31 protein-coding genes are annotated in these 45,987 nt (G+C 66.1%); 24 read left to right on the forward strand and 7 right to left on the reverse strand.

Going from position 1 to position 45,987, the window contains the following annotated elements; all coding sequences use genetic code 11:
• Positions 1–106: 106 nt before the first annotated feature.
• The 4 genes from BWR02_RS20190 to BWR02_RS20205 all read right to left on the reverse strand — a co-directional run bounded on the left by BWR02_RS20190 (position 107) and on the right by BWR02_RS20205 (position 4,408).
• Positions 107–781, reverse strand: a complete 675-nt coding sequence (locus BWR02_RS20190; RefSeq protein WP_139559714.1) for a hypothetical protein — start codon at positions 779–781, stop codon at positions 107–109.
• 164 nt (positions 782–945) lie between these two features.
• Positions 946–2,232, reverse strand: coding sequence for a restriction endonuclease subunit S (locus BWR02_RS20195; protein ID WP_139559715.1), 1,287 nt, complete (start codon positions 2,230–2,232; stop codon positions 946–948).
• Between the two features lie 2 nt (positions 2,233–2,234).
• Positions 2,235–3,854, reverse strand: a complete 1,620-nt coding sequence (locus BWR02_RS20200; protein ID WP_139559716.1) for a class I SAM-dependent DNA methyltransferase — start codon at positions 3,852–3,854, stop codon at positions 2,235–2,237.
• 305 nt (positions 3,855–4,159) lie between these two features.
• Positions 4,160–4,408, reverse strand: coding sequence for a hypothetical protein (locus tag BWR02_RS20205; RefSeq protein ID WP_139559717.1), 249 nt, complete (start codon positions 4,406–4,408; stop codon positions 4,160–4,162).
• A gap of 488 nt (positions 4,409–4,896) precedes the next feature.
• Between BWR02_RS20205 and BWR02_RS20210 the strand changes: the two genes are divergently transcribed.
• The 24 genes from BWR02_RS20210 to BWR02_RS20320 all read left to right on the forward strand — a co-directional run bounded on the left by BWR02_RS20210 (position 4,897) and on the right by BWR02_RS20320 (position 40,576).
• Positions 4,897–5,529, forward strand: a complete 633-nt coding sequence (locus BWR02_RS20210) for a Pvc16 family protein (RefSeq protein WP_201276348.1) — start codon at positions 4,897–4,899, stop codon at positions 5,527–5,529.
• Positions 5,529–6,326 carry a hypothetical protein gene (locus BWR02_RS21010; RefSeq protein WP_162560261.1) on the forward strand — a complete coding sequence of 266 codons (798 nt, stop codon included), beginning with the start codon at positions 5,529–5,531 and terminating at the stop codon, positions 6,324–6,326. Before BWR02_RS20210 ends, BWR02_RS21010 begins: the two co-directional genes overlap by 1 nt.
• 48 nt (positions 6,327–6,374) lie before the next feature.
• The gene (locus tag BWR02_RS20220; protein ID WP_139559719.1) at positions 6,375–8,132 is read left to right on the forward strand and encodes a phage tail sheath family protein; all 1,758 of its coding nucleotides are present in this window, start codon (positions 6,375–6,377) and stop codon (positions 8,130–8,132) included.
• Between the two features lie 28 nt (positions 8,133–8,160).
• Positions 8,161–8,607, forward strand: a complete 447-nt coding sequence (locus BWR02_RS20225; RefSeq protein WP_139559720.1) for a phage tail protein — start codon at positions 8,161–8,163, stop codon at positions 8,605–8,607.
• A 23-nt stretch (positions 8,608–8,630) separates the two neighbouring features.
• Positions 8,631–10,214, forward strand: coding sequence for a phage tail protein (locus BWR02_RS20230; RefSeq protein ID WP_139559721.1), 1,584 nt, complete (start codon positions 8,631–8,633; stop codon positions 10,212–10,214).
• Positions 10,214–10,717, forward strand: a complete 504-nt coding sequence (locus BWR02_RS20235; protein WP_139559722.1) for a phage tail protein — start codon at positions 10,214–10,216, stop codon at positions 10,715–10,717. The genes BWR02_RS20230 and BWR02_RS20235 overlap by 1 nt, the downstream gene beginning before the upstream one ends.
• 10 nt (positions 10,718–10,727) lie before the next feature.
• Positions 10,728–11,768 (forward strand): CIS tube protein, encoded by a 1,041-nt coding sequence (locus BWR02_RS20240; RefSeq protein ID WP_268921432.1) that lies wholly within the window; start codon positions 10,728–10,730, stop codon positions 11,766–11,768.
• A gap of 18 nt (positions 11,769–11,786) precedes the next feature.
• Entirely contained in the window at positions 11,787–11,960 is a 174-nt protein-coding gene (locus BWR02_RS21015) for a hypothetical protein (RefSeq protein WP_162560262.1), read from the forward strand.
• A gap of 12 nt (positions 11,961–11,972) precedes the next feature.
• Positions 11,973–13,061 (forward strand): phage late control D family protein, encoded by a 1,089-nt coding sequence (locus BWR02_RS20245; RefSeq protein ID WP_139559724.1) that lies wholly within the window; start codon positions 11,973–11,975, stop codon positions 13,059–13,061.
• Position 13,062: 1 nt separating this feature from the next.
• Complete coding sequence (locus BWR02_RS20250; protein ID WP_139559725.1) at positions 13,063–13,749, forward strand: phage baseplate assembly protein V; 687 nt, start codon at positions 13,063–13,065, stop codon at positions 13,747–13,749.
• Complete coding sequence (locus BWR02_RS20255; RefSeq protein WP_139559726.1) at positions 13,743–15,431, forward strand: hypothetical protein; 1,689 nt, start codon at positions 13,743–13,745, stop codon at positions 15,429–15,431. The genes BWR02_RS20250 and BWR02_RS20255 overlap by 7 nt, the downstream gene beginning before the upstream one ends.
• A gap of 4 nt (positions 15,432–15,435) precedes the next feature.
• Positions 15,436–15,828: a GPW/gp25 family protein gene (locus BWR02_RS20260; RefSeq protein WP_139559727.1), complete on the forward strand. Its 393-nt coding sequence runs from the start codon at positions 15,436–15,438 to the stop codon at positions 15,826–15,828.
• A gap of 16 nt (positions 15,829–15,844) precedes the next feature.
• A complete protein-coding gene (locus BWR02_RS20265) occupies positions 15,845–18,157 on the forward strand; it encodes a putative baseplate assembly protein (RefSeq protein WP_139559728.1) in 2,313 nt (770 codons plus the stop codon).
• Positions 18,157–20,895, forward strand: a complete 2,739-nt coding sequence (locus BWR02_RS20270) for a phage tail protein (protein WP_139559729.1) — start codon at positions 18,157–18,159, stop codon at positions 20,893–20,895. Before BWR02_RS20265 ends, BWR02_RS20270 begins: the two co-directional genes overlap by 1 nt.
• A gap of 37 nt (positions 20,896–20,932) precedes the next feature.
• A complete protein-coding gene (locus BWR02_RS20275) occupies positions 20,933–21,325 on the forward strand; it encodes a hypothetical protein (RefSeq protein ID WP_201276349.1) in 393 nt (130 codons plus the stop codon).
• Positions 21,325–21,600 carry a hypothetical protein gene (locus tag BWR02_RS20280; RefSeq protein ID WP_139559730.1) on the forward strand — a complete coding sequence of 92 codons (276 nt, stop codon included), beginning with the start codon at positions 21,325–21,327 and terminating at the stop codon, positions 21,598–21,600. Before BWR02_RS20275 ends, BWR02_RS20280 begins: the two co-directional genes overlap by 1 nt.
• Positions 21,597–22,523 (forward strand): hypothetical protein, encoded by a 927-nt coding sequence (locus BWR02_RS20285; protein ID WP_139559731.1) that lies wholly within the window; start codon positions 21,597–21,599, stop codon positions 22,521–22,523. The genes BWR02_RS20280 and BWR02_RS20285 overlap by 4 nt, the downstream gene beginning before the upstream one ends.
• 82 nt (positions 22,524–22,605) lie before the next feature.
• Positions 22,606–24,135: a hypothetical protein gene (locus BWR02_RS20290; protein WP_139559732.1), complete on the forward strand. Its 1,530-nt coding sequence runs from the start codon at positions 22,606–22,608 to the stop codon at positions 24,133–24,135.
• A 119-nt stretch (positions 24,136–24,254) separates the two neighbouring features.
• The gene (locus tag BWR02_RS20295; protein ID WP_139559733.1) at positions 24,255–28,604 is read left to right on the forward strand and encodes a hypothetical protein; all 4,350 of its coding nucleotides are present in this window, start codon (positions 24,255–24,257) and stop codon (positions 28,602–28,604) included.
• 5 nt (positions 28,605–28,609) lie between these two features.
• Positions 28,610–30,334, forward strand: coding sequence for a hypothetical protein (locus BWR02_RS20300; protein WP_139559734.1), 1,725 nt, complete (start codon positions 28,610–28,612; stop codon positions 30,332–30,334).
• An 87-nt stretch (positions 30,335–30,421) separates the two neighbouring features.
• On the forward strand, positions 30,422–32,392 hold the full coding sequence (locus BWR02_RS20305; protein ID WP_139559735.1) for an AAA family ATPase: 1,971 nt from the start codon (positions 30,422–30,424) through the stop codon (positions 32,390–32,392).
• Positions 32,393–32,505: 113 nt separating this feature from the next.
• The gene (locus BWR02_RS20310; protein ID WP_139559736.1) at positions 32,506–38,271 is read left to right on the forward strand and encodes a phage tail family protein; all 5,766 of its coding nucleotides are present in this window, start codon (positions 32,506–32,508) and stop codon (positions 38,269–38,271) included.
• Positions 38,268–39,242 carry a hypothetical protein gene (locus tag BWR02_RS20315; RefSeq protein ID WP_139559737.1) on the forward strand — a complete coding sequence of 325 codons (975 nt, stop codon included), beginning with the start codon at positions 38,268–38,270 and terminating at the stop codon, positions 39,240–39,242. The genes BWR02_RS20310 and BWR02_RS20315 overlap by 4 nt, the downstream gene beginning before the upstream one ends.
• Positions 39,243–39,244: 2 nt before the next feature.
• Positions 39,245–40,576 carry an eCIS core domain-containing protein gene (locus tag BWR02_RS20320; protein WP_139559738.1) on the forward strand — a complete coding sequence of 444 codons (1,332 nt, stop codon included), beginning with the start codon at positions 39,245–39,247 and terminating at the stop codon, positions 40,574–40,576.
• Positions 40,577–40,619: 43 nt separating this feature from the next.
• Here BWR02_RS20320 and BWR02_RS20325 read toward each other — a convergent pair whose 3' ends face one another.
• The 3 genes from BWR02_RS20325 to BWR02_RS20335 all read right to left on the reverse strand — a co-directional run bounded on the left by BWR02_RS20325 (position 40,620) and on the right by BWR02_RS20335 (position 45,228).
• Positions 40,620–41,609, reverse strand: coding sequence for a sigma-54 interaction domain-containing protein (locus tag BWR02_RS20325; protein WP_139559739.1), 990 nt, complete (start codon positions 41,607–41,609; stop codon positions 40,620–40,622).
• Between the two features lie 335 nt (positions 41,610–41,944).
• Positions 41,945–43,153 carry a cytochrome P450 gene (locus BWR02_RS20330; RefSeq protein ID WP_139559740.1) on the reverse strand — a complete coding sequence of 403 codons (1,209 nt, stop codon included), beginning with the start codon at positions 43,151–43,153 and terminating at the stop codon, positions 41,945–41,947.
• 524 nt (positions 43,154–43,677) lie between these two features.
• The gene (locus BWR02_RS20335) at positions 43,678–45,228 is read right to left on the reverse strand and encodes a choice-of-anchor tandem repeat GloVer-containing protein (RefSeq protein ID WP_139559741.1); all 1,551 of its coding nucleotides are present in this window, start codon (positions 45,226–45,228) and stop codon (positions 43,678–43,680) included.
• Positions 45,229–45,987: the final 759 nt, after the last annotated feature.

The following is a 45,987-nucleotide window of genomic DNA, read 5'->3' on the forward strand; positions in this document are numbered from 1 at the left end:
TCCGGGCGGAAATCGCCCTCTCAAACGCGGAATTTGCGTCACTAAAGTCCATTTTCGACGCCTGATTCTCCGCGGGATGCGTCCTTGCGCGTCAACTCGGAATTGTTCAGAGGTTCCCTAAGGCCGTAGTTGCACGTAGTGGGTTACCTCGTTCTCCCTTGTCATTACTGACTTGGCGACGACTCTGCCGAAGATCGCTTAGCACTTCGAATTCTTGCCGGCACCAATCTGCCATGTCCTCATCGCCAGTTAGTTCGAACCAGCTCGCAAATGATCGACGAAAAACGTAGTAACTCAGTTCAATCGGTACCTTGGCCGCCTTTTCAGGGTCGCGAACGTGCAACGTGCCGACTCCACCCGGATTTTTGGAGTCAAGAGTTAGGACACTTCCGAAAGATCGCGAGAAAGATGGATGGGCAACTGCGTCTTTGCATTGGCGAAGTGCAGCACCCATTGGTGACTTGTGACAGTTCGAACCAGTGCCCTTTGATTCCATTACTGCCAAGTCGTTGATTGCCGTATTCAGCATGACGAAATCCGGAGATCTCGTCCCGGCATACGGGGGATGCAATCCTTCAACCCACGGGCCGAAATCGGTTATCCAGTGATAACCACGCTCCCATTGCCAGTAGGCATAACTCACTCCTTGCGCTAGTTCGCCAATTCGCGTGGTCGCCGAAAAATCACGAAGCACGTTCAAGAAGTGGGCCGACACGCTGAGATCAGGGGCACGATTCCAGTCAAGCAAGAACTTTAGGGTCGGCTTGACGATGGCCGCCATGTATTTTCGCGATGCTCGCCCAGCATTCACCGTTAGAACTGACCTAATCATCGCGAGTACAAGCTGACGATCATTTACTACGAAGGGTTGCTTTGGCGTCTTAACGGCTCCGGGGGGGGCGCAGTTGTATTCTATGACTGGTATTGAGAATTGGGTCATGTTGCTTATTCCACTGGATTGAGCGGCAAAGCTTGACCCAAGAGCAGGCGCGGTAGGAGAAGGTCGCGGGTGCGGCGAAGATTTGTGCAACTCGCGCGCAGTTTGTCCGACATAGCGTGAATCGGGGCCACAACATTGTCGAATTGTTGGAGCAAAGCGTGCGGGGGTGTAGCTACATTCAGTGCCCGGAACTCGGTCTTGTTAAACTTTGGCTGCGCAACGCCAGAGGTTATTCCGCGAATGCGATGTTGTCCTTCATCGCTACGAAGATAGTGAAAGACAAAGTTCGTACCCATGTGGGGCCGAACAAGCACGCTATTCGGCCCAAGCGTCATCGGCTTTCCGAGGTCAGGAACAAAAAATGTAGTTCCGACATTGCCGACGTTTGTGACAACGATATCCCCTGGGTGCAGTTCGCTCTTACGGAGGAATTGATAGCTGCCTTCCGTTACATGAACATACTTACCATTCCAACCCGAGTTGAAATCCGTTCCTCGAATTAGTATTGCGTAGTCGGGCTCATCCCGATACTGGACGTTCTGTTTTAAGCTCGCGAAGCTGCCGTTGGCTACGTAGTCTGTAACTACGCATATTTCACCCAGCTTCTTCACCTCCCACCCCTGCGGAATTTCACCCAGGGGCGACGCCACGCGCGGGACGGAATCGTGACCGGGGAAGCGGAAGTGGACGAACCACTCGCGGTAGAGGGCGCGGGCCATCGACTCCAGAATTTTGATGCGCCGCTGACTGTTCTCGATCAGCTCATCGTAAGCCGAAAGGATGCCTGCAATTCGCCGCTGGACAGGAAGTGGGGGAAGTGTCAGCGGTTCGCGCTCGGAAAAGGTTGTCCACTGAAAACGAGCAACCCCTGTGTGTTGCGTGTGATATGCGTGCATCGCGCCGGAGTTGTATAGGTCCTGGAGATACCAGAACATAAAAGCCGGATCGCATAGCTCCGTGTTGAAACGGATGAATCGGCTGAAGCTTGCACAGGTAAAAGGAAACTCGGAACGCGAAAACAATTGCGGGCGAAGCAGAACTGTCCGACCAGTGATTTGATTCTTCGTCCCTCCTGCCGCTTCGATAATCAAATCCCAAGGCTGGAGCACCTTTCGCTCCGCGTGTCGCCTTGCGATATGTCGCCGGGGAGTGTTGGCAGTGGAACCAAAACGAATTTCCTCGAAATCCGTTCCTCGAATGGCAAGCATTTCCACGGAATCGTCGAACGGTTCGCCTTTGCCCCACTCGCCATCTTTTGAAACCGTGATAAGGTCCTTGAGTACACAATCCATCTTTACGCCCCCAGAATGCCCGCCACATTCGCGGCGATGGTCTGCTCAAGCTCCCGCGCCTGGGCGTTCAGCGCTTCCAGTTCCTCGTTCAGGGTTTCGAGTTGTTCCTTGAAGTCCTCGTCGCTGACATCCTCACCCGGCGCAACGCCGACATAGCGGCCGGGGTTGAGCGACCAGCCCTGCGCTTCGATCTCAGCCAGCGTCGCCGCCTTGCACAGGCCGGGCACATCGGCGTAGACAGGCTGCTTGCCGAAGACCTCCGCCAGCTTGGCCGCCGTCTCGTCGCCGCCAACGGTCAAATCCAATGATTCGCCGCGATAAAGGCGCACCAGGTTGGCGATGAAGCCGATCTGCGCGTGCGACCAGTCGCGGTGGGCGCGGTCCACCTGTCGGTATATGTGGCGGGCGTCGATGAACAGCACGGTGTCGGCGCGCGGTGTGCCGGCTTTGCCCTTGTCCAGAAACCACAGCGTGCAGGGCAGCGTGACGGTGTAGAACATGTTGGGGCCGACGGCGACCATGACATCCACCGCACGCGCCTCGATCAGCCTCTGCCGCAGTTCCTGCTCGCTGGAGCGGGCGTCGGAGGCCGAATTGGCCATGACGAAACCCGCGCGGCCATGGGCATTGAGCGATGAATAGAAAAGCTGAATCCACAGATAGTTGGCGTTGTCGGTGCGCGGCAGGCCGAAGGGGTAGCGGCGGCCGGGCCCCACACTGTCCTTGAGCCTTTCCTTGTCCACCGCATTGACGTTGAAGGGCGGATTGGCGAGCACGAAGTCGAACGCGCCGGTGGCGTCGTGCGGGTCGTCGTAGTAGCTGTTGACGTTGCCGCCGTGGCGGATGTCGCCCTCCAGCCCGTGCACGGCGAGGTTCAGGCGGCACAGGCGGCCCGTTTCGTCGGTCTTCTCCACGCCGCAGATGGACAGCTCGGCGGCGGGCTTCTTCTGGTGCTCGGTCACGAAGCGCGCCGACTGCACGAACATGCCGCCGGAACCGCAGGCGGAATCGAGGATGCGGCCGTGGTAAGGTTCGATGACTTCGACGATCAGCTTGACCATGCTGGCTGGGGTGTAGAACTCGCCCCCCTTCTGCCCTTCGGTGCGGGCGAACTCGCCGAGGAAGTATTCGTAGATCCGCCCGAAGGCATCGAAATCGACCGTGGCGGGAATCTCGGAGACCTTCTTCAGCAAGTCCTTCAGCAAGCTACTGGTGAACAGGTTGTAGGTCTTCGGGAGCACGCCGGCGAGTTGGGTGTTGTATTTCTCCACCTCGCGCATCGCCGCATTGACCTGTGCCCCGATGTCCGCGCCTTCGGGCAGGGACAGCAGGTAGTCGAAACGGGCCAGGCCGCTCAGGTACAAGATTCCTTCCGCATGGTAGGCGGCGGGCTCCTCGACCCGGCTGCCGCGGCGCGTCGAGGCGCCTTCAGCTTCGAGCTGCGCGCGCTGTGCCGCGAATCGCACATCGGCAAAACGCAGGAAGATCAGCCCCAGGATCGGCCCCGAGTATTCCTGGGCCTTCAGGCCGGAGTTGGCGCGAAACTGGTCGGCGGCATCCCACAGGCGCTTTTCGAGGGTGGTGTTGGCGGTGTCTTTTTCGGAAGGTGCAATCCAGTGCATGGTCAGCGAAGGTGTCAGGGAAATGCGAGCGGCGGCGAATGCCCACCTTGGACTCGACCGCTAGGTAAGCGGAGGAAGTAGCAGACGGGTTCCCCGGCAGGCCGGGCGCCGGGACGCGGGGCGACAAGTCCCAATGACGCGGTAATCCATTCGGGGAATTCCTGCTTTTCGGAATGCGGATTTATTGCAGGAAATGCGGCGTCGATCAACCGGAGTACCGGTCTGTTTCGGCATTCTGCGCACAGCGGTCGCTCTTGGGCGCGCGTCACCTTCAAGCCCAAAGACCTCGTCGGCCCTGCCGCCGCCTAAGGTCTATCGTTCGCCGCGCTATACAACAGATCGCTGCCCTCGCCTCCGCCGGACAGCCGGCGCGCCCTGACCTTCCCTCGCACCTCCAGCCGCGCCAGCGCCGTCCGCACGGTGGCGAGCGCGTACCGCTGGTGCAGCCAGACCTCCGCTATCCCGCGCGCCGTATCCGACGCCTGCGGCCGTTGTGACAGATAGCGGGCGATGGCCGATGCCGCCGCTTCGATATCTCCGGAATCTTCGCGCATCGAGACCTCCCGGCAATCGGACCCACTGGCCTTCAAGCCTTCAAGCATGCAAGGCGCACACCAGCGCCGGGGGGGCCGGCTGGCGTGCCCGGCGGAGCCTCCGCCTCATCCACGGCGACTTTTTCCGGGGCAGGTCCGCCCCAACTCGGAAGTACGCAACGAAACGCGAACGGAACAGGGGTAGACCCGGCGGCCCATTACTCCAGCCGGCTCCAGCACACCTCCGGGGCTTGGTCGATCTCGGCCATCCGCCTCCGGGTTCGGTCACTCGGCGCTTAGCATACCCCGGATCGCCGCGGGGCCGGGGCAGTCCTGCCCCACCCCGATGGCCCAATAATCCGCGGCTCACGCGCCATCGTGCACTGCCGGTCAACCTGTGCCTGGGACCTGGCCGCCCCGGCCACACCACCGAAGGCCGGCCTAAGCCTCTGATGTTGTTCGCTCGGAGCACTAGGCACAGTCTCTGCTCTAGTAAAGGTCATCAGCGCTTGGCGACCCTGAATCAGGCAGGCAGCAACAACCGGCAACTGATGGCCAATGTATTCGCGATTCATTCGGTGGGCAGTTCGATCGTGACCTTTCTGCGCAACACTTACCCGCAGCAAGCCGACGGGCGAACCATGCCGACCTGCAGTTTCGAGTTGACCTCGGGAGGGCAACTCGCGGGCGACATCGACGAGACCACGCATTTGTCGCTGTACCTGTATCGCGTGACCGTCAATGAGCACAGCCGTCAGACCCGGCGACCCGGAACGCCGGCCGACGGCTTCGTCCCGTTGGGGCTCGATCTTCACTATCTGCTGACCGCCTGGGCCGGAAATCCCCTGGACGAACAGGTCACGCTGGCCTGGGCAATGCAGCAGTTGCATCGCTTTCCCGTGCTCGATGCGTCCTCGCTTTCGGACGAAGCCGGTTGGGGGCCCGACGAGGTGGTTCAGATCATCCCGGCCGAGTTGAGCAACGAGGACGTCATGCGCATCTGGGATGCGCTGGAGCCGGCCTACCGCCTGTCGGTCTCCTACGTGGCCCGACTAGTACGGCTCGATCCCGACGAAGACACCGAAACGTTCCGGCCGGTCGTGGCACGACGCCATGCCTACGGACGGGAGGAACTGGGCTGATGCGCGCCCTGCGCGAACTCGAACGCAGCGAGTGGCGGGCACTTGGAGCGGTCCGCTTCATAGACGCCATCACGCGGGCACCAGTCGACGCACCGCTCCGGGTCGAGGCCCCCGGCGCCCTGATCCGACGCAATCGCAGCGGGCTGTTCGTAATCCATCGCTGGCAGGCACTGGCGGCGCACGAGCCCGCGTTCCAGGCGCCGCCAACACAGCCGGCGGTCGGGTCACAGACCCTGCGTCTGGTCGTCGACGATCCGCAGGGAGCCTATCTGCCGCTCGCCGTTTCCTTGCGGCTGCCCCGCAACCCCGCCGCTGGGCCCGACGCCTTGTTCCAGCCGGAAAACGTGCCCTTGTATCCCTCTTCCGCGGCGCGCCTGGGCGCGAACTGGGCCACGGTGCGCGCAACGGTCACGGAGACCCGTTCGGGCGACGCCCTGGGCGGCGCGCTGGTGCGCATACTCGCGCGCGATCAGGTCCTGGCCCGCGGGCTGTCCGACTGGCGCGGCGAAGCCCTGGTCCCGGTGGCCGGCGTTCCGGTCACGACCTTCTCGGAAGACGAGGAAGCGGTCGTCATCAGCGAGATCGGCGTCACCGTCGAAGCGGCGTTCGACCCGGCGGCGGGGCGACGGACCCCGATCGCAGCGGTCCGCTCCGGCACGGCACCCGCTTCGTTGCCGCTGGTTGACCCCGCGTCCGTCGAAGGCCGGCTGGCCACCCTGCCGCGCAGCCGGGCCCTGGAACTCCGCATCGCCGCGCGGCGCGGCGAGCATGTCGCGCTGACGATCCGGATTCGATGAGCGGTCCGGCCATGATCAACCACCCTCTTGATGCAAAGGAGACCCGCCATGCCTGAATACCTTGCCCCGGGCGTGTACGTCGAAGAAACCAGCTTCCGGGCGAAGTCCATCGAGGGTGTAGGCACCAGCACCACCGCCTTCGTCGGGCCTACCCGTAAGGGACCGCACCGCGCCAACGACAACGACCTGCAGACGCCCGAACTGCTGACCAGCTACGGCGACTTCGAACGCATCTATGGGGGCTATGCGGACTTGAACGTCACCGCCGGGGTCCCGGCGACGAACTACCTGGCCCATGCGGTGCTGGCCTTCTTCAACGAAGGCGGTTCTAGGCTCTACGTCTCGCGCGTACGCAGCGCCGGCGCATCGGCGGCGGAGGCCCCGGTCGTCGGTGATGGCCCGAACAACGAGCGGATCAGTTTCGTGGCCCGCTTCGCGGGCTCCGGCGGCAACGGCCGGGTCACGGTCCGCGAGATCGTTGCGCCGGCATCCCCGGTCACGATGTCCAGTGCGCCGCAGGGCAGCCTGCTGCGCACCGGGGCCGGCGGCGCGGTTGCGCATCACGTCAAGATCGGCGAGACCTGGCGCCCGGCGGCCAACACCGACGATCCCGCGGCCGATGCCGCAACGCTGGCCGAAGCCAATCCGCGCCTGCTCACACTGCAGCTCACGGCGAGCGATGCCGATGACAATGTGCTGGCCTGGGACGCCCTGGGCCACGACCGGCGGCATCCACGCTGGATCGGCCATGTGTTGTCCGAGAACCCGACCCGCCGCGCCGATGCGCTGCAAAACTGGCTTGCGATCCGCATCGGCGAGGCCGTCAGTGCGATCGACCTGCGTGATGGCCTGTTCAACGGCGGCGCAGCCAATCCACAAGGCCAGCTGGAGCGCACTCGCGTACTGACCGGCGGCGACGACGGCGGCGAACCGACCGAGGCCGAGTATCGGCTCGCGCTCGGCGCCATTGCCGCACTGGAAGACGTGTCCATCGTCGCGGCCCCCGGGAGTTCGGCTTACACGAACGCTGCCAGCCCGGTGATGCGCGCGCTGATCTCGCATGCCGAGGCCCGCCGTGCCTACCGCATCGCCGTGCTCGACACGCCGCCGGGGCAGATCCCGGGCAACGTCCGGACGCTGCGCGGCACGGTCGATTCGCGCCATGCAGCGCTCTACTACCCCTGGGTCGTCGTCGCCAATCCGAACGCACGCCCCGGCCGGGAAGACATCCCGCGCGAAATCGCCCTGCCCCCCTCCGGCTACGTCTGCGGCATCTACGCGCGCAACGACGTGCAGCGCGGCGTTCACAAGGCGCCGGCCAACGAAGTCGTGCGCAGTGCCCTGCGCTTCGAGGTCGACGTCAATTTCGGCCAGCAGGAGCTGTTGAACCCGATGGGAGTCAACTGCCTGCGCCTGCTGTCCGGCCGCGGCTACCGTGTATGGGGCGCCCGGCTCATCTCCTCCGACCCGGAATGGAAATACGTCAGCGACCGGCGGTATTTCAACTACCTCGAGTCGTCGATCGATCGGGGCACCCAATGGGCCGTGTTCGAACCGAACGGCGAGCGACTCTGGGCCAACGTCCGGCAGACCATCGCCGACTTTCTCTACAACGAATGGCAGAACGGCGCCCTGCTCGGCACCACGACCGACGAGGCCTTCTTCGTGCGCTGCGACCGCAGCACGATGACTCAGAACGACCTGGACAACGGCCGGCTGATCTGTCTGATCGGCGTGGCCATCCTGAAGCCCGCCGAGTTCGTGATCTTCAGGATCGGCCAGAAGACCGCGGAAACCGCATCCTGAAACCGCCCGGTAACCTTGGAGCTCAGACATGGCTGACAGAACCACTCCCTACGGCGCCTTCAACTATCTCGTCGAGTTCGACGGCGGCGAGGTGCTCGGCGGCTTCTCGGACGTCTCGGGCATCGGGACCGAGATCACGATCGCCGAGTACCGCAACGGCAACGAAAAGGAAAACCACGTCCGCAAGGTCGCCGGTATCCACAAGGTTTCCGACGTGACCGGGAAACGTGGACTCATCAACTCGAAATCGCTATTCGACTGGATCAAGCAGAGCCGGACCAACGGCCCCGATGCCCAGCGGACGATGAAGATCACGCTATTGGACGAGGCCCAGCGCCCGGTGCAGTCCTGGGTATTGCGCGGCGTGATCCCGATGAAATACACCGGGCCGACGCTGGCCGGGAAAGGTGGCGGCGACGTCGCGATGGAGGAGATCGTATTCTCCGCCCAGGCCTTCGAGATCACCGCGCCCTGAGCCGGACCGGGAAGCGAACGGCCATGCTCAGCTGTCTTCGTTTCGAGAGCGCGAAACCCGCCGGCGCGGCGGCGCCCGAACGGACCGACATCGCCGCCTTCATCGGTTTCGTCGGGCGGCGTCCGGGTGCTGCGCTGCCAGCCCCGATCGCCAGGACGCTCACCGAGGCCGGGTGGCTGAACGGACCGTGGGGGCGTGAACCGGGGGCGGTGGAAGCGCTGGACAACGTACCCGTCGTCGTCGAGTCCTGGGACACCTTCGCCGCACTGTTCGCCTGGGAACGCCGCCCGTTCGGGACCGGCACCTCCGGTCACTGCACCACCTACCTCGGCGCCGCGGTCCGCAGTTTCTTCGCGCAGGGTGGAAGGCGCGCGGTCATCGTCCGCGTGGGCGACCCGTATCCCGTCACCGAAACGCCGGGTGACCGGACCGACCAGCGCGCCGCGCGTCTGCAGCGCCTGGTCCCGGTCTATGCGGAACCGGGTGTATCGGCCGTCCCGTTCGACCGGATGGACCCAGGTACATGGCGTGGCATTCATCATCTGTATGGCCTGCCCGAGGTGAACCACCTGTGCCTGCCGGACCTGCCGGACCTCTGTGCGGCCGAACGGCCGCTACCCCCACTGGCCTTCACGCCGGTGCCGGGTCCCGAGGTGTTCGTCGAATGCAGCGATGAGGATCCCCTGCCGCGCGACGACTCGGCGCTGCGGCGCTTGTGGGCCCCGCGCTGCGACACGGAAGGCTTTGCGGTCTGGCGCAACGGCATAGCGGCTGCGCTGGATTTTCTGCACCACTTTTGCCCGGATGTGCTGTTGCTGGCCGGCGTACCGCGACCGCTGGAGACCGGCACGACCGGATCGGCCGATGCGGAGGAACCGGAACTCGGCCTGCTCCGACAAATGCCCCTCGGCACGACGGCTGCCGTCCAGCCCGAAGGGCGCGACCGGCACGCACGCCTGCAACTGGTGTGGCCCTGGCTCGCGACACGGCGCTCGCGCGATCTGCCCGAACAGATCGAGCCACCGGATGGTGTCTTCGCCGGGCTGTTGGCCGCCAATGCCCTGACCCGAGGCACCTTCCGTTCGGTCGGTGGCCGGCCGCTCACGGACACTTTCGCCCTGCAACCCGAACCGTCGACCGGACTCGGTCCCGACAGCCCTAGCGAGCGCCTGGCCGAGCGCGTCTGCCTGTTCGTCCGCGAAGCCGACGGCATACAGCTCCGCTCCGACGTCACCGCCTCGGGTGAGATGGATTGGCGCGCCGGCGGGACCTGCCGACTGATGAATGCCGTCGCTCGCGCGGCCCGGCGCTTCGGCGAAGCGCACCTGTTCGAGACGAACGGACCGGCCCTGTGGACCCATCTGAAGCGCAGCCTCGACGGGCTGCTGCTCGCGTTCTGGGACGAGGGCGCGCTCAACGGTGCCACGCCGGCCGAAGCTTTCACGGTCCGCTGCGATCGGAGCACGATGAGCCAGAACGACCTCGACAACGGAAGGCTGAAGGCCGAGATCAGCCTCCATCCCGCCGCCGCCATCGGCACGATCACCGTGGTTCTGGATCTGGCGGCGACCGGTCCGTCGGCGGACCGCATCCCGGAGGTGGCGTGATGGCCGCCACCGAGGAAGTCGCGGAGAACCGCCTGATTCCCTTGCACGTCTTTCGATTCAAGGTGGAATTTCGCCGCGACGGCACCGGACGCAAGGCGCAACCGAGCGCACCCGTCGACTTGTGCAGCGGGGCCTTCGCCGAGTGCAACGGGCTCGAGGCGACGATGGAACCCAAGCTGATCAAGGCCGGCGGCCTGAACTACGGCAGCGTCCAGCGACCCGGCCGGGTCAGCTTCGCGACCGTCGTGCTGAAGCGCGGCATGACCAGCACCCGCGATCTGTGGGACTGGTTTCAGCAGGTCAATATGAGAGGTGCCTATGCCTACCGCCTGTCGGTGGACATCACGCTGGAGGATACGAGCGGCCAGCCGGTGATCCGCTGGAATCTGGCGCGCGCGCTACCGGTCAAGTTCAAGGCCGCCGATCTGAATGCCAAGGGCAGCGAGATCGGCGTGGAAGAACTGCATCTGGTCCACGAGGGCCTGAGCATGGGCCCGGCCTGAGGAGTCCACGATGGGCGCACCCGTATCACCTCCCGAAATCCCGAAGCTGGAGAAGGCCGAGTTCCGGATCGTCAAGGGTTCGGAGCCTGCGGTGGTCGTGCACTTCAATCCGGAGTCGCTGCAGTACACGGTCCAGAACACGCTGAAGGAAGAGGGCCAGGGCGCCAAGAAGAAGCAGTACGTCAGCCAGACCACGGCCAAGCTGACGATGCAGCTGGTTTTCGACAATACCGACACGGGCGAAGACATTCGCGCGGTCACCGACGGTCTGGCCAAGTTGCTCAAGCCGCAGGGTACCGGCGATCAGAAGGTCCCGCCGCAGGTCGAGTTCGGCTGGGGTGTCTACCGCTTCACCGGCATGGTCGAACAGTACAAGGAGACCATCGATTTCTTCGCGCCGGGCGGCGTCCCGTTGCGATCATCCATCGACATCACGCTGGCCAGCCAGGATGTCGTCTTCGACAGCAACCGCAATCCGGCGGCCTCGGTCGATCGCGCGCTGGACGAGCGCAAGACGCCGACGGTGACCACCCGACCCCACTCACCCATGGCCGTTGCCACGGCCCTGGACGACCCTCGCGCCGCGCGGGCCATCGCTGCAGCCAACGGCGCGGCGTCGCTGCGCTTCTCCGCGGGCGCCGAATTTGCGGTCGGCGGCAGCGTGCGGCTGCAGGGCGCCGCCGCATTTTCGCTCGGCGGCACCGCCGGGACGAGTGCCGGGGCCGGCTTCGGTATCGGCGGCAGCGCAGGCTTCGGGATCAGTGGCGGGGCCGGCGTGAGCATCGGCGGCGCGCCTGGCGCAGGATTCGGCACCGGTGCGAGTTTCTCGACCGGGTCGGCCGGTGGCGCGTTCGGCCAGCTGCGGGCCACCGGCGCCGTGTCCGGCACCATGCCGAACGCCGCACCGCTGCTGTCGGGCAGCGGCAGTTTCAGCACCGGCAGCGGCGTGCAGTTCGCCGCGGGCGGCCGCGTCGAAGGCGGTACCGGCGGCGATCTGAAAGCGGACGTCGGCGCCGGTCCCGGCCTGCAAGGCCGGCTGCGCTTCGGATGACACCAGCGAGAGACGACGATGCCGATCATCTTCGATCAAGTCAGTGCCGAGATCGATACGCCGCGCGGACTGGCGCAGGAGGACTCGAGCGATGCGTCCGCCGCGCCCCGCCACGAGGCCGCAGCGAGCGAGAATCTGCTGCGCGCGCTCGAAGTCGAACGCGAGCGCGAACGTCGCTTGATCGCCGACTGAAGGAGCCCCCGAATGAGCGAAGTGTCCGTCAGCGACGAAGCCGTCTACGCCGCCCGCCCCACGCTGCGGCTCGGCGGAGAGGAAGACACGCGCGCGGCGGAGTTGCTGTTGAAGATGAAGATGGAAGAAAGCGAAGGCGGTCTCAGCGCGCTCGAACTGCGGTTCTCGAACTGGGCCAGCACGCTTGACGGGGGCGCGGAAGAAGCGTTTCCGGCCGGCTCGCGCTTGAGGCTCGGCGGCCCGATCGAAGTCTACGCGGGCGATGAAACCTCGCCGCGTGAGATCTTTCGCGGGAAGATCACCGCGCTCGAGGCCGACTACCAGCCCGGGGCGCCGCCGGAATTGACCGTGCTCGCCGAGGATGCGTTGCAGCAGGCCCGCCTCGAACGGCGCAGCAAACTGTACGCGGACCAGAGCCCGGCCGACATCGTCCGCGCGGTGGCGGCCGAGTTGGGCCTGACCCCGGTCATAACGGCCCTGACCGGACCCACCGGTACCTGGGCGCAGTACAACGAAAGCGACCTCGCCTTCCTGCGGCGGTTGTTGAGCCGCCTGGATGCGGATCTGCAGATCGTCGGCACCGAGCTGCATGTGTCGCCCCGCGGTGAGGTGCGACGGGGTGCGCTGGAGCTCACCCTGCACAGCCAGTTGTCCCGCGCCCGCGTGATCGCCGACCTTGCCGACCAGGTCACGGCCATCACGGTGAGGGGCTGGGATGTGGCGGCCGGGGCGGCGATCAAGAGTGAGAGCCGCGCGGGCGCCCATCTCGGGCCCGGTCGTGGCACGCCGGGCGCCGAGGTATTGCGCGATACCTTCGGCGAGCGCAGCGAACACATCGGCCACTTCGCGGTCGGTGCCGACAGCGAAGCGGCCGCGTTGACCCAGGCCGCCTTCGACCAGCGCGCCCGCCGCTTCCTGCGCGTGGACGGGACGACCGAGGGCAACGCCCAACTGCGGGTGGGCACGCATGTCTCGTTGAGCGGGCTCGGCGCCCGTTTCGACAACACCTATTACGTGGTCAGTGCCTGCCACCGCTACGACCTGCGAGACGGGTACCGGACCGATTTCGTTGGCGAGTGCGCCTACCTGGGGGCCAGCTGACATGCCTAACGCGGCGCGCCTCGAACGCCCATCGAACTGGTTGCACGCGGCCTACCTGGCACGCGTCGTGTCGCTGGACGATCCCGAGCGTCTGAACCGGATACAAGTGCGCTTGATCGGCTTCGACGACTGCACCAACCAGGATGCGCCGCTTTGGGCTCGGGTCGTGTGTCCGTTCGCCGGTAAGGACCGCGGCGCTTTCCTGATTCCGGACCTTGACGACGAGGTCCTGGTGGTATTCCAGAACGGCGACCCCTCTTATCCGCTGGTCGTCGGCGGACTGTGGAATGGCGCCAGTGCGGCCCCGGCCGAGATTGCGGGAGGACAGAATCGCTATAAGGTCATCCGCTCGAAGAACGGCGTCACGATGACGCTGGATGACCAGCAGGGACAGGAACGATTCATCCTCGAAACCCCGGCAGGCCAGAAGATCACACTTAAGGACGGGCCCGGCAGCATCGCCATCGAGGACGCGAACGGCAACAGCGTCAAGCTGGAAACCGCCGGCATCACCATCAACGCCGCAGCCAACGTCAAGGTCACCGCGGCCAAGGTCGACGTCTCGGCCGGCATGGTCAACGTCGACACCGCGATTGCCAAGTTCAGCGGCATCGTGAAATGCGAAACGCTGATCTCGACGGCCGTCATCTCCAGCAGCTACACGCCGGGCGCGGGGAATATATGGTAGCCGTCGCCAACCCGCGCCCGGCGGCGCGGCACCATGAGATCCGTCTCGCGGCGCCGCGCGAGTTGCGGGCGGCCGCGCCCTTCGCGGAGGCCGGCGCGCCGGCGATTCTGCAGCGCGACGACGATGATTTCATCGCAGCCGTGACCGATAGCCTGCGGACCGCAACGTCCCGCACCGCGCTCGCGGCCGATCTGGCCGCGACGCGGAACGAGCGTGGCGTGCTCAAGCTGTTTCAGCCCGTACAGCGCCGCTACCACGTGGCACTGACCGAAGCCTGGTGCCACGCCCCCGGTGCACCGCGCCTGGACCCGGCGCGGGTCGACGCTGCCGGGTTGGTGCTGCGCCGGGTGCGCCCGTCACCGCAGGGCGGCGAAGCGCTGGAAGGCTGGATACGCGCCCGCGGCGTGGTACAGGGGTGGGTGCCGATCGCCCGCCTCGGTGCCGAAACGGCCGATCCCGATCCGGGCGCGCGCATGCTGGCGCGCCGCAGCGGCCGTCCGGCCATCGACGAAGCCCTGGCGAGTCTGTGGGCCAGCGACGACAACGTGATTCTCGATGAACAGGTCACGCCGATGTTCGTCGCGCCACCGGATATCTGCGCCGAGGCGGGGCGAACGCTGTTCTACGGTCTGGTCCAGACCAGCAGCAGCGAGCTCGCCCAGACCGAACCCGACACGGCGGCCCTGTTCGAGGATTTCCGGCCCGGCACGACACGCTTCACCGAGCACCTGATGCAGCCCTTGCGAGGGCTCGCGTACAACTTTCCCCAGGCCGGCAAGTGGTTCGACAGCACCTGGTATCAGGCAATCGAACAGCCCGGCGCGACCCCGCCGCAGGGCGTGGTCGGCGGAGTCCGCGTGACGATGGCCGCCGACCTGTTCGCAACACTCGTCGCCGAAGCCGCTCCGCTGCGCAAATTCCTGCAACTCCTGCGGCAGGTCGCGCTCGAGTTCGATGCCTTCGGCTCCGGTCCTGCCGGCCGGAGACTGTTCGAGGCGCTGGAGGCGATCAGCCTGTCCTACGTGCTGCAGCCGGGCGAAGGCGCGCCGCGCCGCGTCGGGGCCGGGAGCTTCTTGAGGAATGCCAAGCGGGTATTGCTCGATCGCGACCCGCAGGCCTCGGCGCTGGAGATGCCGGCTACCTGGCCGGCGCTGGATGACGCCGGTCGCGAGCGTCTCGCGAATGCACTGTTCGAGGCGATGAAGGCCCGCTTCGTGACCGTCAAGGGCCGGCCGGGACGCTTCGACGAACCCGGCGCACGGTATCGCCTGCGCGCGTTCGTGCGACTGAAGGCCGAGGGCACCTGCCCGGCGCGGACGATCTGGAGCGATTACAGCGAACCCTTCGTGATCGCCCCCTGGTACGAGGGCGCCGGTCCGCCGGTGCAGATCGATCTGCCCGACGCAACCGACCGCAACCTGCTCGCCTCGCTGAAGCCGAACGTGTCGTTCGTGCTGCCGCCAAGGCTGCAGAGCCTGCTCGGCGGCGACCCTAAAAAGATGATGGACGGCGAACTCAGCGACGACGGCAGCCTGTCGCTGGGCTGGATCTGCAGCTTCAGCATTCCGATCATCACGCTGTGCGCGTTCATCGTGCTGAACATCTTTCTCTCGCTGTTCGATCTGTTCTTCCGGTGGATGCTGTTCATCAAGATCTGCATCCCCTACCCCAATAAAGGATGATGCGATGAACCCGGCTCTCCGCCCCCTGCTAGGCTGGCCGCTGCTGACGGTGCCGGACGCGTCCGGCCAGCTCGATTACCCGTCCCTGGAAGACAGCGTGCGTCAGATGATCCGGGTGATCCTGTCGACGCGCCCGGGTGAGCAACTGATGCGCCCGGAGTTCGGGGCCGGCCTCGACCGCCTCGTGCACGAGTCGAACACGCTCGCGACACGGCGCCGGATTCGCGATCTGGTCCAGGAATCGCTGACGCACTGGGAACGCCGGATCCTGCTCGACCGGGTCGATGTCTGGGATGTCCCCGACCAGCCCAGCCACGTCCGCGTCGAAATCGCCTACCGTCTGGTGCGCACCGGGACACTGATGCAGACCGGGCTGACGGTCGAACTGGAAACCTGACGCATAGGACACGGCCATGCCCATCCTGCCGCCGAGCCTGGATGACCGCCGCTTCGACGATCTCGTCGAGGACCTGCTGCGCCGCATCCCGGCCCATACCCCCGAATGGACCCATCCGCGCGTGGGCGACCCGGGCCGCACGCTGCTCGAACTGTTCGCCTGGCTGACCGACACGCTGCTGTATCGGGCGAATCTGGTGCCGGAGCGTCAACGGCTCGTGTTCCTGCGCCTGCTCGGGCAACCGCTGCGACCGGCTCGCCCGGCGACTGGCATCGTCACGCTGAACTACCGCCAGGCCACGGAATGGTCGGCTACGCCCCTGTTGCCGGGGGCCCGTATCGGCGGCTCGATACCCTTCGAGACCCTGGGCGAAACCACCGTGCTGCCGATCACCGCCGCGGCTTACATCAAGCGCCCGCTCAACGAGACCGAAACGGCGCGGATGAGCGAAGTCATCGTCGGCCTGCAGCGTTTGCACCGTCTGAACCAGCCGATCAAGGCCTACGAAACGTTGCCGGTGTTTACGCAGAGCCGCCCCGACCCGGCCGGCCTCGATGTCTTCGCGGCCAGCGCCGATCGCGCGCTGTGGCTGGCGCTGCTGGCGCCTCCCGCACCGCAGCCCGACCGCCAGGCCGCAGTCAATGCGGCGGTCCGCTCCGCGCTCGGCGGCGGCGACACCGGTGCGCCCGCCCTGCTGTCGGTCGGCATCGTGCCGGCGCTGACCCTGCCCGCAGACATCGAGGATGCCGCCACCATCACCGGCCCGCGCCCACGCATTCCGGTCATTTGGGAAATCTCTGCGCCCGGCCCCCGCCCCCGCACGGTGGACTATCTGACGTTGGACCCGCTGGACGGCAGCGATACCACCCGGGGCCTAACCCGGCCCGGAGTAATTCGGCTGGCGTTACCGGACGAATCGCTGCTCGCTGCGCCCAGCAACGATGTCGCCGAGAATCCGGCGGCCGGCGTCGGCGACACGCCGCCGCGCCTCGATGATGCGGATCAGGCGGCGCGCCTGATCGCCTGGCTGCGACTACGGCCGGAGCCGGGTCAGACCGTCGAGAGCCTGCGGCTGTCCTGGGTCGGCATCAACGCCGTCGAGATCGACCAGCGGGTCACGATCACCGGGCGCGTGCTGGGCGTTTCCAGCGGCGCCGGAGATCAGGCCTTTCCCCTGCCGTTGACCTCGGTCGATCGTGACAGCCTGCGGATCGAGGTCGAGGAGCCCGGCCGGGGATACCAACCGTGGTTCAGGGTCAACGATCTGGCCGCGATCAGCGCCGATCCCGGCATCGCGCGCGAAGCCTCGGCCTACGAAGTCGATGCCGAGGCCGGCACGCTGCGCTTCGGCGATGGGGTCAGGGGACGCGTGCCGGAACACCAGATGCGCATTCGCCTGGCTTCGGCCCGCTTCGGCGGCGGACGCGCCGGCAACCTGCCGGCGGGCAGCCTGACCGAGATCCTGGCCACACGGGTCGCCGGCGGCAGCGCGCCGCCGCTGCGTCTGGAGCAACCGCTGGCGCTGACCGGCGGCGAGGATGCCGAAACGGTGGAGCTCGCCGAACGTCGGATCCCGGCTTTCCTGAGGCACCGCGACCGTGCCGTCACGGCCGGGGACTATGCCCGCATCGCCACAGAGACCCCGGGCGTCGACGTCGGGCGTGTCGAAGTGCTTCCGCGTTTCAAACCGCGCGACCGCCGCTTCGACGTGCCGGGCGTGGTCAGCGTTCTGGCACTGCCGGCGCGCACGCTGTCGGGGCCGCCCAATCCCCGACCGGACCGACCGTTCATTGAGCAGGTCCATGCCCATCTGCAGGCGCGCTCGCCGCTGTCGACCGAACTCTATGTCATCGGTTGCGAGTACGTGCCGCTGGGGCTCTCGGTCGGCGTCTCGCTCCGTGACGGCTATGCCCGCGACCGCGTGCTGTTCGAAGTGCGCGAGGCCTTGCGACGACTGTTGTGGCCCCTGCCGCCGGGCGGTCCGCTGGGCGCGGGGTGGCCTTTGCCGTCCCTGCAGCGCGACCTACAGCCATCGGTGCGCGAACGCGAGTTGCACGTGGAAATCTCGCGCGTCCCGGGGGTCAGGGAAGTCACCGGCCTTAACCTGTTCGAACGCGTCGCTCTGCCGGGCGGGGACGACTGGCGGCCGATCGTCCGCAATCCCAATGACGGCACCCAGACACTGAGCCTGTCGGCCTGGCAACTGCCCGAGTTGCTGTCGGTCATCGTTGTCGAGGGACCGGCAGCACCCGACAACCTGCGTGCGCTGCCGAATCCCTTCGCCGACGCCGATGCCGTCGCGGTACCCGTCGTTCCCGAGGTGTGCTGATGGACGCCAACGGCCAACGCTTCTGGATGCTGGCCGACAGCCGCCACTGGCTGGCACACGAGCGCACCGCCTGGGATCCGGAGTGCCGGGCGCTGAGCCTGGCGAGCGAACGCAGCCTTCCCGCGGCCGGCGACCTGGGCCTCGCTGCGGCGACCGCCAACGGCGCGCTCGAAGTCGTGCCGCGCGCGGTCGATGCACTGGGCGCCGTGGCGGCCTGGGATGGCGCCACCGGCACCGTAGTCGCCCGCAGCCATCTGCCCGGCGAGGCGATCACCCTGACGCTCGCGACGGCCCCGACCGATGTCGCGGTTGGCCATGACGGCGTGCTGTATGCCTTGCTGCCGTCCGGGGTGCGTCTGCACGATCTGCGGGGACGCTGGAGCGATGTGACCGTGGGACTGCCGGGCTTTACGGCCTGGCGTTGCGCGGCGGCACGAGGCGGTGGCCTGTGGCTGCTGGAACGCGGCAGCGGACGGCTCGCTCGCCTGGCGGGTTCTCCGGAACCCCTGGGGCCGGTCACCGAATATGGTCCCGATGTCTTCCGTCCCGATCCGGAAAACTGCCATGCGCCGGCGATACGGCTATTGCCCGAGCCAGCCTGGGAATCGGGCGAGCGTCCGCTGGCGCTGGCCTGCCAGCCCGCGGGCGAACTGCTGTTGCTGTCCTGGCAGAGGGCCAACAACGGACGGGCGCGAGTCCGACGACTGGACCCCCGGACCGAACGGCTCGGTGCCCCGATCGAACTCGTCGGAGCCCGTTACGCCTATGCCCTGGCCTGGATCGATACCGATCAGATCGCCGTGCGTCTGCCGGGTCGCCCCGACGCGCCCGCCTACCGCTGGGACCCCGGTCAGACCGAGGACGGCCTCCGCCCCACGGGTGATGTCTACCCGCTGGCCAGCGATGCGCTGGAAGCACCCTTCGCACATCGCCTCGAAGGACCGCCGCACTACCCGGTTGAGCGCACCGGCGGCGCACGCGGCACCGAACCGCTGCACCGGCTGTCGCTGGCCAATCTGGCGCACCGCGGCGAGGCTCGCCACTACGACTCGGCCGGGCGCGTGCGCCTGCTGGACAGCGGGCGTCCCGACACGGTCTGGCATCGGCTCTACGCCGAGGCGCACCTTCCGCCCCGTGCCGGCTTCACGGTGTGGGTTGCCGCAACCCCGGATCCGGAGCCGCCGGCCGCCGACCGCGTCGATGCCTGGCATCCGCATCATTTCGGCGACGTACCCGCGATGCCTGATCCGCTGGCCGCCCGCGCCAGCTGGGAGCAGGCGCCGTCCGAGCTGCCGCATCATCCGGGGCTAGCCTGCTGGCAACGGGTGCCGCATCGCAGCGGCCTGTTCTCGGCACTGATTCAGGCGCCGCGCAGCCGGGTCCGGGCCATCTCCGGACGCTACCTGTGGCTGCGGCTCGAACTCTTCGGCGACGGGCGCATCGGACCCCGGATTGCGGCGGTGCGGGCGTGGGGCAGCCGCTTCTCCTACCGTGACCAGTATCTGCCGCGCCTTTATCGCGAGTCGGTTTTCGGCGCCGCGGCCAGAGAACCCGGCGAGCGGACGGGACGCCTGCCGGCGCACCAGTCCGACCTGCTCGATACGGGCGGCCTGGTCTCGACCGAATTGCACACGAGCCTGGAGCAGGCCGGCCTGACGCTGGGCGCAAACGCCGAAGTGCGGGTGGAACAAGCTGGGGAATCCTGGCAGCTGCGGGATGAAGGCCATGCCCTGTGGCGCCTGCAGCGCGCAACCAACGGCATCGGGATTTTTCGGCCGACCGCGACGCCTGCCGACTTCCTCGACCGTCTGTTGGCAAACACCGAAGGCATCCTGACGCCGATCGAGGACCGGATCGCCGCGGCCCATCTGCTGACCGATCCGGCCACCGCACCGGAGCCGAGTCTGGAATGGCTGGGTGCCTGGCTGGGGGTCGCCTTCGATCCGGTGCTGCCCGAGGGCCGCCGTCGTGCCTGGCTGCAGGCGGCCGCGCCATTGGCGCGGTGGCATGGCACGCGGCGCGGTCTGGAGTTGGCCCTGGATCTGGCGACCGATGGCGGTGTCCGCAGTGGCGAGATCGTCGTGCTGGAGCATTACCGGCTGCGACGGCTGTTCGCGACCTTGCTCGGCGTGGATCTGGCAGCGGACCCCGACCCCTTGCTTCCCGGCCTGGTGCAGAGCGGGAACTCAGTCGTCGGAGATACCCTGGTGATCGGCGAGGCGGAGCGCGCCGAACTCCTCGCGCTGTTTCGCGAAGACGTGGCCACTGCTGCCGAGCAGGCAGCGGTATTGCAATTCTTCGAACAGCTCGCCCATCGCGCCACGGTGCTGGTGCACCAGTCCGTCACCACCCAGGACCTGGGTCTGCTACGTCGTATCGTCGAACTGGAAGCGCCGGCTCATGTGGAAGTGCGGGTGCTGACCGCGACCTGGCCCTTGTTGGTCGGCGTCGCGAGCCTGGTTGGCGTCGACACCTACCTGGGCCCGCCCGAGATCCCCCATGCCGTCGAACTGGATCGCTCCGATCTCGGCGGTGGCGACTTTCTGCTGGGAACCGCCTGCGTGGATCACCGCGTCGCGGGCGCTGCGACGCCTGCTCCACCGCCCCGGCCGCCGATCGCCGAAGCGGGCCCGTCGCGCGAAGTATCGATGGGCGACGCAGTAACCCTGGACGGCAGTGGCTCCCGAGCTCCGCAAGGAAGACGGATTACCCGCTACATCTGGCGCCGCATCGACTGACGACAGGCCCCCAAATCCCACTCGCGAGGAAAACGCCATGGCCGTATTCGAAATCAACGTACCGATCGAGACCACCGACGCGACGATACTCGTAGAGGTTCCGGCCGACGGTTCGCTGCGCGTCGGGCGTCACCGCTTCCAGTTAGTCGTCGTCGACGATTCCGACAACCGTTCGCAGCCTGACATGGTCACCGTGATCGTCCGCGATACGGCGGCACCGACAGCCGTGCTGACCGCGCCCGAGAGCGTCAACCTGAACACGCCGTTCACATTGTCGGGTCAGGATTCCTCCGACGTCGGCGGTGGCAAGATTGTCCGTTACGTCTGGACCTATCTCGGACCGGCCCCGATCATCATCGGCGCCGAACGCGACAAGTTCGAGTCGCCGCCGATCGTACCCCCCCGCTCCGACACCCCGGAGCCGATGTGATGGCCCGCTTCGAGATCGGCACAACGATCGCGACGACCGAGCCGTTCATCGTCGTCGATGCCGGCCTGCCTTCCGGTCGCCACCGTTTTCAACTGGTCGTCGAGGATGAGGCCGGCAATCAGAGCCGGCCGGATCAGGTCATCGTCACCCTCGTGGCGCGCACCGAGCCGATCCTGACCGGGCCAATCCTGACCCGGCCGACGCTGTCCACCACGACCGCCACCACCACGCTGCGGCCCCGGGCTCGCAGCAAGAGCCGCAGGGGACCCCGATGAGCGCCGTGCAAAGACTGCCCAATGCCGATCCGCTGTACGCGCAACCGTCGCCGGACCGGCCTCACTATACGACCGGCATGCTGTTGGATGCGCAGGATTTCCTCGATGAACAGACCTACCACCGTAGCCGGCTGGCGCGCGCGCTGGCCTTCGTGTCCGGCGGCGGCACACTGGCGGGCTTGCGCGTCGAACATCGTCAGGCCGATGCGGCCACGGACCGCGCCGAGGAAATCCGCGTGTCGCCGGGGCTTGCCGTCGACCGTCTTGGACGGCTGATCGAAGTACCGCGACCGGCCTGCCTGCGCTTGGGCGCGTGGTACGCGGCGCGCCTCGCCGAGGACGGCGGTGACCTGCTCCGGCGCAGCGCTTACGACACCGTGGCGCCGTTCCTGAGCGCACGGGCGGCGGCCGCCGCGGGTACCGGGGAATTCCCCGTCGTGCCGGTGCGCGCCGCCGTGGCCGACCTGTATCTGCGCTTCATTGCGTGCGAACGCGGGCTGACCCCGAGCTTCGCGTCAGGACCGTTCGATGCGCTGGACGCGGTCTCGACGTCGCGGCTGCGTGACGCCTACGAACTCCGCCTGGAACTGCGGGAAGGTCTGGAGGGCGGTTTCCTCGGCTTGCCCTCACCGGGCCCGGACCTTGCGGCGATCGGCGATCCCGAGGCGCGTCGCACCGCGTTGCAGGACGCCATACTCGACGGCTGGCCTGCCACCGGGCGCAGCGGAGGAACCGGAGGCCTGGACCCGCTAGACGAGCATCCCCGGGACCTCGACCCAAGCGCCGTGTTCCTGGCGCGGGTGTTGGTGCCGGTGACGGCCGACCTGCCGCCGCAGCGCGACGGCAGCGCGGTACTCGTCGACAACTGGTCGCGGCGTTTCGCGCCGGGGCTCGGGCTGCTGTCGCGCTGGATCGGTGCCTGACGATGGCTACACCGCACCCATTACCCGTGACCATTGGCGCGCCTACCCGTCGCGCCCACCTCACCCATTGCCGGAGACAACGATGAATCCCGTACAAGGTTCCAACCGGGAACATATCGCTCCCGAGGATCTGGCCGCGTTGCGCGAGGCCGGCGTACTGGTCACGGACTCGCGCCGCGAACGTCCGCGGTGGTTCGACGGGCGTTTTCTCGCCGCGCGCGATCTGATCCGCGAGCAGCAGTACTTCCTGACGCGCGAGGCGGACCTCGGCCAGGCCGCCGGCAGTGGGGTCGCAACCGGGCTGTGGGTCTCGGAAGGCGCCGAGCCGCAAAGCCTGGCGATCGGTTCCGGGCACGGCATCACGCCCTCCGGGGAACTGGTCCTGCTGGAACGGCCCTTGAGCGTACGTCTGACCGACATTCCGCAGGCTGAACAGCTGTCGGCACAATTCGGCCTGGGACGGATCCCCCTGCCGCCGCTGCGCAGCCGCACTGGGCTCTTCGTCCTTGCGCTGCGGCCGGTCGAATTTACCGCGAACCCCACCGGAGCGTATCCCACCTCGATCAGCGGCCAGCGCAGCGTGCAGGACGGGGACGTGATCGAAGCGACGGCGCTGGTGCTCGTACCCTGGCAGGACGACGGGGCGGCAGACGCCCTGACCGCCCGCCGCGGCCGTGCCGCCCGCGCAATCTTCGTCCAGGGCAGCGAACGGGGCGTCTCCGCCAACGTGCTGCCGGTGGCGATGCTGGCGCTGGAAAACAATACGATCGTCTGGATCGACGTACCCATGGTGCGGCGCGAACTGGGGGCCAACCGGGGCGATCTTCCGGGCCTTGGCTTTGCGCCGCGCGCGCTGCGTCTCGCCCACGTGTTGCAGCACCAGGGCCACCTCGCCGAGACCGTCGCGCTGAATCGCGGCCGCAGCTTTTCAGCCGCGTCGGTTTTTCCGGCGCTACCGCCGGCCGGGCCCCTGCCGCCCGGCGTCGTCAACCCGGTCGACTTTACGCAGGGCTATTTCCCGGCCGAGATCGACGTCGACTTCTCATTACTGCCGGAGGACGAGCTACCCTCCCTGATCGAGGAAGCGCTCAGCTTGCCGGCGCTGGACCTTACCGCGCCGGCCGACGCGCTCGAAGGATGCGCGGTGCTGGTCCTGGCGCCAATACCTCGCAGTGAATGGCATGCCGTCATCAGCCGTCTTGGTGGAGCACCGCGCGCCGACAGCATCCCCGTGGTCAGACGCGCGCTCACGCCGGCCGCGGCGAATCTGGTCGCCACACGCAAGCCGCTGGAGATTCTGCAGCGTCTGCGCATCCCGCGCCCGATACTGCCGCCGCTGAATCCGAGCAACCCGGTCGACGCCGAGTGGCAGCGCCTGGCCGGCCTGCAACTGTGGTACGTGCGTCGCCGCAACGTCGCCTACCGTGGGGACCTAACCGGCTTCCCATCGCCCGTGATTGTCAGCGAGCAAGAACCCAGGCGCCTCTCCAGGAATGCGGCCGCGCAGCGAAGCGCGAGCATTCCCGAAGGTCGAGTCACGGCGGCGCCTTCGCTCAATGCGGCCAATCCGGCGGCCAAACCGCGGCGCGCACGCACGAAGCGTTCCGATTGATGAACCCTGGAGAGCAGCCCGGTGAATGCACCTGAACGCCAGGAATCCGCATGCAGTGTAACGGGGAGCCTGGCCTGCCGGGACATTGCACACCCTGAGCCTCATCGAGGAGTAGTCACGTGAGTACGACTGCGATCGTTTCTGCCTTGCCGGGCGAACGCCTGATCGCCCTGTCACCCCGGGACGACAACGAGGCGGCCGCCACGTGGCTGCGCCGCCCGAATCTGTTTCCCGGGCGCACGCTGACGGCGGCCACGCTGGAGGACCGGCAACTCTGGGCCGCCGGAAGGCTCGCGCAACGCGGCCAGGCCTACACGCCCGGCATCGTCGAGGGCCTGGAGGTGGGCGCCGTGTGGGATCCAACCGTCGCTCGCCCGGTGGGACTGCCGCAAGTGCGCTTGCAAATCGCCGCCGGCCGCGGCCTGGCGGTCAGCGGCGAGGACGTGGTGCTGCCGCGGGATATCGATGCCGCCCTGTTCGGTCTGCCGGTCGTTGCTCCGGCGGGTCTGTTCGATCCTGATTCGGAACAGGAGGCACCGGGTGGCCTGCGGGCGCGGCGGCTCGGCGATTCGCTCGGCCGAGTCCTGACGGACAACCCGGGTGCGCTGCCGCTGATCGGTGTTCTGGTCCTGCAGCCGGTCACCGTGGACCGGGCCGCTATCGACCCCGATGATCCCTGCGACCGCTGCGGCTGCGGGACGGCGGGCGAGAACGTCAGCTTCGAAGACTGGCGACTGGCGGACGCCGCGCGCCTGCTGTGGTTCGCGTGGCCGGATGAGTGGCGGGCCCTGCCCGCGGATACCCCGCGCCTGCGCAACGCGCTGGCCTACACGATTTTCGATGCCGAGGCGGCACTGCCGCCGGGCGCGACACTGCCCTGGGAAGACTACGGCGTGCCCCTGGCGGTTATCGCCCTCGATGGCACCTTTCAGCCGCGGTTCGTCGACGCGGCAGCCGTCGTGCGGCAGGGCGGACGCGCCCGCGTCGGGCGCCTGCAGTTCGCGGCATCGCCCGCCGGCGCCTTGTCGCTCGCACCCAATACGCGGCTTCCCATGCTGTGGCAGGCCCGCATCATGCAACTCGCGGAACAAATCGCCGAAGCGGGCGACCCGCCGCCAGACGCGGCGACGCTGGCTGCCGCCTTCGACCGACTACCGCCGTGCGGCCTGTTGCCGACGAATGTGTACGATCCCGTCAGCGGCGTTAACAACTTTTTCCCTGCCGGCTTCGAGCTCGACGCCGCGCCGCTGCCGCTGGACCAACTCGATCTGGCACTGCGCGAAGCGGCGAGCCTGGCCTCCCTGGATTTCTCGCAGAGCGAACGCGTCCGCATCCTCATTCCCGTCAGCCAGGAATCCTGGGATCCCCGGTTGCTGCTGCGTGAGGAGCTGAATCCGGAATTCGACTCGACCCTGCGCCGCTTCCTGTCCACGCGCTCACGCGCGCTCGGCATGCGGCAGGCCCTGCGCAAGGTCATCGCACACCTGACCGAAAGCATCGACGGGGAGTTCACCGTTCCTCCGGACATCCACGCCGACCCGGCGGCCCTGGAACCGGAGGCGCTGGAACCGTGGGGTCCACCGAGTGTAATGGCTGGACACCGGACCCAGATTCGGTCCGGCTTGCATCAGCACGGCTTCAGACAGATCGAACCTACTGTGTATCCCTGGCCACTGAGCCTGGGTGCCAGCGACTCCTTGTTTGTCTGGGTCTATCTGGACCCGGACCACCCGCCCAGCGAACTGATGTTGCAGTGGTTCAGCGAAACCGAGGACCACCGGGCCTACTGGGGCGAGGACCTGATAGCGCTAGGCGCGAACGGCACGAGCTCACGCTTCCATATGGGCCTGCTTCCCCGCTTGGGCGAATGGACCCGCCTCGATATCCCGGCGTCCAACGTCGGTTTGGCGGGACAGACGATCAAGGGGATATCGTTCATGCTGTATGACGGTCGGGCGGCGTTCGGTGCCTTCGGCCAACTGACGGCCGGGGACGCTGAAACCGCTTGGCTTACCGGTCCACTGCCATCGGCTACGGAAACTTACGGAAATGAGCCCTGGGAGTTCCTGGCGCCGGATCAGCTGTGGGCCCCGTTTGAGCCCGACTTTGGCCTGTCCTATCGCGGCGAATGGCCCGAAGCGGCGGGTCTCGCCGCCCTCGAAGCTTCCCCTGCGTTGGAACCATTATCCAGTGCCGAGCGGACGCAGCTCCGGAACCGGGGTGTGCAAAGTTTCATCAGCTATCTCAAGGCCCGGGCCGACCGTGCCGACGATCTGGTCGATTTCGGCTTCCTGAAGGTGCAGACCGACATCTATCGCGTGCGGCAATACATGCTGGGCACCTCGACGGCGAACAAGCTCATGGTGTCGCCGATGCTGGCCACTATCGCGCAAGCCGACACCGCCGTGGCTTCGCAGGAAAAGCTCACCGCGTTCTTCCAGGAGTTGCGCAAGACCGTCCCGTCGCCCCGATCGCGCGCCGCCATCGGGGACAGCGAACCGCCCACTGCGGCGCCACGTGCCATGTCGACGGGCGCCAGCGCGGCGCCAAGCGCGCGAGCCCTCGGCGGGATGCAGCGCTTCGATACCTCCGGGAGGGCCGGCGGGACATTTCAGAAGGGTCCCTTGCTGGCCGAGTTCGTCAGCACCGACATCGCGCCTCTGCGAGCGCCGGCAGCGCCCACTCCGCGCCCGAGCGACGTCGTCAACGCACGCCCCGTCGTCGGCCAGGTGGACATTCGCACGACGACCGTCGCGGAACGGTTGACACCCCTGCCCGCGTCCGAGGCACGCAGTTATGCGGCGGCCACCCGGCACGACATGGTGCTGGGCCTCATTCGGCTTGCCGACGAACTGGTTGCGGAAGACGCTGGCGTCATGCCCGGCCTGTTTCAGGACATCGACCTGTGGGGTCTGAAGGATGATCCCTTTCTTGCGGGTCCCGCCCCGACGTCAGTCAGGGCAGGGTCGAGTAGCGATACGCCCGTCAGGAGCAGGCCGCTTGCCGATATTTTGTCCGGCGATGCCGACCGAGCGACTTGGCTCGGCTTACTGCTCGCCCTGCCGTCGGCCGGCGACGAGAACGCCTGCTTTTCCGACGCGACCTCGCTGTCGGACGCGACGATCGCCCTGCTGCGACAGGTCGAGGGACGCGTCCGCCTGTATCGCGATGCGATAGCCGCATGCGAGGACACGCTCGCGGCGATCCGCACCCACCTCGCCGCGGCGCAGGCGCGCGAACGACAACTCGACGAGGAACTGGCCGAAGCGCGGCACGATGTGGCCGTGACGCGGGCGCTGCTCACCGAGGAACAGCAACGCCTGGACGCGATCAACGAGCGCCGTGCTGCCGTTTTGGCCGAGGAGGTCCGGTTCCTGGCCTATGTGCGGCTTCGTGCCACGGACAACCTCTCGGACGTTCCAGCCCGGACCCTCGACCCGGGGCTGTTCGAAGCGGCGATCCCGATCTGCCTGAGCGCGGACTTTGACATCCCGGATGAGCTCGGTGGATTGCTGCGCATCGTGCGTGAGGCCCCTGCGGGGTGGTTCATGCAGGGTCCGAAACTGATCGGTGGTCTGGATCGCGTCGAGGTACTCGCGAAGACACTGCAGACCGCGCAGCTGCGCAGCCAATTGACGACGCCGAGGCCGATCGGGAACTTCGAGCGCATACCTACAGGCATTGCCACCAGCATGGCACAGCTGGCGGCGAAACAGAGCCAGTCCGTGGGTCTGGCCCGAGTCGCCGCGCTGCAGATCGACCTGGCGCGCTTCACCAGCCTCAGCTGGCTCGGCGCCCAGGCAGAGGCCACGCAGGTGGTATCGCTGGGCGATCTGATCGAAGGGGAGCATGGGCGCGGCGATGTGGCCCGCGGGGCGGCCGAACTCTTCGACCGCTTCAGCCGCGTGTCGGCGTGTCTGTTCGCGGCCTTTTCCGGCGTTCTGCCCAGCCTCCGGCTCGACTGGGCTGAGCAGTTGTCGCAGTTCGACACGGCACCGAATCTGCGCAATCTCGCCGGGCTCCCCCGCTGGCAGGAAATCGAAATCACCGATCGCCGCCGCATGCAGGGTTATGTGGATTGGCTGTACGGTCAGGTCGACACGCGCGAAGCCGCGGCCACGAGCCTGGTCAACGATGTCGTGCGCATGGCCTTGCTGCTGGCGAGCCACGCCCCGGTCAACCGCATCATTGCGGGCCGGCTGCCACGCCCCGTGCTGGCGCGGCCGGGTCTGACCATTCCGTTGGTCGCTCTCGAACCCTCGAGGCTGCGCATCGGCATGCAGGCCATGGTGTACCGGGCCAACGAAATCGTCGCACGGGCGGTCGTCGAAGATATCGGCAGTGCGGAAGCCTCGGCCCGCGTGCTGACCGCGGCCGGCAATGCGGTGCAACTCGACGAGACGGTTCGCGTGCAGTTCGCCGCGGCGGCCAGCGTGTCCTTCAGCGCGACCGCGATGCGGCTGTTCTGACGCCGATGCCCGCCACGCGGCAGATCCGGAAACTCCGGCTGCGAGCACCGGCCGAACAACAGGCCAGGCGCGGCCTGCTCCTGCTGGAAGACGCGCTCCGCACCGCGAGCCTGCACGACGAGGGTGGCCGCGTCGTCATCATGCGTAAGGTGCATCTCGGGCGATTTCCCAGCGACGCCGCGTCCCAGTCCGTCGCGCTGGCCCTGGAACAAGCCGTCGCGGAACTCGCGGTCGCCTGTGTGCACGGCGGGAGCAAGCCGGCGGGCGACGCTCCGGCGATCTGGTTTCGCGATGCGACGGAAGCCTACACGCTGCTGGCGCTCCGTCTGCTGGAGGGCCGCAGCACGGATGAGTGGTACTGGCCGCTGGCCGTACCGGAGTGGACGCGCCCGTCGAGCCTGACCGAGAGCCTGCAGCAGCTGGGTTTCGCACTGGCCGCGCGCGATGACGCCCCGGCGGCTTTGCCTCACTGGGTCACGGCGATCGCGGATGCAGGACACGCGGAGCGGCTGGCCGAAAGTTTGGCGCCGCATCACTTGTGGGGGCTCGCGCAGGCCGCACGTCTCAACGCAGTCTCGCCGGTCGCCGCTGATGGGCTTGAACACCAAACTACCTATGACCAACCGTCCGATCCCGGACGCACCCTCCGCGCAATTCCGGCAGGTACCATGGACCTGTCTGCCCAAGCCCAGTGGCACAGCTTTTTGTCTGCCGCGTACTGCGCCTTGGGCAGACGACCGCCGAATCGACTGACGCAGCGCACGGTCCAGTCGGCCGCGCCGCTCCCACCACGGGCGCATCAGCAACCAACAGGGCGACGTGGAGCGGCACGTTCCGGCGCTGCTACCTTGTCGGGCGATATCGGAGCACTAGCCTCACCCGCAGACGCAGAGCGTCCACTCTTTCCTTCTCGTCGGTCACAGCAAAAAAAAGGGGCCACCTCAGCCGACCTCCTACGCAATAGCTCAATGGACGAAGGCGAGCCTGCACGCGCCAGTCTGCCCACGTACGGCGAGCACACTGCCGAGGCGCCCAGTTACCCTAGACCTGAGATCTGCGGAGTCACTGCGGCGGGCGGACTGCTGTTCCTTGTCCGCGTGCTCGAACACTGCGGCTACCGCAAGTGGCTTGAGGCAAATCCTGCCTGGCGGCGCCATGACATCGCACAGCGCGTGTTTGCACTAATTCTCGCGAACCTGGGCGTAGCGGCCGATGACCCGGCCTGGGCGGTCGGCTCGGCCCGGCCTCTGCGCGGTGGTCGATTGCCGCATTTCAGGGCACCCGAGAGCTGGTTCAACGGCATCGCGACCCCCGGCCCGGCCCGATGGAATGGCGACCTGATCGCCGGCCGCCTCTGGGACAACTCGGACCGACTTTTGATCGCGGCGTGGGATGGACCCATACCACAGGGGCTGGCGGGACTGATCCCGACGGCAGGCACCAGCCCGGTCGGCAGGCCCATCCGCTATGACCACATTGCCGTGGCGACTGCCTGGGCGAACACCTGCCGACGATGGCTCCGTCATCATGCCCGAATCGGCTTCGCGGATCTGATTCTGCGTCAGGCCGAGCTGGCGTACACCTCGACACATATCGACATGCGTTTTGAGCTTTCCTCCATTGACATCCGCGTCCGGCGCACCGGCCTGGATCTCGATCCCGGTTGGGTGTCGTGGCTCAGTCGCATCGTCAGTTTTCACTACGGCCATACCCGGCCGGTCTGGTCATGATCGCCATCTCCCCCCAGTTGCTGCTGATGGTCCGCCCGCAGTTCTTGGGGCCAGCGTCCCCGGCGTGCTGAACGCACCGGAGTCGTGATGAGCACAAGAACGAATTGCCCGCGACCACGTGCCAGTGCGACATCACCAGCCCTGCATGAACTGTTCCTGGCTGCACTGGCCCCAACGGCCGGGGAGACGGGCAGCGAAGGCGCCTGGCTCAAGCAGTGTTTCGAGCTCTGCCATGGAAATCCGGTCGCAGCTCTGACTCAGCGTTTGCAGAACCCCACCGTTCAGGACGAACGCATCCTCGGACTGGCCGCGCACTTCCGTCTAGGTTTGTCCGAAATCATCGCCGTTAGCCTGGCCTTAGCGGTGGAACGGGAGGCACTGCCGGGGCGTGTACTGGCATGGTTGCAGGCCCCGGTCGCAAGCTCGCGCCCGTCACTCGGTCTGATCAGCAGCCTGGCACCGTGCTTCGGGCTCACTGATCCGATCGAAGAAATCTGCGAGGGCGAGGCACAAGCCTGTGGCTTACTGCGACTCGACAGCGACACCCGTCCACTGCCTGAGACCTGTATCCAGGTACCCGTGCCGATCGTCCTGGCCCTCGGTGAGCGCCAACGCCCGCTACGCCACATTCATGGCTGGCCAAACGTGAGAGTCGCCGACGGCGCCTTGCCACCCCTCGCTGAGTCGATGCGGGTCGAGGCAGCGCGGCAAGCGCACGCACTGACGCATTCACGCGCTTTGGTGGTTCGCAGTGGCCAGCCACGCGAAGCGCGCGCAGCCTGCGCATTGATGGCCAACGACCTCGGCGGCACAGCCGTGTTCGTAGACGGGGAGTTGCCAACCGGCATGGGGCCTTGGGCCTGGCTGACGGGCGCGGTGCCCGTGATCTGCTCGGAACTGGCACCCGGCGAATCCCAGGTACTGCCGAAGCTGTACGGCTACGAAGGGCCGCTGCTGGTCGCGGCCGGCCCTGAAGGTAGTTTTGTCCTCGATGGCGATCCCGTAGGCAGCTGGCGGGTCGGCCTTCCAGCACCGCAGGAGCGCGTTCTGCTATGGCGGGAACACGTGGACGATCAGACCCTCGCCGAAACGCTTGGCCGTGATTTCCGGTGCGGAGCCTCCAACATCAATCTGATCGGTCGAGCGGCCAGTCATCACGCGCGCCTCACCGGTGCCGATGGCATCGCCCGTGAACACGTCGTGCATGCCGCTCGACAAGGCCTGGCCTGCGACCTCGGCAGACTTGCAGAGCTATTACCGGATGCCATAGGCGACGAGGCGCTCGTCTTGCCCCCTCTGCTGCGCACCGAGCTGCTGGCGTTGCGCCAGCGCTGCCTGTCACGCGAAGGATTGGCTGACCCCCTCGGTCCATCCGCGCGCACGCGCTACAAGCCAGGCGTCAGAGCCCTGTTCGTAGGCGCCTCTGGTACCGGCAAGACATTGGCGGCAGGTTGGCTGGCATCGGAGCTCGGTCTCCCCCTGTATCGTGTGGATGTTGCCGCGACCACCAGCAAGTACATAGGCGAAACAGAGAAGAATCTCGCCCAATTGTTCGCTCGTGCCGAACACATGGAAGTGATCCTATTGTTCGACGAAGCCGATTCGCTCTTCGGTAAACGCACCGACGTCAAGGAGTCCAACGACCGGTTTGCGAATCAACAGACGAACTATCTGTTGCAGCGGATCGAATCGTTCGAAGGTATCGCGCTGCTGACCAGCAATAGCCGATCACGCTTTGATTCCGCCTTTTCGCGACGCCTTGATGCGGTCCTCGAGTTCCCGCTGCCGACGCCCGAAGAACGGCGCAGGCTCTGGCTGGCCCACCTGGGAAGCGGACACGAACTCGATGCCCGTACTCTCAATCGCCTCGCGGCCAATTGCGAGCTGTCCGGCGGACACGTGCGTAACATCGTCCTGTCTGCGGCAGTGGCCGCGCGTGCTGCTCAACGTCCCATTCAATACAACGACCTTCTGGAGGCCGTCGCCGCTGAATACCGCAAGCTGGGCAAGCAGACGCCGGGAGGCCTCGGACCACGCGAGGCCCCGGCATGGGCGTGAGCCGCGCGCGAACCGACCCCGCGGCAGCGAGCCCACGCCGACGGCGTGCCCCGGAGGCCGAGGCTGGCCTGGACAGAGACCGGGCAGCATCGGCTCATCCTGATTCCGAGGGAATGCCACGCTATCTTGGGACGGGGACGGTCGCCGGATTGCCGATGTCAGCCGCGATCAGTAGCGCCTCGCACGCTGAACCAGAGGCTGGGGATAGGGCACACGATACGCTGGCCCTGGCGAGCGCCGAAGCGCGCGTTAACGAACTGATTTGCGAGCAGGAGGATGCACTCTTCAGCGAGCCGGCGGCGGAGATATCCGAGGCGGCGACGCATTCCGGCCGACCGCTCAGCGACACCGACAGCAGGGGAGCAAGGGAGGAGGAAGAAATCACATGGGCTCACCCACGCGCTGCCATCAAGAGGGGGGATGGCAACGAAGACGACGATGAAGAGCACACCGAGGACCGACTTGAGCCGATCGACAGTGAGGCCGCTGCGGGCGCAGGAGATGCAGCAGAGGAAGGCAACATAGACAACGAGGCCGAGGGGTCCGATGTTGCCGACGGGGCGACTGGCGACGAAGCGGGCAGTGGGCCCGCCGCAATGCCGGGTGCCGCGGGTGAAGGCGGCATGAGCACGGCTGCCGACGATCCCCTTGCCGTTCTGGCGACAGGTGACATTTCGCTGATCGATACGGAACTGGCGGAACATCAGCGTTGGGGCGCCTCAGCAGAGCGAGTTGGCACGGCGGGCAGTGCCGACCGTGCTGCATTTATCCTCGATCGCGCCGGCTCGGGTGCACTCGGAGGCTTTGGCCATGGCGCCATGATGGGAGCGGCGATCGGGGCCGGCACACAGGCTGTCGAGATCGCCGCCGCCAGGCTTGTCGGCCGCCTTGCAGGACCGGCACTGGCGCGCAGTTTTCCCCTGCCGGGCATCGGCGCGGTCGTCGGGGGTGTCTTCTCGGTCATCGATCTCGCAACGCGCGACTGGGGGCGGACCGGTGAGACGATCGGCCGTTTCGGCGAAGGGGGCTCGATCTACGAGCAGTTGGCGAACAGTATCGCCGCAATCTCCGAGATCATCGGCATTGCAACGGCGGTACTGAATGTGATCGCCGGAGTAATCGGCGCAATCTCCATCGCGATGTGGGTCATCACCGTCCTGACAGTCGGCGTAGCCTCCCCATTGGCTGCCACGCTTTCGACCATCGCCGGCGCCATCGGCATCGCCACGATGGTGCTAGACGGTATCAACGCCCTCGTGCTGCAGCGGCTGGTCACTTTGTTCCGTGCGCTGCATACCTTCACTAGCCAGGCCGACCCGACCGATGTCGAGGCTCAGGGCGCCCGCATCGGCGAAGCTGCCGGGGCCAGTGCGGGGTTCATTGGCGGCATGGCAGGGGGCCTGACAGGGGCAGGGTTGACCGGCGCCGGCGCGCGCCGCTTGGGCTTGCATGAACCGCCACCCCGCGTGGCCGACGTCGAGCCTCCAAGGCCCGCAACGGGTGATGGCCCAAGCATTACTGCCGATCCCCCTCCCGCACCGGAGGGTATCCCCACCCGTGCGGACAGGCCCGCGGTGCCGCCACCGGAACCGACCGGTACACCGCGCCGCATCACCGACGCGACCGCAGAAGCACCACCGCCCGTGGAAGGCCGGGCATCGACGTCGAGCACCCCTACTCTGCCGCTCATCGATCCGAACGCGCCAACCCTACCGCCGGTGGACCCGCATGCCCCGACGCCGCTCCCCGATGGCCCCGGTGGAATACCCGAGATTCCCAGGCCGCCTCGAGTGCCTGAGATCGGGCCATTGCCTGATCATGGCCTCGAGTTGCCCGACTACCAGCCCGGCCCCAGCCCCTACGCACCAACGGAACTCCCACCACCTCCATCACAGCCCGTGGTTGATCCACACGCGCCCACTCTGCCAGGTGTCGATCCACATGCACCAACCCTGCCGGCGGTCGCCCCCCACACACCAACGATACCAGCCGCCAAGCCGCACGCGCCGACCGTGCCGGCGGCGGAAGCCCCTGGCGCGTCTCCTCGCCGAATTGTTGACACCGGAGTCACCACGGGCGGGGCCGTTCCTCCCGACTATCACCCCCAAGGTTGGGTACCCCCCGAAGTGGATGTGCCGCCGCCCGGCCACAGGCTGGTTGACCCCGGACCGCCCTTGAGGCCGGGAGAAACACGCAATCCGGCGGAAGCCTTCGTGCCGGACCAACCCGCTGTAGGGGAAAACTGGCTGTACAACGATCCGGTTCCAGATCGCGGCACCGTCGGCACCAACGTTCAACGGGATCACGTCATCGCGCAGGCTAAGTTGCGGGACGTCACGCAGGGTCCGCCTGGGGCGCAGGCGCCAGCGGGCGCCTTGCGTCCGATCGATCAGGCGACGGTGGCTACCGTATTGGCCGAAACGGGTGCAGCAACGCCGACACGACCGGCTCTGCCGCACACCGAAGTGACGTTCCATGGCCCGAACGCCGACGTCCCGCAAATCAATAATCTTCGCTCGGGAGGAGGATCGGGACACATCTCGACGGATATCGTTGGACCGAGTCGCGAAGCACGCATCGCGGCAGGGTATCCCGAAGCAGCCGTGGACCGCGGGTGGGTCGACCAACTCGGGCGGGCGGGTGAACAATACCGGCTTGGCGAGGTGAATGAGGCCTTGGCCGGACTTGAGCGCGCCGAGGGGCGTCCGGTCACGCCCGACACCCCCCTGGACATGGCTGCACTGGATCGCGAGTTGGATGCGGCATTCCCCACACCGTCCGCCAGCACCTCGGGCGCACCCGGCAAGCCCGCCGTGTGGACCGTTAAGGACCCAGTGACAGGAGAGCCGAGACCCGCTAGCGGTGCTGAAGTGATGGATGCAATCGCACGCGATCGGCGCGGCGGACCCACCGTAGGGGAGCAGGCGGTATTGGTGCCCCCGGACACCGTTACGCCGCGTGGCAACTCGGCCCCCGAATTGGTTCAACCGTCGGCTACGGACGTGGGCCCACGCCCGGTTGAGGAACGACCTCGCGCACCAGCAGCCCAGCCGACCCGTAGCACTCGCCCCCTGACACGCGCGGAATTCGAGGCGCATGCCCGCGTTCTGTCCGAGCAGTTCGGGGTGCCCCTTGACCGCATCCGGCCCGGAGAGTACACGGCCTTTCATCCCGGCGCGACACCAGCCGACGGCTATATCACCATCGGCCCCGATGTGAATCCGCTACCTGCCAGCGAGCGGCCAGCGGGATTGGCGAACCCCGCTAACGCGGCGCTGGAACCACAGGCCGTGTTGGCACACGAAGCCCTCGGTCATCGTGACGCAGAGTTGGCTGGCCAGGTGCGGCCGCCGGATCACCGACCCGGGGTCACCGATCCGAACTGGCACGAAGAGTTTCAGGCCAGCATCCGTGCCGCGCTTCTCGATCCTGCCCTGACACCCGACCAGCGCTGGCAATTGCTGCTCGATGCACAGGCCCGCCGACGCCGTGCACCGGATGGCGACACCGTTTTTGTGTGGACCGGATCGCTGCGGGGCGCGGAGACCCAGATCGCTCCTGCAGCGCCCAGACCGGCATCACACTTTCGGCCACAGGACCAGTTGCCGAGCATCATCATTAATCTGGACACGCCCGGCAGCCCAGCCGCGAGCCCTGGTAGAAGCGCCGCACAGGGCACAGCGCCTGTCGTAGCCGAGGTTGGGGGCACGGGTGCTCCACGCCCTGTAATAGACCCAAATGCCACACTGCCCGAACCCAGGCTGAGCCAGCGCCGCCCAAGCCCGGGCGGCCTAATCGTCGCAGAGTCACTTCGCCCAGGGTTCGATGACCTCAGCGGCCTGGAAATCGACACCGTTATCGACACGCTAAGCCCGGATGCCAGTGGCCGAATCGCGGCGACTTCCGATACTTTTTTCGAACTGCCGGCGGGGCCCGATACGTCGCCAGGGGGACCACCATCCCACGGCCTCCAAGACGTTCGTATCCGCACCGGGGCCGATCAGACCAAGATCCAGTATCACGAAAATATGGAATTCTCCGGTGTGCACCATGTTCGGGTTGCCGATGCCGCGAACATCGGCCCCGGAGAAAGGGGCGGCGGGCGTGGCAGCTCCGGTTCGCCGAGAACGGTCGGGAGTGTGCTTCCCGACGATCCAGCTCGCGTCCTCACAACGGCCGTGCCGCAATACGGACCCGCATCATCGAAGGCGGGTCAACCGCTGCCGTTAGAGGTCCGATTGCATTCCGCCAACCCCAGCCCGACGCTGGCAGCCAAAGATCCGCATGCGTACTCGCGTTTTAACGCGACAGTCCAGATCAACACCAGCAAGACCACCCGTTACCTGCTTCCGGACGGACGCTGGGTGTCGATGACCAGTCCCGACATCGGACCCGCCCACTTCCCGGCAGGGGGACGGTATCGGGGTCCTGCCGGTATCGGCGAAGTGCCCGGTATTCCTGGCGGTGTCCCGACGCCACGGCCCATCACGGACACCGGGCCCGGCGTCCCCTCGGTGCGCCCAAGCACGGCGACTGCAACGCCCTCCCTCAGCAATCCGGTGACCGTGCACCCGCCCGGCATCGCTGCGGTTTCGGCTGCTACGGCTGGAACTCGCCGCCCTGAGACGCCACCACACGACCTGGCAACGACTTCTATCAAAACCGGCGCTGATACCGGAGCCATTACAGCGGCATCATCCGTTGCGGCGCGGGCTGCGCCGCGTGCCAGTGCGACCAGTAGATCAGCAGTCTTCGCTGGCGGCGTCCGCTACGCTGCCAGTACTTACCTCGATACCGCGGCACCCGCTTCACGTGCCCTCCACAGCGCCTATTTCGGAAGCGGCACGCGCGAGTCACGCATCGCGCGCGGTAGCACCGCAGGCACGGTGCTCGGTGCGGTCGCCGGCGGGCCAGTTGGAGCATACATCGGCCATGAAGTGGGCGCTGGCGTCGCGCGCCGCGCCGAAGATTTCAACGCCGGTATGGAGCGCGGCGCCCAACCCATAGTCGAGCCCGTAAACCCGGCCTATCCGCCGCCGCCGGGCAACGGCACACGCCAGGATATCGCGGACATGCAAAACCGGCTGCTGGCCATCCTTCGCGCCCGAGCTCAGGCTGAATCGCTCGAAGGGATGATGTGTCGCGATGCCGAACACCACGAAGCCAACAGCGCGTCGCTCTCGGCACTGAATATGCGAACGGGGGAAACCATTACCGCCACCGAAGCCCACGAGCAAGCCGTTGCGCAGCGCACGACCGCCAACCAGCGCCAGCAAACCGAAGAGGGCAACGTCACCTCGGCGCTTGGAGACTACGCGAACCGTTCGGCGGGCCTAGCCGTGATCAAGACGCCGCTGGAGGCCTTTACCGCTTTCACCTATCTGGCGCATGCGCTGCCGGATAGCCCTGACGTGTTGCGCGGTGCGAAGCGCGGCATTCTAAAGATGAATACCGACGGTCAGAACTTCCTCGATGCTCTGAACGGTGTTGATAACGCCGTTGGCGAGCAGGAGTCCGCGCAGCCCGAGCGCGAAGACGTGATCGAGGAAAACGCCGGAAGGCTGTCGGAAACCAGCAGTGCGGCGGCTGCATCCCAAGGCCAGCTCGCCGACGCTCAACGCAGCGGTGAAGCCATCGCGGCCCGCAACGGGGCGCGCGTCAGTGACTCGCGGCAACGTGAAGCTCAGGCGGCGCAGACAGGGGCACAACTGGATGGCCAAGCCGATCAAACGCGTACCGAGATCGTCGACCTTTCGGCACAATGGCAAACTTGGGCGCAAGCGCATCGTCAGGCACGAGCCGATGCCATGGCGCAGACTCGCGCGGCCATGATCGCGCAGGGCTGGCAGCCACGTGAGGAGACCAACGGAACCCCATGAATCAAGGCGACCCCACTCTGACCAAAACGGAGCAGAGAGCACAAAACGCGCTTGTGCGCGGAGACTGGCAGGCTGCCGCGCAGCTGCTGCGCAAGGCAGCGACCATGGCGGAGGCACGGCATGACCCCCGACGGGCAGTCCATTGCGAACAGATGGCAGCCGCGCTGTTCCGCGCTGCGGGGTCGCTGGATGAGGCGCTGGCAGCGGCACAACGCATCGCCCAGCGCGATCCGACTTCACCCCAGGCCCGCTTCGCGGCACAGGCCGAAACGGCCGAAGCCTTGATGGCAGCAGGCGACCATGCCAAAGCAGCCGCCGCATGGCGAGTCGCCTTGCTCGAGGCGGAGACGCTGAGGCTGCCCGCATGGGCATGCGCCACCGTCATGCGAAGGCTTGCAGCGGCCCTGGCCTACTCGCATGCTCAGGACGATGCGTGGGCCATGCTCGATGCCGCTGCTGAGTTGCAGCGCGGTACCCAGCAGGAAGCGGATGCAGCCTGGATCGACGTCGAGCAGGCGCAGCTGGCCCAATCAGTGGGCAATATTGAGCGGGCACGCTTGGCCGTTCACCGGCCCCGGGTCCAACTCGCGGCAGCGACCGATCCCGCCCTACGGGCAGAGTGCTGGCGTACCGTGGCGGAATGCGCGCTGGCAGAGGGTGATTACAATCTGGCTCGGATTGAAGCCCAACGGGCTCGAGACGCGGCACTGACTGCCATCGCACCGGTCACGTACTTTGGGGCAACGGTAGCACTGGCCCGTGCCGCGGAGACGCAAGGCGATCGCGCGACCTGCTATCGAACTCTGGCGACCGCCTGGGTGACGCTCGCCGATTTACTCGGGGAGCCAGTAGCGCAGACATGGGTGGAACCCGTACTGCAGGCTTACCGGTTGGCCTGGGGCCCAGCGGCCTTCGATGCGGTCCGAGCCGAGCATGACCGTGTCCGCCGCGCGGCCCGGCGAGGAGCGTGACCATGCGATTCATACACTCTCGTTCCTCTATTGAGCGCAACTCCTTATCCGCCAAGCCGGAACGAGTCCCGGCTGGACAGCCGCGTTACCTGCGCGGCTCCCACCTCCCCTTGCCGGAGACTGTGCGGCAGGCCCTGGAGGAGGCGAGCGGTGTCGACCTGTCGCAGGTTCGGCTGCACGCAGACGGCCCGGCGGACGAGCGAACCCGAAAGCACGATGCCGTGGCACTGACCTCCGGGCAGGATATCTACTTTCGGCAGGGCGCCGGCGAACTGGATACCGAGGCCGGCCGGCACCTGCTTTTGCACGAACTAACACACGTGCTACAACAGAATGGTGGTGTACCCTTTGCCAGTGACACCGACCTGGAGAACCTGGAGTTCGAAGCGGACCGCGAGAGCGAACGGTGGCAACGTGGGGAGCGACCACAGGTTTCGGCCGCACCCCGCGGTGTATCACAGTGCCAGCCAGCCGGCAGCGGCGGTCCTGCAAAACCCGTCACCGCAGCGCAGGCGGCGGCGTTGCAACCTCCGTTGTACACCGATTACTTCGATGAAGTGATACCCGGCGTGCTGGAAGCGGTCGAGCAGAACGGCGAGTTGCCTCCGGATCATGCCTTGTGGCTCCTTATCCAGTCATACGGCGAACAATCGCCGCTCTCGGTCAACAAGGACAAATCGGTCAACTACTACCTGCCGTCGAAACATCACAATCGCCTGTTCAACGAGCACGCTCGCGTTACGACAGATCCTGTCACCCATAAAAAGACCGTCGTACCGGGGCAGGAGCGCCCCGGCATTTCCATCTACAACCTCCCACAAAAGGAGTTCATCGACGGCCAGTGGGTCACTGCATCCAGCCCCACCTTCGGCTACGACAGTCCGGCGCGATCCACGGCGCATCACTTGGAGTTGCTCAAAGAGCACCGTACCGGCGTTTGGAACGCCCTAAAGAATGGAAAGTCGTTCGAAGGATTCGTCGATGCGCTGCATTCCTCCGGCTATGCGACCGAACCAGCCTACGTCGTCAAGTTGAAGTCCTTGCAGAATCAGGTGCGCCTGGAGGTCACCCGGTGGCTGGCTTTCCGCCTGCCGGAATTGCGGAAGCGGGTCGAGCGCATGGTTGCGTATTGCGAGTTCCTTGAAGAACAACGAGCAATGTGGGCTCGTCGGCTGCGCGAAGAGGCCGATCCTGTCGGGGCCAACGCGCGGGAAAGCGCCCGCATCGAGGCACTGGCTATCGACATGCGCCGGGAACTCGATCAACGGCGCGCGGATCTCGCCCGTCTCGAGCGGTTTTCCGCGTCGCTGAAGCCCAGACCACCGTCGCCCTGATCCGTTAACGGTGGCGGGAACTTGATCGCCGGGGGCCCCCGCCCTACAGATACTCCAGCCGGTCTATCCCGTACTTCTTGATCAGCCGGCCGAAGGTGCGGCGCTCCTTGTCGCAGCGCCGGGCCGCCTCCGATACGTTGCCGCGACTCTCCGACAGGGCCCAGCGGACGAAGCTCCGCTCGAATTCCTCGATGACGCGCTCCTTCGCCCGCCGGAAGCCGAGATCGTAACAGACGCTGCAGGCCGCCTCGAGGGTGCTGCCAGCGGATGGGCTCGACCCGAACTCGGGCCGTACCCGCACCAGGTGGGTATCGCTGAGGATGAAGCTGCGGTGCATGACGTTTTCCAGCTCGCGCACGTTGCCGGGCCATCCATAGGTCGTCAAACGCGGCACGCAGGCCTCGGCGAGCATCTTGGTGCCGGCACCGTACTGCCGGGAAAAGCGCTGCAGAAAGTGGGCGGCGAGCCGCGGGATGTCCTCGCGCCGCTCGCGCAAGGTCGGCATGCGCACGGTGGCCACCTGCAGTCGATACATCAGGTCGCTGCGAAATTCGCCCGTCGCCACGATTTCACCCAGTTCGAGATTGGTTGCCGCAATGACCCGCACGTCGGCCTTGATGGGCTGGCGTGCGCCCAGGGGCCGGAAGAAACCGTCCTGCAGAAACCGCAACAGCGAGACTTGCGCCTTGGACGAAAGGGCTTCCACCTCATCCAGGAACAGCGTGCCTCCCTCGGCGTCGCCGACCAGTCCGCGGGTGCTTTCGCGGCCGTCGGTGAAGGCCCCCTTCGAATGCCCGAACAGCTCGTTTTCGACCAGCGAATCCGGCAAGGCGCCGCAGTTGATCGGAATGAAGGGGCGGTTGCGCCGGGGACCCAAATAATGAATCGCGCGTGCCGCGAGTTCCTTGCCGGTGCCCGTCTCGCCGGAAATAAGGACGGTCGCCGGGCAATCGGCATACCGAGCGATCAACGACAATGCCTCGCGAAACGCGGGCGCCTCGCCGATCAGGTTGAGCTCTTCGAAGATCTCCACGCTGTTCCCCCCGGGAGCCCTACGCCGCACGGCGATGCCGGCCGGGCTCCACAACAACGGCTATTGACTCGCTGCGAGACACCGGCGGCAACTCCTGCGCCGATGACATCGCACCTCCTGCGACCCGATCCCATGCTCTCACCTGCGGCCGGACGACACGCCTTCTGCACCCGGCCGGACTCGGGACAGGCGGCAGTTTAGCCGCGGGCCTAGGCCATGGTCGATACGTAGAGTTACGTAGTAAGGGGGTCGCCAGACGCTTGACTCGACGCGCCCGAATGCGCTGGACGCAGGGCGATCGGGCACTGCCGGGTGCGGGAGCGCAGCCGAGCGGGTTACCAGCTTACTGGCAGGGTCTCCAGCCCCCGGATCGTCAGCGTCGGCTTCCAGCGCAGGCCGTCCGGATTCTCCGGACGCAAGCCCGGCAATCCAAGCAAGATCGTCGCCAATCCGCATTCCAGCTCGATGCGCGCGAGCCGGGCACCGAGACAGTAGTGGATGCCTCCGCCAAAAGCCAGTGCCTTCGGCTCGGACGACGGCCGATCGAGCCGGAAGCGATCGGGCTCGGCATAGACCGACGCGTCGCGGTTCGCCGCCCCGAGGTTCACATAAATTAGTCCGCCCGCCGGCACGGCGATTCCCTCGACCGACAGGTCCCGGAACGCCGTACGCGCCGCGATGTGGACCGACGGCTCGTAGCGCAGGCTCTCGTCGACGGCCGCGCCAATCAGTTCCGGATCAGCCCGGACCGGCGCCAGCTCGGCCGGATGGCGAAACAGACTCCACAAGGCATTGCCGAGCATGTTGGCCGTGGTCTCATGCCCGGCCAGGAACAGCAGGGTAATGTTCGCGATGATCTCGTCTTCGCTGAGACGATCGGTCCCCTCCTCGGCCCGCAGCAACAGCGAGATCAGATCGGCTCCCGGCGCCCGCCGCCGCGCCGCAAGCAGATGACGGAAATAGTCCTCGAACAGCTCGGCGGCGCGGTTCGCCGCGGCGAGTTCCTCGGGGTTCAAGGGCGTGATCTCCAGCACCTTGACCAGCGCCCGCGTCTCCCGCTCGAACAGCGGACGATCCGCCTGGCTGAGATTCATCAGCGCACAGATCACGGCGATCGGGAACGGGTAGTTGAAGGCGCTGACGAGGTCGGCCGTCCCCCGTCCCTTCAGTTTGGCCAGCAAGCGCTCCGCCTCGGTCATCGCCAGACGCCGCAGTTCCGCGGCTTGCTTGACGCCGAAGGCCTTGCTCAGAAGCGTCCGCAACCGGGTATGCTCGGGCGGGTTCATCAGCAGCAGGAAGCGCCCGACCATGCGGAACGCCGGCTCGTCCATGATGTGCGGCCCATAACGACGTACCGCACTGGCGGCGAAATCGCGGCCGAGCCCTGGATTGCGCAGGACGGTATCGGCGACCCCATGGCGCGTGACCAGCCAGACCCCTGGCGCCATCGGCAACAGCGGCCCCATATCCCGCAGCCGCGCATAGGTCGGATATGGATCGGCGAGGAAGTCGGGGTTGGCGAGATCGATGGGTTGGAAGCTCATATTTGGTCATTGCACCGTTTTGCGGAAGTCTTGTTTCCTGCTGCTGCGCGGCTTCTTCCACCACAGGGGCAATTCATGAATTGCCCCTGAACGCCTCCATGATAAGGTCTTTGTTCGAAGGCAATCGAACCAAGTCTTCGCATCCGTCATTTCCAGAACCTTCGGCTGGTCATTCGCACAACCTTTAGCGTTTTGTTTCCGCAACCATCGAGATCAGCGTTCCCGCCGAAGCGGGCATCCAGGCCTCGGGTCAAATCCCTCGGACCTCTGTATCGAGCTTGAGCGCAAACCTTACTGCTCGTAAACACAGTAACGCCATCCCAGTGCGTATCGGAAATCGGGATGGTGGGTGAATAAGGCCACGATGGCGGGACGTTTTTGCAAGCGACAAAGCGCTGCGAAGACGAGGAGCGCTTCCCGCGCCCCCCGCCTCCGGTAAAGGGCGCGGCGCCCAAACCGGTCATGTGCGGCTCACCCGCGAAAGGGTTCCGGAAGCGGAGGTAGTGTGCTCCGGTTATCTGACCTCAACGGGATACCACTGGGAACGGGAGCGCCGTTTGCAGGGCTGTCCCGCCGGACAGAGTGACCACGATATGGCCGGTCGCGCTACCGGCGGGGACGGTCACCGTGAGGAAGGTGCTGGCTGATGCCTGAATGCTTGACGGATCCGCGTGCACCGACCCGAAGGCTACGTCGGTGACCAGTGACTTGCCGGTGGCGTCGGTAAATCCTTGCCCGAGCAACCCGATCGTTTGGCCCACGCTACCGGCCTGCGGCACCGCGAAGACCGTCGCTTGTGGAGCCGGTGAAGTCGGCGTCAGTTTGTAGATGACGCCGTAGCCCGACGACGGTTGCGTGGCGGTCGCCGTATTGCCACCATGCACGGTCGTGCCGAACAGGTTCCCATTGGTGTGCAGCAGGAGTGTCGATTCCGGCGTCGCACCTTCGGCTGGCTTACCGAAACCAAGTAAATATTCGATGTTGGCATATGGAAAGTCATTCGAGAGATGAAACAAGTAGAGCGAACCTGCGTGAGCGGCTTGTTGACTACCGGCACCCACAAAGCCTTCTAACGCTGGGACTAATGTCAAACCAGCCGTTGGGTTCATGGTCGTCAGGTCGTCGAAGACTCGTATCTGGACCGATACCGGCGGCGTGAGCTTGACATAGAAGGCAGAGCCGTAATCAAACCCGGGACCCCCACTAGCATAGTAGCCGTACGTGGTGCCCCAGAATGCCCCTTGATAATCTCGGGTCAGCGGACCGTTAGGCTTCGCGCTTTCGTTGCGGGGATTCATGTGATCAAACTGAAAGGTGTGCAAAACCGTCAGTCCGATCTTCGGGTCAAAGCTGAAAAAGGTGCCGTACGGGTTCGGTCCTTCAGTCGTTGGCCCGCCGAAGGTCGCCGTGCCGTACAACTTGCCGTCCAGGCCGATCGCTAGCGGTCCCATCGGATTGGTCCCATCGGTAGGCTGGAAGTTGTGCAATACCTTGAAGCTGCCACCCTTGGGTCCTATCTGATACAAGGTACCGTCGTTACTCGAGCCACCCGACGACATTACCCCGTAAAATAGGCCATTGGCTCCTTGGATGGGAGGGCTCTCCGGCTTCGCGCCCTCAGCCGGTGACAGCAACCGCAACGTGTGCGGCTTGCCGGTCGACGACAGCTTGAAGATTGCTGCCTGACCCTTCCCTGTGCCCTGACTGGTTCCATACAACAAACCGTCGGCGCCTAAGGTCAGGCCCCCCTGGGGATGGCAGAGCTTCGGCGGAAAGTCGTAAATCTTCTTGAAAACGGTTCGATTCGGGCTTAGCCGGAAGGCTGTCCCGCAGCCATGTTGGCCGCCGTCTGGAGTGGTTCCATACACATTGCCATTGCGTCCCTGGGCCAGCAGCCCCGTCGCGCTGGGGTAGGCGCCATCGGTTTGCGAGAAACTGTGGGCAACGGAATAGACGATAGGCGGCGGATCAGCGGTTACTGGCGGAGCCCAACATACGGTACCGGATAGAACCATGCCGGCCGTTATGGCATGACGCAGCGAATTTGCTGTCGGGATCATTGTGAAAGCGTCCATCGTGATCTCCTGACGGGTAAGGTTATTTGAAGGGCATCCGACGCCCCCGAAATCCTGGGGCAGGCCATCGTGACGGTCATTCTCGTCATCGATTCTGCGCTCCTCGAGTGGCCTGGCCGGCCCATTCGTCCCCGGCAACGGGTCGTCGCTCGTCGGTGAAGGCGTCCCTAGGCGGGGCCTTCTCACGAGGGGTTTCGCCGCCCCTTGGCCGTCGACCAACGAACGAGACGCTGATGATCAGGCCGAGCACAAGGCTCTTGAATGCCTTTCACTCGTCTGGTTGGGCTCAATCCATGCAACGGGTCCGCGGAGCCCCGGCAGGTAAACTTGTGAAGAAAGTTAGCAGAAGATCTTGTGCTCGGGCGACAAAAGCTGCTAACCCGGACCAGCCAAAAATCGAGGGTTGCGGTCGGGACGGGAGTTACGCCCTGCCCCCAGTCAGATCCGTGCGAGCAGCACTACCGCACATGGTTCCTAACCCCCCGCCCCACCCCTTCTGATACCAGGTCTTGGTTTAAATAATAAACCCGACTTGTAGATCGGCCTTCACCCCGAATATCCCCATCTCTCGCGACCATCGCGCGAATACATCCCACCTAGTTATACGTCTCGCAAGCTTGCGAAGGTAGCGGGTATGTCCCCCGGCGTCAGAATAGTTGTCGCCTCTAATGTTCCGAGTGAAAGGAGATTAGAGGATCATGAGCATGATGAAAGCAACGTATTCCGAGGGCTTCAAAGAGCAGGCGCTGAAGAAGGTCT

The sequence above is a fragment of the Methylotetracoccus oryzae genome, from assembly GCF_006175985.1.
Lineage (GTDB): Bacteria > Pseudomonadota > Gammaproteobacteria > Methylococcales > Methylococcaceae > Methylotetracoccus > Methylotetracoccus oryzae.

Coding starts and splice junctions, on each gene's coding strand:
- BWR02_RS20190 (WP_139559714.1), bottom strand. CDS start 781: ATGGCGGCCATCGTCAAGCCGACCCTAAAGTTCTTGCTTGACTGGAAT.
- BWR02_RS20195 (WP_139559715.1), bottom strand. CDS start 2,232: ATGGATTGTGTACTCAAGGACCTTATCACGGTTTCAAAAGATGGCGAG.
- BWR02_RS20200 (WP_139559716.1), bottom strand. CDS start 3,854: ATGCACTGGATTGCACCTTCCGAAAAAGACACCGCCAACACCACCCTC.
- BWR02_RS20205 (WP_139559717.1), bottom strand. CDS start 4,408: ATGCGCGAAGATTCCGGAGATATCGAAGCGGCGGCATCGGCCATCGCC.
- BWR02_RS21010 (WP_162560261.1), top strand. CDS start 5,529: ATGCGCGCCCTGCGCGAACTCGAACGCAGCGAGTGGCGGGCACTTGGA.
- BWR02_RS20220 (WP_139559719.1), top strand. CDS start 6,375: ATGCCTGAATACCTTGCCCCGGGCGTGTACGTCGAAGAAACCAGCTTC.
- BWR02_RS20225 (WP_139559720.1), top strand. CDS start 8,161: ATGGCTGACAGAACCACTCCCTACGGCGCCTTCAACTATCTCGTCGAG.
- BWR02_RS20230 (WP_139559721.1), top strand. CDS start 8,631: ATGCTCAGCTGTCTTCGTTTCGAGAGCGCGAAACCCGCCGGCGCGGCG.
- BWR02_RS20235 (WP_139559722.1), top strand. CDS start 10,214: ATGGCCGCCACCGAGGAAGTCGCGGAGAACCGCCTGATTCCCTTGCAC.
- BWR02_RS20240 (WP_268921432.1), top strand. CDS start 10,728: ATGGGCGCACCCGTATCACCTCCCGAAATCCCGAAGCTGGAGAAGGCC.
- BWR02_RS21015 (WP_162560262.1), top strand. CDS start 11,787: ATGCCGATCATCTTCGATCAAGTCAGTGCCGAGATCGATACGCCGCGC.
- BWR02_RS20245 (WP_139559724.1), top strand. CDS start 11,973: ATGAGCGAAGTGTCCGTCAGCGACGAAGCCGTCTACGCCGCCCGCCCC.
- BWR02_RS20250 (WP_139559725.1), top strand. CDS start 13,063: ATGCCTAACGCGGCGCGCCTCGAACGCCCATCGAACTGGTTGCACGCG.
- BWR02_RS20255 (WP_139559726.1), top strand. CDS start 13,743: ATGGTAGCCGTCGCCAACCCGCGCCCGGCGGCGCGGCACCATGAGATC.
- BWR02_RS20260 (WP_139559727.1), top strand. CDS start 15,436: ATGAACCCGGCTCTCCGCCCCCTGCTAGGCTGGCCGCTGCTGACGGTG.
- BWR02_RS20265 (WP_139559728.1), top strand. CDS start 15,845: ATGCCCATCCTGCCGCCGAGCCTGGATGACCGCCGCTTCGACGATCTC.
- BWR02_RS20270 (WP_139559729.1), top strand. CDS start 18,157: ATGGACGCCAACGGCCAACGCTTCTGGATGCTGGCCGACAGCCGCCAC.
- BWR02_RS20275 (WP_201276349.1), top strand. CDS start 20,933: ATGGCCGTATTCGAAATCAACGTACCGATCGAGACCACCGACGCGACG.
- BWR02_RS20280 (WP_139559730.1), top strand. CDS start 21,325: ATGGCCCGCTTCGAGATCGGCACAACGATCGCGACGACCGAGCCGTTC.
- BWR02_RS20285 (WP_139559731.1), top strand. CDS start 21,597: ATGAGCGCCGTGCAAAGACTGCCCAATGCCGATCCGCTGTACGCGCAA.
- BWR02_RS20290 (WP_139559732.1), top strand. CDS start 22,606: ATGAATCCCGTACAAGGTTCCAACCGGGAACATATCGCTCCCGAGGAT.
- BWR02_RS20300 (WP_139559734.1), top strand. CDS start 28,610: ATGCCCGCCACGCGGCAGATCCGGAAACTCCGGCTGCGAGCACCGGCC.
- BWR02_RS20305 (WP_139559735.1), top strand. CDS start 30,422: ATGAGCACAAGAACGAATTGCCCGCGACCACGTGCCAGTGCGACATCA.
- BWR02_RS20310 (WP_139559736.1), top strand. CDS start 32,506: ATGCCACGCTATCTTGGGACGGGGACGGTCGCCGGATTGCCGATGTCA.
- BWR02_RS20315 (WP_139559737.1), top strand. CDS start 38,268: ATGAATCAAGGCGACCCCACTCTGACCAAAACGGAGCAGAGAGCACAA.
- BWR02_RS20320 (WP_139559738.1), top strand. CDS start 39,245: ATGCGATTCATACACTCTCGTTCCTCTATTGAGCGCAACTCCTTATCC.
- BWR02_RS20330 (WP_139559740.1), bottom strand. CDS start 43,153: ATGAGCTTCCAACCCATCGATCTCGCCAACCCCGACTTCCTCGCCGAT.
- BWR02_RS20335 (WP_139559741.1), bottom strand. CDS start 45,228: ATGGACGCTTTCACAATGATCCCGACAGCAAATTCGCTGCGTCATGCC.